Source organism: Caulobacter sp. 17J80-11 (assembly GCF_014349105.1).
GTDB lineage: Bacteria > Pseudomonadota > Alphaproteobacteria > Caulobacterales > Caulobacteraceae > 17J80-11.
This window is the reverse complement of record NZ_JACSJI010000002.1, coordinates 220902-274622: the sequence shown is the minus strand read 5'-3', so window position 1 is coordinate 274622 and position 53721 is coordinate 220902. Positions and strand designations below refer to the sequence as shown.

The 53721-nt window shown below is 69.9% G+C and carries 61 protein-coding genes and 4 tRNA genes (2 of these 65 running past the window's edge); 15 read left to right on the top strand and 50 right to left on the bottom strand.

Features of this window, described 5'->3' with window-relative positions; all coding sequences use genetic code 11:
- The 3 genes in view from H8B08_RS03810 to H8B08_RS03800 are tightly spaced (at most 54 nt apart) and all read left to right on the top strand, a layout consistent with a single transcriptional unit that may run on beyond the window.
- Positions 1 to 1102, top strand: partial view of a cyclopropane-fatty-acyl-phospholipid synthase family protein gene (locus H8B08_RS03810; protein WP_187448871.1) — the 3' portion only. 134 nt of this gene lie to the left of the window's left edge; only the last 1102 of its 1236 coding nucleotides appear in the window; the start codon falls outside the window, past its left edge; its stop codon occupies positions 1100 to 1102.
- 1 nt (position 1103) lies between these two features.
- Positions 1104 to 1946 carry a 3-mercaptopyruvate sulfurtransferase gene (gene sseA / locus H8B08_RS03805; protein WP_187448924.1) on the top strand — a complete coding sequence of 281 codons (843 nt, stop codon included), beginning with the start codon at positions 1104 to 1106 and terminating at the stop codon, positions 1944 to 1946.
- A gap of 54 nt (positions 1947 to 2000) precedes the next feature.
- The gene (locus H8B08_RS03800) at positions 2001 to 2774 is read left to right on the top strand and encodes an acyl-CoA thioesterase (RefSeq protein WP_255500644.1); all 774 of its coding nucleotides are present in this window, start codon (positions 2001 to 2003) and stop codon (positions 2772 to 2774) included.
- A gap of 4 nt (positions 2775 to 2778) precedes the next feature.
- Here the strand turns inward: H8B08_RS03800 and H8B08_RS03795 are convergent, their stop codons facing one another.
- The 5 genes from H8B08_RS03795 to H8B08_RS03775 all read right to left on the bottom strand — a co-directional run bounded on the left by H8B08_RS03795 (position 2779) and on the right by H8B08_RS03775 (position 7250).
- Positions 2779 to 3132 (bottom strand): hypothetical protein, encoded by a 354-nt coding sequence (locus tag H8B08_RS03795; protein ID WP_187448870.1) that lies wholly within the window; start codon positions 3130 to 3132, stop codon positions 2779 to 2781.
- Positions 3133 to 3155: 23 nt separating this feature from the next.
- The gene (locus H8B08_RS03790; RefSeq protein ID WP_187448869.1) at positions 3156 to 3890 is read right to left on the bottom strand and encodes an amino acid ABC transporter ATP-binding protein; all 735 of its coding nucleotides are present in this window, start codon (positions 3888 to 3890) and stop codon (positions 3156 to 3158) included.
- Positions 3887 to 4954 (bottom strand): amino acid ABC transporter permease, encoded by a 1068-nt coding sequence (locus H8B08_RS03785; protein ID WP_187448868.1) that lies wholly within the window; start codon positions 4952 to 4954, stop codon positions 3887 to 3889. The genes H8B08_RS03790 and H8B08_RS03785 overlap by 4 nt, the downstream gene beginning before the upstream one ends.
- Entirely contained in the window at positions 4951 to 6063 is a 1113-nt protein-coding gene (locus tag H8B08_RS03780; RefSeq protein ID WP_222934284.1) for an amino acid ABC transporter permease, read from the bottom strand. Before H8B08_RS03780 ends, H8B08_RS03785 begins: the two co-directional genes overlap by 4 nt.
- Before the next feature lie 71 nt (positions 6064 to 6134).
- On the bottom strand, positions 6135 to 7250 hold the full coding sequence (locus H8B08_RS03775) for an amino acid ABC transporter substrate-binding protein (RefSeq protein ID WP_187448866.1): 1116 nt from the start codon (positions 7248 to 7250) through the stop codon (positions 6135 to 6137).
- A gap of 89 nt (positions 7251 to 7339) precedes the next feature.
- On the opposite strand from H8B08_RS03775, the gene metC reads away from it, so the two are divergent.
- Complete coding sequence (metC, locus tag H8B08_RS03770; RefSeq protein ID WP_187448865.1) at positions 7340 to 8506, top strand: cystathionine beta-lyase; 1167 nt, start codon at positions 7340 to 7342, stop codon at positions 8504 to 8506.
- Between the two features lie 83 nt (positions 8507 to 8589).
- Here metC and H8B08_RS03765 read toward each other — a convergent pair.
- The 9 genes from H8B08_RS03765 to H8B08_RS03725 all read right to left on the bottom strand — a co-directional run bounded on the left by H8B08_RS03765 (position 8590) and on the right by H8B08_RS03725 (position 13843).
- A tRNA-Arg gene (locus H8B08_RS03765) sits at positions 8590 to 8666 on the bottom strand.
- 12 nt (positions 8667 to 8678) lie between these two features.
- On the bottom strand, positions 8679 to 8984 hold the full coding sequence (locus tag H8B08_RS03760; RefSeq protein ID WP_187448864.1) for an ETC complex I subunit: 306 nt from the start codon (positions 8982 to 8984) through the stop codon (positions 8679 to 8681).
- Positions 8985 to 9006: 22 nt separating this feature from the next.
- Positions 9007 to 9083: transfer RNA gene (locus tag H8B08_RS03755), tRNA-Pro, on the bottom strand.
- A 62-nt stretch (positions 9084 to 9145) separates the two neighbouring features.
- Positions 9146 to 9625 (bottom strand): DUF192 domain-containing protein, encoded by a 480-nt coding sequence (locus H8B08_RS03750; protein WP_187448863.1) that lies wholly within the window; start codon positions 9623 to 9625, stop codon positions 9146 to 9148.
- 3 nt (positions 9626 to 9628) lie between these two features.
- Positions 9629 to 10222, bottom strand: a complete 594-nt coding sequence (locus H8B08_RS03745) for a cold-shock protein (RefSeq protein WP_187448862.1) — start codon at positions 10220 to 10222, stop codon at positions 9629 to 9631.
- Positions 10223 to 10381: 159 nt separating this feature from the next.
- A tRNA-Glu gene (locus H8B08_RS03740) sits at positions 10382 to 10456 on the bottom strand.
- Positions 10457 to 10522: 66 nt separating this feature from the next.
- On the bottom strand, positions 10523 to 12319 hold the full coding sequence (gene recJ, locus H8B08_RS03735) for a single-stranded-DNA-specific exonuclease RecJ (protein WP_187448861.1): 1797 nt from the start codon (positions 12317 to 12319) through the stop codon (positions 10523 to 10525).
- Between the two features lies 1 nt (position 12320).
- Positions 12321 to 13274 carry a class II fructose-bisphosphatase gene (gene glpX / locus H8B08_RS03730; RefSeq protein ID WP_187448860.1) on the bottom strand — a complete coding sequence of 318 codons (954 nt, stop codon included), beginning with the start codon at positions 13272 to 13274 and terminating at the stop codon, positions 12321 to 12323.
- Positions 13275 to 13360: 86 nt separating this feature from the next.
- Complete coding sequence (locus H8B08_RS03725; RefSeq protein ID WP_187448859.1) at positions 13361 to 13843, bottom strand: hypothetical protein; 483 nt, start codon at positions 13841 to 13843, stop codon at positions 13361 to 13363.
- Positions 13844 to 14128: 285 nt separating this feature from the next.
- Between H8B08_RS03725 and phaC the strand changes: the two genes are divergently transcribed.
- Positions 14129 to 15847 carry a class I poly(R)-hydroxyalkanoic acid synthase gene (gene phaC, locus H8B08_RS03720; protein ID WP_187448922.1) on the top strand — a complete coding sequence of 573 codons (1719 nt, stop codon included), beginning with the start codon at positions 14129 to 14131 and terminating at the stop codon, positions 15845 to 15847.
- Positions 15848 to 15994: 147 nt separating this feature from the next.
- Here phaC and H8B08_RS03715 read toward each other — a convergent pair whose 3' ends face one another.
- On the bottom strand, positions 15995 to 16828 hold the full coding sequence (locus H8B08_RS03715) for an LD-carboxypeptidase (protein WP_187448858.1): 834 nt from the start codon (positions 16826 to 16828) through the stop codon (positions 15995 to 15997).
- Between the two features lie 59 nt (positions 16829 to 16887).
- Between H8B08_RS03715 and H8B08_RS03710 the strand changes: the two genes are divergently transcribed.
- Positions 16888 to 18291, top strand: coding sequence for a Mur ligase family protein (locus H8B08_RS03710; protein WP_187448857.1), 1404 nt, complete (start codon positions 16888 to 16890; stop codon positions 18289 to 18291).
- A gap of 153 nt (positions 18292 to 18444) precedes the next feature.
- Here H8B08_RS03710 and msrB read toward each other — a convergent pair whose 3' ends face one another.
- The 5 genes from msrB to rplM all read right to left on the bottom strand — a co-directional run bounded on the left by msrB (position 18445) and on the right by rplM (position 21424).
- Positions 18445 to 18918 (bottom strand): peptide-methionine (R)-S-oxide reductase MsrB, encoded by a 474-nt coding sequence (gene msrB, locus H8B08_RS03705; protein ID WP_255500643.1) that lies wholly within the window; start codon positions 18916 to 18918, stop codon positions 18445 to 18447.
- Positions 18919 to 18970: 52 nt separating this feature from the next.
- Positions 18971 to 19405, bottom strand: a complete 435-nt coding sequence (locus H8B08_RS03700) for a GNAT family N-acetyltransferase (protein ID WP_187448855.1) — start codon at positions 19403 to 19405, stop codon at positions 18971 to 18973.
- Positions 19402 to 20352 (bottom strand): N-acetyl-gamma-glutamyl-phosphate reductase, encoded by a 951-nt coding sequence (argC, locus tag H8B08_RS03695; RefSeq protein WP_187448854.1) that lies wholly within the window; start codon positions 20350 to 20352, stop codon positions 19402 to 19404. Before argC ends, H8B08_RS03700 begins: the two co-directional genes overlap by 4 nt.
- A gap of 100 nt (positions 20353 to 20452) precedes the next feature.
- The gene (gene rpsI, locus H8B08_RS03690) at positions 20453 to 20944 is read right to left on the bottom strand and encodes a 30S ribosomal protein S9 (protein WP_187448853.1); all 492 of its coding nucleotides are present in this window, start codon (positions 20942 to 20944) and stop codon (positions 20453 to 20455) included.
- Between the two features lie 3 nt (positions 20945 to 20947).
- The gene (rplM, locus tag H8B08_RS03685) at positions 20948 to 21424 is read right to left on the bottom strand and encodes a 50S ribosomal protein L13 (RefSeq protein ID WP_187448852.1); all 477 of its coding nucleotides are present in this window, start codon (positions 21422 to 21424) and stop codon (positions 20948 to 20950) included.
- A 237-nt stretch (positions 21425 to 21661) separates the two neighbouring features.
- On the opposite strand from rplM, the gene H8B08_RS03680 reads away from it, so the two are divergent.
- On the top strand, positions 21662 to 23059 hold the full coding sequence (locus H8B08_RS03680) for an alkaline phosphatase PhoX (RefSeq protein WP_187448851.1): 1398 nt from the start codon (positions 21662 to 21664) through the stop codon (positions 23057 to 23059).
- On the opposite strand, the gene H8B08_RS03675 is transcribed toward H8B08_RS03680, so the two are convergent.
- A complete protein-coding gene (locus tag H8B08_RS03675) occupies positions 23028 to 24092 on the bottom strand; it encodes a COX15/CtaA family protein (RefSeq protein ID WP_187448850.1) in 1065 nt (354 codons plus the stop codon). The genes H8B08_RS03680 and H8B08_RS03675 overlap by 32 nt on opposite strands.
- A gap of 162 nt (positions 24093 to 24254) precedes the next feature.
- Between H8B08_RS03675 and H8B08_RS03670 the strand changes: the two genes are divergently transcribed.
- Together H8B08_RS03670 and H8B08_RS03665 are read left to right on the top strand one after the other, a co-directional pair.
- Entirely contained in the window at positions 24255 to 24506 is a 252-nt protein-coding gene (locus H8B08_RS03670; RefSeq protein WP_163259731.1) for a GlsB/YeaQ/YmgE family stress response membrane protein, read from the top strand.
- A 101-nt stretch (positions 24507 to 24607) separates the two neighbouring features.
- Complete coding sequence (locus H8B08_RS03665; RefSeq protein WP_370545385.1) at positions 24608 to 24793, top strand: DUF2842 domain-containing protein; 186 nt, start codon at positions 24608 to 24610, stop codon at positions 24791 to 24793.
- Positions 24794 to 24799: 6 nt separating this feature from the next.
- Here H8B08_RS03665 and H8B08_RS03660 read toward each other — a convergent pair.
- The 7 genes from H8B08_RS03660 to H8B08_RS03630 form a co-directional block, all read right to left on the bottom strand.
- A tRNA-Pro gene (locus tag H8B08_RS03660) sits at positions 24800 to 24876 on the bottom strand.
- A 44-nt stretch (positions 24877 to 24920) separates the two neighbouring features.
- Positions 24921 to 25364, bottom strand: coding sequence for a MerR family transcriptional regulator (locus tag H8B08_RS03655; RefSeq protein ID WP_187448849.1), 444 nt, complete (start codon positions 25362 to 25364; stop codon positions 24921 to 24923).
- 7 nt (positions 25365 to 25371) lie between these two features.
- A complete protein-coding gene (locus H8B08_RS03650; protein WP_187448848.1) occupies positions 25372 to 25686 on the bottom strand; it encodes an integration host factor subunit alpha in 315 nt (104 codons plus the stop codon).
- An 80-nt stretch (positions 25687 to 25766) separates the two neighbouring features.
- Complete coding sequence (locus H8B08_RS03645) at positions 25767 to 26747, bottom strand: beta-ketoacyl-ACP synthase III (RefSeq protein WP_187448847.1); 981 nt, start codon at positions 26745 to 26747, stop codon at positions 25767 to 25769.
- Positions 26748 to 27806, bottom strand: coding sequence for a phosphate acyltransferase PlsX (gene plsX / locus H8B08_RS03640; RefSeq protein WP_187448846.1), 1059 nt, complete (start codon positions 27804 to 27806; stop codon positions 26748 to 26750).
- Between the two features lie 116 nt (positions 27807 to 27922).
- A complete protein-coding gene (locus H8B08_RS03635; RefSeq protein ID WP_187448845.1) occupies positions 27923 to 28459 on the bottom strand; it encodes a DUF177 domain-containing protein in 537 nt (178 codons plus the stop codon).
- Positions 28456 to 28992 (bottom strand): ubiquinol-cytochrome C chaperone family protein, encoded by a 537-nt coding sequence (locus H8B08_RS03630; protein ID WP_187448844.1) that lies wholly within the window; start codon positions 28990 to 28992, stop codon positions 28456 to 28458. Before H8B08_RS03630 ends, H8B08_RS03635 begins: the two co-directional genes overlap by 4 nt.
- Before the next feature lie 88 nt (positions 28993 to 29080).
- Between H8B08_RS03630 and H8B08_RS03625 the strand changes: the two genes are divergently transcribed.
- The gene (locus H8B08_RS03625) at positions 29081 to 29557 is read left to right on the top strand and encodes an outer membrane protein assembly factor BamE (protein ID WP_187448843.1); all 477 of its coding nucleotides are present in this window, start codon (positions 29081 to 29083) and stop codon (positions 29555 to 29557) included.
- A 286-nt stretch (positions 29558 to 29843) separates the two neighbouring features.
- On the opposite strand, the gene H8B08_RS03620 is transcribed toward H8B08_RS03625, so the two are convergent.
- From H8B08_RS03620 to glyA, 10 genes are all read right to left on the bottom strand, one after another.
- Positions 29844 to 31976, bottom strand: coding sequence for a sodium-translocating pyrophosphatase (locus tag H8B08_RS03620; protein WP_187448842.1), 2133 nt, complete (start codon positions 31974 to 31976; stop codon positions 29844 to 29846).
- A gap of 197 nt (positions 31977 to 32173) precedes the next feature.
- Entirely contained in the window at positions 32174 to 32605 is a 432-nt protein-coding gene (locus H8B08_RS03615) for a hypothetical protein (RefSeq protein WP_187448841.1), read from the bottom strand.
- Between the two features lie 41 nt (positions 32606 to 32646).
- Positions 32647 to 33615, bottom strand: a complete 969-nt coding sequence (gene thiL, locus H8B08_RS03610; protein ID WP_187448840.1) for a thiamine-phosphate kinase — start codon at positions 33613 to 33615, stop codon at positions 32647 to 32649.
- Positions 33602 to 34135, bottom strand: a complete 534-nt coding sequence (gene nusB, locus H8B08_RS03605) for a transcription antitermination factor NusB (RefSeq protein ID WP_187448839.1) — start codon at positions 34133 to 34135, stop codon at positions 33602 to 33604. Before nusB ends, thiL begins: the two co-directional genes overlap by 14 nt.
- Complete coding sequence (locus H8B08_RS03600) at positions 34135 to 34572, bottom strand: 6,7-dimethyl-8-ribityllumazine synthase (protein WP_187448838.1); 438 nt, start codon at positions 34570 to 34572, stop codon at positions 34135 to 34137. Before H8B08_RS03600 ends, nusB begins: the two co-directional genes overlap by 1 nt.
- Position 34573: 1 nt before the next feature.
- On the bottom strand, positions 34574 to 35710 hold the full coding sequence (gene ribB / locus H8B08_RS03595) for a 3,4-dihydroxy-2-butanone-4-phosphate synthase (RefSeq protein WP_187448837.1): 1137 nt from the start codon (positions 35708 to 35710) through the stop codon (positions 34574 to 34576).
- Positions 35707 to 36297, bottom strand: a complete 591-nt coding sequence (locus H8B08_RS03590; protein WP_163259715.1) for a riboflavin synthase — start codon at positions 36295 to 36297, stop codon at positions 35707 to 35709. Before H8B08_RS03590 ends, ribB begins: the two co-directional genes overlap by 4 nt.
- Positions 36297 to 37016 carry a RibD family protein gene (locus H8B08_RS03585; RefSeq protein WP_187448836.1) on the bottom strand — a complete coding sequence of 240 codons (720 nt, stop codon included), beginning with the start codon at positions 37014 to 37016 and terminating at the stop codon, positions 36297 to 36299. The genes H8B08_RS03590 and H8B08_RS03585 overlap by 1 nt, the downstream gene beginning before the upstream one ends.
- Positions 37013 to 37489, bottom strand: coding sequence for a transcriptional regulator NrdR (gene nrdR / locus H8B08_RS03580; RefSeq protein ID WP_163259713.1), 477 nt, complete (start codon positions 37487 to 37489; stop codon positions 37013 to 37015). Before nrdR ends, H8B08_RS03585 begins: the two co-directional genes overlap by 4 nt.
- 27 nt (positions 37490 to 37516) lie before the next feature.
- The gene (gene glyA / locus H8B08_RS03575) at positions 37517 to 38758 is read right to left on the bottom strand and encodes a serine hydroxymethyltransferase (protein ID WP_222934297.1); all 1242 of its coding nucleotides are present in this window, start codon (positions 38756 to 38758) and stop codon (positions 37517 to 37519) included.
- Between the two features lie 259 nt (positions 38759 to 39017).
- Here glyA and H8B08_RS03570 point away from each other — a divergent pair, with 259 nt between their 5' ends.
- A complete protein-coding gene (locus H8B08_RS03570; protein ID WP_163259711.1) occupies positions 39018 to 39455 on the top strand; it encodes a MucR family transcriptional regulator in 438 nt (145 codons plus the stop codon).
- A 47-nt stretch (positions 39456 to 39502) separates the two neighbouring features.
- Here H8B08_RS03570 and H8B08_RS03565 read toward each other — a convergent pair whose 3' ends face one another.
- The 6 genes from H8B08_RS03565 to H8B08_RS03540 all read right to left on the bottom strand — a co-directional run bounded on the left by H8B08_RS03565 (position 39503) and on the right by H8B08_RS03540 (position 45156).
- Positions 39503 to 39694, bottom strand: coding sequence for a hypothetical protein (locus tag H8B08_RS03565; protein WP_187448835.1), 192 nt, complete (start codon positions 39692 to 39694; stop codon positions 39503 to 39505).
- A complete protein-coding gene (gene hemA, locus H8B08_RS03560; protein ID WP_187448834.1) occupies positions 39666 to 40889 on the bottom strand; it encodes a 5-aminolevulinate synthase in 1224 nt (407 codons plus the stop codon). The genes H8B08_RS03565 and hemA overlap by 29 nt, the downstream gene beginning before the upstream one ends.
- A gap of 202 nt (positions 40890 to 41091) precedes the next feature.
- A complete protein-coding gene (gene mmsB / locus H8B08_RS03555) occupies positions 41092 to 41985 on the bottom strand; it encodes a 3-hydroxyisobutyrate dehydrogenase (RefSeq protein WP_187448833.1) in 894 nt (297 codons plus the stop codon).
- Positions 41986 to 42059: 74 nt separating this feature from the next.
- The gene (locus H8B08_RS03550; RefSeq protein ID WP_187448832.1) at positions 42060 to 42827 is read right to left on the bottom strand and encodes a class I SAM-dependent methyltransferase; all 768 of its coding nucleotides are present in this window, start codon (positions 42825 to 42827) and stop codon (positions 42060 to 42062) included.
- A 119-nt stretch (positions 42828 to 42946) separates the two neighbouring features.
- Positions 42947 to 44020: an enoyl-CoA hydratase/isomerase family protein gene (locus tag H8B08_RS03545; protein ID WP_222934282.1), complete on the bottom strand. Its 1074-nt coding sequence runs from the start codon at positions 44018 to 44020 to the stop codon at positions 42947 to 42949.
- A complete protein-coding gene (locus tag H8B08_RS03540) occupies positions 44017 to 45156 on the bottom strand; it encodes an isobutyryl-CoA dehydrogenase (RefSeq protein ID WP_187448831.1) in 1140 nt (379 codons plus the stop codon). Before H8B08_RS03540 ends, H8B08_RS03545 begins: the two co-directional genes overlap by 4 nt.
- Positions 45157 to 45251: 95 nt before the next feature.
- On the opposite strand from H8B08_RS03540, the gene H8B08_RS03535 reads away from it, so the two are divergent.
- From H8B08_RS03535 to H8B08_RS03520, 4 genes are read left to right on the top strand one after another with little or no spacing between them, the layout of a single operon-like run.
- Complete coding sequence (locus tag H8B08_RS03535; RefSeq protein WP_187448830.1) at positions 45252 to 45743, top strand: hypothetical protein; 492 nt, start codon at positions 45252 to 45254, stop codon at positions 45741 to 45743.
- Positions 45744 to 45794: 51 nt separating this feature from the next.
- Positions 45795 to 46796: a porphobilinogen synthase gene (gene hemB / locus H8B08_RS03530; RefSeq protein ID WP_187448829.1), complete on the top strand. Its 1002-nt coding sequence runs from the start codon at positions 45795 to 45797 to the stop codon at positions 46794 to 46796.
- 2 nt (positions 46797 to 46798) lie between these two features.
- Positions 46799 to 47644 (top strand): AraC family transcriptional regulator, encoded by an 846-nt coding sequence (locus H8B08_RS03525; RefSeq protein WP_255500641.1) that lies wholly within the window; start codon positions 46799 to 46801, stop codon positions 47642 to 47644.
- 52 nt (positions 47645 to 47696) lie between these two features.
- Complete coding sequence (locus H8B08_RS03520) at positions 47697 to 48812, top strand: serine hydrolase (RefSeq protein ID WP_255500640.1); 1116 nt, start codon at positions 47697 to 47699, stop codon at positions 48810 to 48812.
- Positions 48813 to 48922: 110 nt separating this feature from the next.
- On the opposite strand, the gene H8B08_RS03515 is transcribed toward H8B08_RS03520, so the two are convergent.
- The 6 genes from H8B08_RS03515 to H8B08_RS03490 all read right to left on the bottom strand — a co-directional run.
- Positions 48923 to 49384 (bottom strand): hypothetical protein, encoded by a 462-nt coding sequence (locus H8B08_RS03515; RefSeq protein WP_187448828.1) that lies wholly within the window; start codon positions 49382 to 49384, stop codon positions 48923 to 48925.
- Between the two features lie 164 nt (positions 49385 to 49548).
- Complete coding sequence (gene hflX, locus H8B08_RS03510) at positions 49549 to 50886, bottom strand: GTPase HflX (protein ID WP_187448827.1); 1338 nt, start codon at positions 50884 to 50886, stop codon at positions 49549 to 49551.
- Positions 50883 to 51134, bottom strand: a complete 252-nt coding sequence (gene hfq, locus H8B08_RS03505; RefSeq protein ID WP_163259699.1) for an RNA chaperone Hfq — start codon at positions 51132 to 51134, stop codon at positions 50883 to 50885. Before hfq ends, hflX begins: the two co-directional genes overlap by 4 nt.
- Positions 51135 to 51244: 110 nt before the next feature.
- A complete protein-coding gene (locus H8B08_RS03500; RefSeq protein ID WP_187448826.1) occupies positions 51245 to 52108 on the bottom strand; it encodes a D-amino-acid transaminase in 864 nt (287 codons plus the stop codon).
- A complete protein-coding gene (locus H8B08_RS03495; RefSeq protein ID WP_187448825.1) occupies positions 52108 to 53514 on the bottom strand; it encodes a sigma-54 dependent transcriptional regulator in 1407 nt (468 codons plus the stop codon). Before H8B08_RS03495 ends, H8B08_RS03500 begins: the two co-directional genes overlap by 1 nt.
- Before the next feature lie 7 nt (positions 53515 to 53521).
- Positions 53522 to 53721: the 3' portion of a PAS domain-containing sensor histidine kinase gene (locus H8B08_RS03490; RefSeq protein WP_187448824.1), read on the bottom strand. Its footprint extends 2023 nt past the window's final position; 200 of the gene's 2223 nt are visible here — the last part of the coding sequence; the start codon falls outside the window, past its right edge; its stop codon occupies positions 53522 to 53524.

Here is a 53721-nt window from a genome sequence, read left to right as displayed (position 1 = left end):
ACCTGAAGGCCGCCGCCTCAGCGTCAGGGGCGAAATTCCTGGTCCGACCGGCGAACTGGTCGTGCGCGACTACCGCTTCGTCGGCCGCGTGATGGCGGCCGGCGACATCGGCTTCGCCGAGGGCTTCATGGCCGGCGAGTGGGAGACGCCGAACCTGTCGGCCCTGCTCGAAGTGGTCGGGCGCAACTGGGAGCGGATGGGCTCGCTGGTCAGCGGCAATCCGCTGGTCCAGGCGGTGAACCTGGTCTCCCACGCCCTGCGCCGGAACAGCCGCCGCGGCTCGCGGCGCAACATCTACGCCCACTACGACCTGGGCAACGCCTTCTACGAACGCTGGCTGGACCCGACGATGACCTATTCGTCGGCCAAGTACGAACACCCCGGCCAGCCCCTGTCCGAAGCCCAGCGCGCCAAGTACCGCGCCTTGGCCGAGGCCATGCAATTGAAGCCCGACCAGCACGTGCTGGAGATCGGCTGCGGCTGGGGCGGCTTCGCCGAGTTCGCGGCGTCCGAGATCGGGGCCAAGGTCACCGGCATAACCATTTCAGAAGCGCAGTACGAATACGCCCGCAAGCGACTGTTCCAGCAGGGGCTTTCCGAGCGGACGGAATTCCGTCTGATGGACTATCGCGACGTCGACGGGGTCTACGACCGGGTCGCCTCGATCGAGATGTTCGAGGCCGTCGGCGAGCGCTACTGGCCCGCCTATTTCGACAAGGTGCGCGAGGTGCTGAAGCCCGACGGCCGCGCCGGCCTGCAGATCATCACCATCCGCGACGACCTGTTCGACGCCTATCGCCGCCGCATGGACTTCATCCAGAAGTACATCTTCCCGGGCGGCGCCCTGCCCAGCGAGCAGCGACTGCAGGAAGAGACGCGCCGGGCGGGCCTGGAGACGGGCGCGATCAGCCGCTTCGGCCAGGCCTACGCCGACACCCTGGAGGAATGGGCCCACCGCTTCGAAGGGGCCTGGCGGGACATCACCGCCCTGGGTTTCGACGAACGCTTCCGGCGGCTATGGCGGTTCTATCTGAGCTACTGCGAGGCCGGCTTCCGCACGGGCCGGACCGACGTGGTGCAACTGGAACTGAAGAGGGCCTGAGCTGAACCCGCTGATCTCCACCGAGACCCTGCACTCAGGCCTCGACCTGCCCGACCTGCGCGTCGTCGACGCCACCTGGTTCCTGGGCGGCCCGACCTCCGGCGATGAGAGCTTCATGGCCGGCCACGTCCCGGGCGCGGTGTTCTTCGACCTGGACCGGATCAGCGACCGCGACAGCCCCCTGCCCCACATGCTGCCCGGCCCCGAGGCCTTCGCCGCCGCCGTGGGCGCGATGGGGATCTCCGACCAGGACCGGATCGTGGTCTACGACGCCCAGGGGCTGTTCTCGGCCGCGCGGGTCTGGTGGACCTTCCGGGCGATGGGGGCCGAGCGCGTACAGGTGCTGGACGGCGGCCTGCCGAAATGGCGCGCCGAGGGTCGGCCGATCGAGACCGGTCCTGCGCGTCCTCGCGCGCCCGAGACCTTCCGCGCCCGCTATCACGCGCCGCTGGTGCGCGACTTCGCAGCCGTGAAGGCGGCGCTGGCCGACGGCCGCGAGCAGGTGGTCGACGCCCGCCCCGCCGCCCGCTTCCGCGGCGAGGCGCCGGAGCCGCGCGCCGGCCTGCGCTCGGGCCATATGCCGGGCGCGCGCAACGTGCCGTTCGCCGCCGTGGTCAATCCCGACGGCACCCTGAAATCGCCCGAGGAACTGGCGGCGGCCTTCGCCGAGGCGGGCGTCGACCCGGCGCGTCCGACCACGACCACCTGCGGCTCGGGCGTGACGGCGGCGATCGTGGCCCTGGCCCTGGCCAGGCTGGGCCGCCCCGACACGGCAATCTACGACGGCTCCTGGGCCGAATGGGGCGCGCGCGCGGACGCGCCCGTCGCCACCGGACCGGCTTGACGGCAGCGGCGTTCGGGCGCTTGTCGCAGCCCCGAGCGCTTGAAGGACCCGCGTATGCCCGGCGTCGCCACCACCCGGCTGATCGACATGATCTTCCCGGGCCAGACCAACCACCACGGAACCCTGTTCGGCGGCGTGGCCCTGGCTCACATGGACAAGGTCGCCTTCATCGCCGCCTCGCGCCACGCCGGCCACGCCAGCTTCGTCACCGCCTCGTGCGAACGCATCGACTTCACCGCCCCGGGCCGCCTGGGCGAAATGGTCGAGGCCACCGGCCGGGTGGTCCGCGCCGGGCGCACCTCGCTGGGCGTCGAGGTCGAGCTGGAAGCCGAGAACCTGCTGACCGGCGAGCGGCGGCTGCTGACGCGCGGCCTGTTCAACATGGTGGCGGTGAAGCCCGAGGGCGGCTGGCCGGAGGGTTTCCACATGCCGCCCGTCGCCCCCACGGTCGATCCGGACGACGGCGTGCTGCGCATGGTCGAGATGGTCTTCCCGCAGCAGGCCAGCCACTACGGCCAGCTGTTCGGCGGCGAGGCGCTGGACGCCATGGGCAAGGCCGCCTTCATCTGCGCCAGCCGTCACGCCCGCCAGAACGTGACCATGGCCTCCTCGCACCAGATCGACTTCGTCAGCCCGATCAAGGTCGGCGAGATGGTCGAACTGGCCGCGCGCGTGCGCCGGGTCGGCCGCAGCTCCATGACCGTCGAGGTCGAGCTGTGGGCCGAGGACATGCTGACCGGCGAGCGCCGCCGCTCGGCCGAGGCCGGCTTCGTCATGGTCGCCCTTGGGCCGGACAACAGGCCGATCCGGGTGCCGCCGCTGCCGTGAGGCCTCACCAGGCCTGCACGTGGCCCGTCTCGCCGGGAGCTGACACGGTGACCTTCCGCTCGCCGTCCTTGAACAGGGTCAGCGTCACCGGGCCGGGCCCGCTCAGCTTCGAGAGCGTGCAGCGCACGCCGCCGTCGGCCGGGATGCGTCCCGTGCGCCGGCCGGTGTGCTGGAATTCGATCGCGTTGAAGACGCTGTTGCCCATGTGCGTGCGCGGAAACCGGCATTTCAGGCGATAGCCGGCGTCGCGCGCGGCGCTGACCTCGTACTTCACGCCCTTCGGCTCGGCCCCGGCGGGCCCGGCGGCGAGGACGGCGCCGGCGACCGTCAGCATGAGCACCGGACACGTCAGACGCATGATCGGGCCCTTCCCCGCGGCCGTTACAGGATCTTCGACAGGAACTCGCGCGTGCGCGCCGACTTGGGCGCGGTGAAGAACTCGGTCGGCGGCGCGCTCTCGACGATCTCGCCGGCGTCCATGAACACGATGCGGTCGGCCACCTGCCGGGCGAAGCCCATTTCATGGGTGACCACGACCATGGTCATGCCGCCCTGGGCCAGCTCGGTCATGACCTCCAGCACTTCGCCGACCATTTCCGGGTCGAGCGCCGAGGTCGGCTCGTCGAACAGCATGATCTCAGGGTGCATGGCCAGCGCGCGGGCGATGGCGGCGCGCTGCTGCTGGCCGCCGGACAGCTGGGCCGGATACTTGCGGGCGTGCTCGGTGATCTTCACCCGCTCCAGCATGGCCATGGCTTCGGCCTCGGCCTGGCGGCGCGGCACCTTGCGCACCCAGATCGGCGCCAGGGTGCAGTTCTCCAGCACGGTCAGATGCGGGAACAGGTTGAACGACTGGAACACCATGCCGGTCTTGCGCTTGGCGGCGACGGCCTCGGCGCGCGGGCCGGCCAGGTCGACGCCGGCGACCTTCAGCGTTCCCTCCTCATAGGGCTCCAGGCCGTTGATGCAGCGGATCAGGGTCGACTTGCCCGAGCCTGAGGGCCCCAGCACCACGACGCGTTCGCGCTCGGCGATGGTCAGGTCGACCCCGCGCAGCACGTGGGTCTGGCCGAACCACTTGTTCAGGCCGGAGATCTCGACGACGGGGGCGCTCATCGGGCCTCCTTCAGACGCCCGCCGGCGCGCTCAAGCCTCGCGGACCAGCGGGAGATGGCGAAACAGGTGATCCAGAACACCAGGGCGATGAAGACGTAGGCCTCGGCCTCCAGGCCCTGCCACGAGTAGTCGGCCAGCGCCTGGCGCATCACCCCGGTCACGTCGAGCAGGGCGATGACGTAGACCAGCGTGGTGTCCTTGAAGAGCCCGATGAAGGTGTTGACGATGGCCGGGATGGCGACGCGCAGCGCCTGGGGCAGGACGATCAGGGCGGTCGTGCGCCATGGGTCCAGCCCGAGCGCGCGGGCCGCCTCGGACTGGCCCTTGGGCACCGCCTGAAGGCCGCCGCGGATGGACTCGGCCATGTAGGCGCTCTCGAACAGGGTGATGACCACCAGCGCGCGGGTCAGCTTGTCGAGGCTGACGCCGGTGGGCGTGAACAGGGGCAGCACCACCGAGGCCATGAACAGCAGGGTGATCAGCGGCGCGCCGCGCACGATTTCGATGAAGCCGACCGACAGCGTCTTGATGACCGGCAGGTGCGAGCGGCGGCCCAGCGCAAGCAGAATGCCCAGCGGCAGGGCGAAGACCGCGCCGGAAATCCCGATCAGGAAGTTCAGGAACACCCCGCCCCAGTACTCGGTGGGCACGCGCGGCAGGAGCCCGCCCCCTCCCAGGAAGGCGAAGGCGCCGACCACGCCCAGCGGCGCCAGCGCGAAGCTCCAGCCCTTGCGCACCACCACCGGCGAAACGGCCATGGCCAGGCACACGCCCGCGGCGGCCACCCGCCACAGGTGCCCTTCCGGATAGAAGCCGGCCACCACCTGCCGCCAGCGGGCGGTGACGATGGCCCAGCAGGCGCCGTCGCGGGCCTCGCAGGCGGCGCGGCTGTCGCCGACCCAGGTGGCGTCGATCACCGCCCACTGCAGGGCGCTCCACAGGCCCCAGGCGATCAGCACCGTCAGGCTGACGGTGAGCACGGCGTCGAACGGCGTCGCGAACAGGTTGCGGCGCAGCCAGACGAACGGCGACGAGCGCGGGCGGAGGCGAGCCGGCGCGCTCATCGCGAGACCGCCCAGACGGCGCTGCGGCTGTTCCACCAGTTCATGAAGGCGCTGATGGACAGGCTGATGACCAGGTAGAAGGCCATGACCAGGGCCAGGGTCTCGATCGCCTGGCCGGTCTGGTTGAGGCTGGTGCCGGCGAACACCGCGACCAGGTCGGGATAGCCGATGATCACGGCCAGCGACGAGTTCTTGGTCAGGTTCAGGTACTGGCTGGCCAGCGGCGGCACGATCACCCGCATGGCCTGCGGCAGGACCACCAGGCTGAGCGCCTGGCCCTCGTCCAGGCCCAGCGAGCGGGCCGCCTCGCCCTGCCCGGGAGAGACGGCGTTCAGGCCGCCGCGCACCACTTCGGCGATGAAGCCGCCGGTGTAGAACGACAGGGCCGCCCACAGCGCGGTCAGGGCCGGCGCCAGCGAAACGCCGCCGGTGAATCCCCAACCCTCCAGATGTGGCAGGTCGAAGCCGGTCGGATTGCCGGTTACGACCAGGGCCGCGACCACGCCGGCCACGGCCAGGGCCCAGCCCCAACGCGGGGACGGCGCATGTCCGGTGAAGGTCCGCCGCCGCTTCAGCCACGAGGCCAGCAGGGCGCCGACGACCACCGCCGCGCCGCCCGCCGCAAGGGCGGTCCCGCCCTCGGCGTTGAACACCGGTTTGGGTAGGTAGAGGCCGCGGTTGGTGAGGAAGATCAGGCCGTCGATCCCCAGCGCGTCCTTGGGCGGCGGGGCGACCAGCATCAGGTTGTACCAAACGAGGATCTGCACCGGCAGCGGCGTGTTGCGGGCCAGCTCGACGTAGGCGGTCGCCGCCGTGCGGGCGAGGTAGTTGCGCGACACCCTGAGCACCCCGGCCAGCAGCCCCAGCCCCGTCGCCGCGGCGATGCCCAGCGCTGCGACCAGCAGGGTGTTCAGCGCGCCGACCAGGAACACCCGCCGGTGGGTGTCGGTCGGCTCGTAGGGCACCAGGGCCTGGGTGATGTCGAAGCCGGCCGGCCGGTCCAGGAAGTCGAAGCCCGAGGCCACGCCGCGGGTCTGCATGTTCACCTCGGCGTTGTGGCCCATCCACCACGCCGTCAGGACGAGCACGGCCACCAGGCCGACCTGCAAGGCCAGACCGCCCCACCCGCCTGTGAGCCTCTGAAGTCTCCGCCGGCCATCCCCCATGCCGCGGTCTTCGCTCAGCGCATCGGCGGGGCGTACATCAGCCCCGGCGGGTTGGCGTTCCACAGGGCGTTCATGCCCCTGGCGAGCTTGAGCGGCGAGGCCTGGCCGACGTTGCGCTCGAAGATCTCGCCGTAATTGCCCACGCCCGCGATCTGGCGGTATGCCCACTCGTCGCTCAGGCCCATCGTCCGGCCGTAGCCGCCCTCGACGCCGAGCAGGCGGCGGACCTCAGGGTTGGTCGAGGTCTTGCGCACCTCGTCGACGTTCTTCGCGGTGATGCCGAACTCCTCGGCCAGGATCGAGGCGTTCAGCACCCAGCGGACGATGTCGGCCCACTGGTCGTCGCCTTGGCGCACCACCGGCCCCAGCGGCTCCTTGGAAATCACCTCCGGCAGGATGACGTGGGCGCCGGGGCTGTTCATGGTCGAACGGGCCGCGGCCAGGGCCGAGATGTCGGCGGTGAAGGCGTCGCAGGCCTCCTTAGCGTAGTTGGCCCGGGCCTGGTCCTCGGTGTCGACCACCACGGCGTCGTACTTCAACCCCTTGGCGCGGAACCAGTCGGCCAGGTTCAGCTCGGTGGTCGAGCCGGTCTGCACGCAGATGCGCGCGCCGTTCAGCTCGGTCGCGCTGTTCAGCTCCAGCGAGCGGCGCACCAAGAAGCCCTGGCCGTCGAAATAGTTGACGCCGGCGAAGTCGAGACCGTTGGAGGCGTCGCGCGAGAAGGTCCAGGACGTGTTGCGCCACAGCACGTCCACCTCGCCCGACTGCAGGGCGGTGAAGCGTTCCTTCGACGACAGCGGCACGAAGCGCACCGCCTCGGGATTGCCCAGCACGGCCGCCGCGGTCGCGCGGCAGAAGTCGACGTCGAACCCTCGCCAGCGGCCGCGGTTGTCGGTGTAGGAGAAGCCCACCAGGCCCGGATTCACGCCGCAGTTCAGCCGGCCGCGCGCGCGGATCGCCTTCAGCGTCTCGCCGCTGGCCCGCGGCTTGCCGGCCAGGCCCGCGTCAGGCACGCCTTCGACCGGCGCGGCCGCCGGCGGCGGTTCGCTTACGGCCGATCCCGGATCCTTGCAGCCCGCCAGCAGCGCCGTGATGGCCAGCACCGCCGCCGCCGTGATCCGCTTCAGCATGGATCCTCCTGCCGGACGCTCAACCTTGCGACCATGCGACGCCTCAGGCTTAAAACGCAAGTCTCCGCCAAGCCTGAAAGGTCGTGGGTATGGACGAACGCACCCGGCTGATCCGCGACGCCACCCGACGCCCGGCCGACCGCCGGCCGGTCAACCCGCCGGTGGAGCGTGCGACCACCGTCCTGATGCCGAGCGCCGCGGAGGTCCACGATCAGACGCGCGGCGTCACCTACGGCATCAGCGGCCTGCAGGCGCACCGGGCGCTGACTGCGGCGCTATGCGAGCTGGAGGGCGCACAGGAGGCGTTCCTGACGCCGACCGGCCTGTCGGCCGTGACCGTCGCCATGATGGCTGTCCTGGAGCCCGGCTGCGAGGTGCTGGCGACCGACGCGGTCTACGGCCCGACCCGGCGCTTCTGCGACCGCTTCCTGAAGCGCTGGGGCGTGACCACCCGCTACCACCCGCCCCGCGCCACGGCCGAGGAGGTCATGGCGCACGCGACCGAGCGCACCCGGCTGATCCTGATGGAGTCGCCGGGCACCTACACCTTCGAGGTCCAGGACGCGCCGGGGGTCGCCCGGCTGGCGCGCGAGCGCGGCGTGCTGACCATGGTCGACAACACCTGGGCGGCGGGCCTGCTGTTCAAGCCGCTGGCCCACGGCGTCGACATCAGCGTCCAGGCGCTGAGCAAGTATGTCGGCGGCCATTCCGACGTGTTCGGCGGCTCGATCGCGGTCGCCGACCCGAAGCTCGCCCGTCGGATGCAGGTCGCGATCGACGACCTGGGCTGGTTCGTCTCGCCCGACGACGCCTGGCTGATGCTGCGGGGCCTGCGCACCCTGGCCGTCCGCATGCCCCAGCACCACGCGAACGGGCTCGACGTCGCCCGCTGGCTGGAAGAACAGCCGGAGGTCGCGCGGGTGCTGCACCCCGCCCTGACCTCGTCGCCCGACCACACGCTGTGGAAGCGCGACTTCTCAGGTGCTTGCGGCCTGTTCGGCGTGGAGCTGAAGCCCGGCCCGCGCGAGGCGGCCGAGGCCTGCCTCGACGCGCTCGAGTTGTTCGGCCTCGGCGTCTCCTGGGGCGGCTACGAGAGCCTGGCCCTGGTCGCCCACGCGCGGACCGCCGACCGCAGCTTCCCGCTCGGTCTGGAAGGGCCGCTGTTGCGCCTGCACGTCGGGCTGGAGGCCCCGGCCGACCTGATCGCCGACCTGCGCCGGGGCCTCGACCGCTATGCGGAGCTCACCCGGTCCTAGAGCGCGTTCCGCAAAAGTGGATCCGGTTTTGCGGCCCGAGCGCGCTCTGGCTCTTAAGTGGCGTGGTGGGCGGCCTTCGAAAATGGCGCGCCCGGCAGGACTCGAACCTGCAACCGTCCGCTTAGAAGGCGGATGCTCTATCCGGTTGAGCTACGGGCGCGGAGCCGGACGCTCAGTGCGTCCAGGGCTGCTTGCGGTTGGCCGCGAAGTTGTCGGCGTAGGCCTTGATGATGCGCTTGGGCTCGTTCGGCTCGACCAGCCGGAACGGAATGCCGTGCTTCTCGGCGTAGGCCACAGCCTGGGCGCTGTCCTCGAAGTTCAGGCGCACCTGGGCGTTCATGTCCGACGAGCTGGACCAGCCCATCAGCGGATCGGGGGTGCGGGCCGAGGCCGGCGCGAATTCCAGAACCCAGTCCTGCGTCTTGGCCTTGCCGGACTGCATGGCCGTCTTGGCCGGGCGATAGATGCGCGCGAGCATTCGAAGTCTCCGTACTCTCCGATGGTCGGGGCGACTGGATTCGAACCAGCGACCTGCTGCACCCAAAACAGCCGCGCTACCAGGCTGCGCTACGCCCCGGACCTCGGAAGGCGCCCCTCTTGCCACGCCAGCCCGACAGCCGCAACGCGGCTTCCGAGAGTTTATCCGCCGGTCTTGAAGAACGGATGGCGGATCAGGTCGCCCGGCTCGATGCCCAGCTCCTCGGCCAGGCCGCCGTTGATCTCCAGCACGCCGGCCGCCGCGCCGTAGGACGGGATCGGCGTCTCCGAGAACGGCGTGGCGCGACGCGCGATCGAGACGATCCGGCCGTCGGCGCCGATGTAGATGATGTCGAGCGGCAGGTAGGTGTTCTTCATCCAGAACGACCGCTCGGCGGCGTTCGGGAACTCGAACAGCATGCCCTGGTCGGGGGCCATCTGCTGGCGGAACATCAGGCCGCGCTCGCGCTCGGCCTCGGTGTCGGCGATCTCGACCACGAAGCGGCGCACGCCCTGGTCGGTGACGACCTCGAGCGGCTCCTGCGGCGGGGCCTTGCCCTCGCCGGCCGCCGCGCACCCGGACGCGACGAGCGCGCCGGCGAAGATCGCCAGCGCGCCGCGTTTCTTGAACTCAAAACCCATGGATCAGACCAAGGAACCCTGCTGGATCTCCGCGACCACCAGGCCCTTGGGCCCTTCGGCGAAGCGAACCATCACGTCGTCGCCCGGCTGGATGTCGTCAAGCCCGCAGCGACGCAGGGTTTCGATATGGACGAAAATGTCGCCCGGCGCCTCGTCGCGAACGACGAAGCCGTAGCCCTTGGTCCGGTTGAACCACTTCACCTTGGCCCGCTCCAGCGGACCGGACGCTTCCAGCGACGCCCGCCGCGGCGGGCGCTGGAACATGCCGAAATCGCCGCGCTCGCGACGCAGGCTGTCGAAGCCGCGCCGTTCGCCCGGAGTCGCCGTGCTCTCGTCCAGCTCGAAGATGGTCGAGACCTGCCAGCCCTTGGACCGCTTGATCACGTCGCAGACGATCGCCGAGCCCTCCAGGGCATTCTCGCGACCAGAGTCCCGCAGGCTGGTGACGTGCAGCAGCACGTCCTTGAGATCCGTGAGGTCGGGGTCGTCGGGAACGATGAACCCGTACCCCTTACCCGGATCGAACCACTTCACGTGTCCGCTGATCCGCACCGCCTCGACGTGTGCGTCAGCCCCCTCGAAATCAAAACCCGCCATGTACAGCCCCTCGCGCCCGCATCCTCCATACGGGCGAAGGTGGTGTATAACATGGTTCGCCGATTTGCGGAGCATAGAAACACAAATTTCCCTTGACGGGGGAATTTGTTTCAACTGCTGGCAGGCCCGCGATTCGCGCTCCGGCGCGAACGAAAGCGATGGCACTCCCTAGGGGAATCGAACCCCTCTTTCTAGATTGAAAATCTAGCGTCCTAACCGATAGACGAAGGGAGCGCGGTCGCGTCGAGGTCCGGCGATATAGCCGCCTCGCCGGGGCCATGCAAGGCCCCAAGTTCGCAGTTATCCACACATTCTTGGGTCGGCCGCGTCCTCGATTTCGAACTGCACGCCCTGGCGTCCGTTCCAGTCGTCGGGCTTCAGCTTGCCCACCACATGCAGGGCGCCGCCAGCCATCAGACGCTGGCCCAGAGCCGTGTCGGCCACCCGCCAGGCGACCGCGCGCAGCTTGGTTCCGTCCGCGTCGACCAGGGTGCAGCGCAGGTGCCCGCCCTTCATCGCCATCGGCTGCTCGACCCGCACCTGGGCCAGCGCGAACACCGGCTCCGGATTGCCCGGACCGAACGGGTTCAGACGATCGAAGGCGGCCCATAGCTCGCGGTCGGCGCTGCGCGGGGTCAGGGCCGCGTCGATCTCCACCGCGTCCAGCGCGGCGGCCTCGGCCTGTTCCTCGGCCAAACGGGATTCCAGGAAGGCGCGGAACTCCGGCACGTCGCGGGCGCGGATGGTCAGGCCCGCGGCCATGGCGTGCCCGCCGCCGGCCATCAGCAGGCCCTCGTCGTAAGCGGCCTGGACCGCGCGGCCCAAATTCACCCCGGGCTGCGAGCGGCCCGAGCCCTTGCCGATGCCGTTCACAGGGTCGAGGCCGATGACGATCACCGGCTTGCGCCAGCGCTCGCGCAGGCGCCCGGCGACGATGCCGATCACGCCCGGGTGCCACCCCTCCCCGGCCACCACGACCACCGGACCTTCGGGGCCGACGTTGGAGCCGCGCTCGATCTGGGCGACGGCGGCTTCCAGCACGTCGCGCTCGACGTCCTTGCGCGCGGCGTTCAGTTCGTCGAGCTCGCGGGCCAATTCGAGGGCCTCGGCCGGATCGTCGGTCGACAGCAGGCGCGCGCCCAGGTCCGAGCGGCCGATGCGGCCGCCGGCGTTGATGCGCGGGCCGAGAATAAAGCCGGCGTGGAACGCGGTGGCCGGCCCCTTGGCGGCGGCCACTTCCATCAGCGCCTTGATGCCGGGGTTCTCCCAGCCGGACATGATGCGCAGGCCCTGGCTGGCCAGCGCGCGATTGAAACCGGTCAGGCGAGTGACGTCGCAGACGGCGCCGAGCGCGGCCAGGTCCAGCCACTTGCGCAGGTCCGGCTCGGGCCGGTCCGCGAACAGGCCGCGGCGGCGGCATTCGCGGTTCAGCGCCGCCAGCAACACGAAGGCGACGCCCGCCGCGGCCAGGTTGCCCTGGCCCGACGCGCAGCCCGGCCGGTTGGGATTGACCACCGCGGTGCAGGCCGGCGGCTCGGCCTTCATCAGGTGGTGGTCGACCACCACCACCTCGAGGCCCATTTCCGTGGCCGCGGCGATGGCGTCGTGAGCGGCCGCGCCGCAGTCGACCGTGACCACCAGCTCGGCGCCTTGGTCCTTCATGCGGCGGAAGGCGGCGGTGCTGGGGCCGTAGCCCTCGGTCATGCGGTCGGGGACGTAGATCGGCAGGTCCGCGCCCATAGCCCGGAACCAGCGCACCAGCAGCGCCGACGAAGACGCGCCGTCGACGTCATAGTCGGCGAACACGTACATGCGCCGGCCGCGCTCGAGAGCGTCGACCAGCGCCGAGGCCGCCCGGTCCATGTCCATGAAGCTGGACGGGTCCGGGAACTGCGCCTTCAGGGTGGGATTGAGGTAGGTCTCGCCCTCCCCCGCCGCGATCCCGCGCGAGGCGAGCGCGCGGGCCAGCGGCTCGGACAGGCCGAGCTGGCGCTGGTGGGCCTGGACGTCCTGGGGGTCGGCCGGGCGCTGACGCCAGACGCGCCCGCTCAGCGAGCGCGCGACGCCCAGGTACCCGACCTGCCCCCCGTCAGCCACGTCAGACCGGCCGGCGCAGACGGATGCGGCGCACGGTGCGGTCGGCCGAGGTCATCACCAGGGTCTCGGTGGTGACGAAGCCGCGCTCGAAGCGCACGCCGTCCAGCATGGCGCCCTTGGTGACGCCGGTGGCGGCGAAGATGGCGTCGGTCTTGACCAGCTCGTTCAGGCTGTACTTGCGGTCGAAGTCGGTGATGCCGATGCGCTCGGCGCGGGCGCGCTCGTCGTCCTTCTTGAACACCAGGCGCCCCTGGAACTGGCCGCCGACGCACTTCAGCGCCGCGCACGCCAGCACGCCTTCCGGCGCGCCGCCCTGGCCCAGATAGATGTCGATGCCGGTTTCCGGCTCGGCGGTGTGGATCACGCCGGCCACGTCGCCGTCGGTGATGAGGTGCACGCGAGCGCCGACCTTGCGCAGGCTGGCGATGATGTCGGCGTGGCGCGGACGGTCCAGCACGCAGGCGGTGATTTCGGAGACGTTCACGCCCTTGGCGCGGGCCAGGGCCAGCACGTTCTCGGCCGGCTCGGCGTCCAGATCGACGATGCCTTCCGGATAGCCCGGGCCGATGCCGATCTTGTCCATGTAGGTGTCGGGGGCGTGCAGCATGCCGCCCGACGGCGAGAAGGCCATCACCGCCAGGGCGTTGGCCATGGCCTTGGCGGTCAGGGTGGTGCCTTCCAGCGGGTCCAGGGCGATGTCGATCTTCGGGCCTTTGCCGGTGCCGACCTTTTCGCCGATGTAGAGCATCGGCGCCTCGTCGCGCTCGCCCTCGCCGATCACGATCTTGCCGTCGATGTCGAGCCCGTTCAGGGCCGTGCGCATGGCGTCCACCGCGACCTGGTCGGCGGCCTTCTCGTCGCCGCGGCCGGCCAGCTTCGAGGCGGCGATCGCGGCGGCCTCGGTGACGCGCACAGCGTCCATCGCCAGATCGCGCTCGAAATCGGTGGACTGCATCGGAGGTCTCCTGAGGTGGGTAGTTTCAAACGATTCGACGCCGCCCGGGGCCGGACGGCGTTTGTGTCGCAACGGGCGGCCTGAACTTACTTCGCGATCGGCGGCGGAACGGCCTTTTCGCGCAGTTCGCGCGCCCAGGCCGAGGCCTCGGCCGCGGCGTTCGGCGGCGCGGGCTGGGCGTATTGCGGGTCGATCACGCTGCGCACGCTCTGCGCCCAGGCGCGGGTGTCGCCCTTCAGATACCACTGGATCTTGCCGGCGTCGGTGATCAGCGCGTTCTGGCTGGCCTGCAGCGAGGCGACCTGGACGGCGAACTCGGCCGGCGGCGGCACGTCCTGCGGCGCCTTGGGGAATTTCGACCAGCGCGGAAACTCGCGCTGGGCCGCGACCATCCGGTCGACATCGGCGGCGGCGGCGGAATGGGGATCGGTCGGACGCTGGAACGGGTCCATGCCGGTGGCGCAGCCGCTCAGGCCCGCGGCGGCGGCCGCGAGCGTCAGAAGCGCAAGTCTGCGAAGTCCCAGGGTCATGAAAAAGCGGCCGTCGCCGTTCGTCTCGTCATTGGTCATATGCGATCATGACCGCAGGCGAAAGGGCGCGCGTCGGCGCCTGAGGAGGTCGTGGTGGCGGACGAAGTCGCAACTCCCAAGCGGGGCAAGGGAAGCACGGCGAAGGCCTCCGGCGCGAAATCGCGCGTTTCGAAGAACGCCGATTCGCCGGCGCCTGAAATCCAGCCGCAGGTGATCGACAGCGCCGCGTCCGAGACGGCCGACGACGCCTACGAGCTGCACCTGCTCGACCCCGCCCATCGCGAGACGCTGGAGACCCTGTCGATCAACCTGGCCCGCGCCGCCATGACGGCGCAGTCGGCCATAGCCGGCGCGGCGCTGCGCCAAGCCGACCGGCCGCCGGCCCTGACGCCGGATCCGTTCAACGTCGCCCCCGCCATGACCGAGGTCATGCAGGGCCTCGCCGCGCGTCCCGACCGCCTGATGTCGGCCCAGGCCGACCTGCTGGCCCGCTACATGGAGCTCTGGGGCGCCGCCTCCCGCCGGGCCATGGGCGGCCACCCCGACCCGGTGATCGAACCGGCCAAGGGCGACAAGCGCTTCAACCACCCGGAATGGAGCGAGAACCCGGTCTTCGACATGCTCAAGCAGTCGTACCTGATCACCTCGGGCTGGCTGAACGACCTGGTCTCCAGCGTCGAGGGCGTCGACCCTATGACCAAGCGCCGGGCCGAGTTCTTCACCAAGATGCTGACCGACGCCTTCTCGCCGTCCAACTTCCTGGCCTCCAACCCGGCCGCCCTCCGCGAGCTGATGAACACCAAGGGCGAGAGCCTGGCCAAGGGCATGGAGCGCTTCGCCGCCGACATCGAACGCGGCGGCGGCGCCCTGTCGATCAGCCAGACCGACCACACGGTGTTCGAGGTGGGCGTCAACGTCGCCACCGCGCCGGGCGAAGTGGTCTGGCGCGACGAGCTCTACGAGCTGATCCAGTACGCGCCCACGACCGAGCAGGTCCACCAGATCCCGTTGCTGATCTTCCCGCCCTGGATCAACAAGTTCTACATCCTGGACCTGCGGCCCGAGAACTCGATGATCCGCTGGCTGACCGCCCAGGGGTTCACCGTCTTCGTCTGCTCCTGGGTCAATCCGGGCCCGTCGCTCGCCGACCGCGGCTTCGACGACTACATGAAGGGCGGCATCTACTCGGCCACCGCCAAGGTTATGGAGCAGTGCGGCACGGACCGGGTGAACACGGTCGGCTACTGCATCGGCGGCACCCTGCTGGGCGCGACGCTCGCCCACATGGCGGCCACCGGCGACAAGCGGATCGCCTCGACCACCTTCTTCGCCGCCCAGCACGACTTCACCGAAGCCGGCGACCTGCTGCTGTTCACCGACAAGAAGTGGCTGGACGAGATCGAGCGGCGGATGGACGAGGCCGGCGGCGTGCTGCCCGGCGCGACCATGTCGGACACCTTCAACGCGCTCCGCGCCAACGATCTGGTGTGGTCGTTCTTCGTGTCCAACTACCTGATGGGCAAGGAGCCGACCGCCTTCGACCTGCTGTTCTGGAACTCCGACCAGACGCGCATGCCCAAGACCCTGCACCTGCAGTACCTGCGCCGGCTCTACCGCGACAACGCGCTGGCGAAGGGCGAGCTGGAGCTGGGCGGGGTGAAGCTTGACCTGGGCCAGGTGAAGACGCCGCTCTACTTCCAGGTCGGCCGCGACGACCACATCGCCCCGGCCCCCTCGGTCTACAAGTCGGCCCGCCTGTTCGGCGGCGAGGTCACCTACACCCTGGCCGGCTCGGGCCACATCGCCGGCGTGGTGAACCACCCCGACGCCAAGAAGTACCAGCACTGGACCAACGCCGCCCTGCCCGCCTCGCTGGCCGAATGGAAGGCCGGCGCGGTCGAGCACCCCGGCTCCTGGTGGCCGCACTGGGCGGCGTGGCTGGCGGCCAGGTCCGGCCCGATGGTCCCGGCCCGCGATCCGAGCGCGGGGCCGCTGGAGCCGATCGAGCCGGCGCCGGGCGCGTATGTGAAAGTGAAGAGCTGATCTACGCCGTCATCCCGGCCGAAGCGCAGCGGAGAGCCGGGAGTCAGCAAGCTCGACCTGAACGCTGCGAACCCGCACTGCAACCTGCCTCGCGCTTGCTGGGTCCCGGGTCGCGCTTCGCGCGCCCGGGATGACGGGCGCTGGGGATCAGATTCCCCCGAACGGCACGACCTTGTTGTCGACGTCGTGGCCGATGTCGGCGCGGCCCAGGTACGGGATGCCGGCGCGCTCGCACCAGTAGCGGGCGACCTCCTCCTCGGTGCGGCCGAAGTCCGGGTCGTTGACCGGGATGTCGGAGCAGCGGCCGAGGCGAATGCCGGCGACCTTGCGGATGTCCGGGTTGCTGGTGAGCTGCACCAGGTTCCGGTCGATCCGGTACATGTACTCCGACACCTCCTCGATCAGCAGCACGTGGCCGGAGAGATCCGGCATCCAGGGCGTGCCCAGCAGGTGGCCCAGGATCACCAGGTTGAAGGCGGCGGTCTTCTGGCCGGGGACCAGCCCGCCCTCCAGGCTCGACGGCGCGCGGTCGACCAGCCAGGCCAGCGAGCGGGCCACCGCCGCCTCGCCGCCGGCGCGGACGATGTCCTGCGGCATGGAGCCGTGCACTATGTTGCGGAAACCCCGGCCGTAGAGCGCGCCCAGCAGGCTGCCCGCATCGCTGTAGCCGAGATAGGTCTTGGCCTTGGCCGCCTCGGTCAGGCGCGGCAGGACCAGCTCGGTCAGCCGCCCGGCCCCGTAGCCGCCGCGGGCGAACCACAGGGCGTCGAAGCTGGGATCGTTGGCCACTTCAACGAAGGCGTCGGCGCGGGCCTGGTCCGGCCCGGCGAAATGGCCCTCGGCCAGGAAGCACTGCGGATGGAAGACGATCTCGACCCGCGGGTACGTCGACGCGGCCAGCGCCTGGACGCGCGCGGCCACCTCGGGCGTGCTGCGGCCACCGGGCGCCACGACGCCGATCCTCACCTTGCCCCCGCTCATCGTGCCCTGCGTCGTTTCCGTTGGTTGCCAAGGGTTTGACCGGCTTATACGGTCCCATCATGCTTCAAGACAAAGCTTACTTTTTCTGCGGCGTCGGCGGCAGCGGCATGGCGCCGCTGGCCCTTATCGTGCAGGCGCGCGGCGCGCGCGTGGAAGGCTCCGACCGGGCGCTGGACCAGGGCCGCATCGGCAAGAAGTTCGAGTTCCTGAGCGGGCGCGGCGTCGGCCTGTTCCCTCAGGACGGCAGCGGAATCACCCGCGCCGAACAGATCCTGGTCGCCTCCGCCGCGGTCGAGGAGACCGTGCCGGACGTGCAGGCCGCCCGCCGGGTCGGCGCGCCGATGATGACCCGCGCCCAGCTGCTGGCCCAGCTGTTCAACGCCGCCCCCTGGGGAATCGGCGTGGCCGGCACCAGCGGCAAGTCCACCACCACCGGCATGATCGCCTGGATCCTGCACGAGGCCGGCCGCGACCCGACGGTGATGAACGGCGCGGAGATGAAGAACTTCATCACCGCCGAACAGCCCTTCGCCAGCGCCCTGGTCGGCCAGGGCGACGTGTTCGCCTCCGAGGTGGACGAGAGCGACGGCTCGATCGCGCTGTACCGGCCCAAGGTCGCGGTGGTGAACAACATCTCGCTGGACCACAAGTCGATGGAGGAGCTGCGCCAGCTGTTCGGCGCCTTCGTCGCCAAGGCCGACACCGCCGTCCTGAACCTCGACAACGACGAGACCGCGGCCCTGGCCCAGACCGTCCCGGCCGAAAAGCGGGTGACCTACAGCCTCTCGCGCGCCGACGCGGACCTTCTGGCCCGCAACCCGGTCCCGGCGCCCGACGGCATCAGCTTCGAGGTGGTCGAGCGCGCCACCGGCCAGGTCGTCCCGGTGCGGCTGAAGACGCCGGGCCTGCACAACGTCTCCAACGCGCTCGCCGCGCTGGGCGCGGCCACGGCCAGCGGCGTGGCGCTGAAGGACGCGGCCGCCGCAGTGGGCGGCTTCGCCGGCATCAAGCGGCGCATGGACGTGATCGGCACGGCCAACGGCGTCACGGTCATCGACGACTTCGGGCACAACCCGGACAAGATCGGCGCGACGCTCGACACCCTGCACGCCTTCCCGGGCCGACTCCTGGTCATGTTCCAGCCGCACGGCTACGGCCCGCTGCGGCTGATGAAGGACGCCTTCGTCGACTGCTTCGTCAACGGCCTGGCGGCCGAGGACGTGCTGCTGATGCCCGAGCCGGTCTATTTCGGCGGCACGGTCGACCGCAGCGTCGGCAGCCGCGAGGTGGCCGAAGCCATCGCCGCGCGCGGCCGCAACGCGAGCGCCCTGCCCGACCGCCCCGCCTGCGGCGACAGGCTGGTCCAACTGGCCACGCCCGGCGACCGCATCGTGGTCATGGGCGCGCGCGACGACACCCTGTCGATCTTCGCGGCGGAGCTGCTTACGCGGATCGGCGGCTGAACCAATCACCCTCGGGCTTGTCCCGAGGGTCCAGCCGTCCGCCGCACGACAGCTGAAGAGGGTGGAGCAGCGCGGCTGCGAAGGCCGTCCAGCCTTCGTGCGAGCCGAACCCTGGGCCCTCGGGACAAGCCCGAGGGTGACGGTCAGGGGTGATCAGACCGGCGAGAACCTCAACGCCACGCCGTTGTTGCACCAGCGCTGGCCGGTCGGCGGCGGGCCGTCGGTGAACATGTGCCCCTGGTGGCCCAGGCAGCGGGCGCAATGGTACTCCGTGCCCTGCCAGGGCAGCAGCGGCGGCTTGGTCACCACGTTCGCCTTCAGCACGGTCCAGAAGCTGGGCCAGCCGGTCTCGGCGTCGTACTTCCACTCGGACTTGAACAGCGGCAGCGCGCAGCCGGCGCAGACGAAGGTCCCGCGGCGCAATTCGTTGTTCAGCGGACTGGAGCCCGCACGCTCGGTGTCGGCGTGGCGCAGCACCCGGTAGGCCTCGGGCGACAGACGCTTCTTCCACTCGGCGTCGGAAAGCTTGCGCCACGGCGAGTCGGCGAAGCGATCGGCGGCGCTGGCCTGGCCCGGCGAACAGGCGACCAGGGCGGCGGTTCCCAGCAGGAACAATCGGCGGTCCATGCGGGTCATTATAGACCCGCGATATCCGGACTCCGAATCCTTCTCCGAAGGATCAGAGAGTGAGAACCAGCTTGGGCCGTTCCCAGGTGATGGCGTCGCTCGGCGGCTTCACGCCCGCGTCCCGCGCGCCCATGCGCCGGTAGAACTCGGCGGCGCCCGGGTTGGAGCAGATCAGCACCGCCTTCGCCCCGGCCGCCCTCGCCTGCCCGGCCATGTGATCGAACAGGACGCGGCCCACGCCGCGGCCCTGCCGGTCGTCGGCGGTGAAGAAGGCCTCCAGCTCGCAGTCCCGCTCGCCCCAGCCGATCAGCTCGTAGAAGCCGGCCAGGCCGGCTTCGTCCTCAAGCACGAAGGTCTTGCCCTCGGGCGCCCAGGTCGCGGCGTAGCGCACGATCATGTCGCGCGGCGGCCCTTCGGCGTAGCCGTTAGAGCCCGCCATCATGCGCCGGAGCGCCGGGACATCCTCGGAGCGGACCGGGCGGATCATTCCAGCCCCAGGCCCTCGTCCAGGCCCAGCGCCAGGTTCAGGTTCTGCACCGCCGCGCCGGAAGCGCCCTTGCCCAGGTTGTCCAGCAGGGCCACCAGGCGCGCCTGCCCGGCCGCTTCGTCACCAAACACGAACAGCTTCAGACGGTTGGTGTCGTTCAGGCCCTCCGGGTCGAGGGTCCTGGTGGCGGCGGTCTCCTCGGCCGTGGCGACCGAGACGAAGCGCTCGCCCTCGTAGGCGGCGGTCAGCACCTCGCGCACCTGGGCGACACTGGGCGCGCCGGTCATCGCGCTCAGCTGCAACGGCACTTCGACGATCATGCCCTGGGCGTAGCGGCCGACCGCCGGCGCGAACAGCGGCGCGCGGGTCAGGCCGGTGTGCTGGCGCATCTCGCCCACGTGCTTGTGGCCGAGCGCCGTGGCGTAGATGCGGAAGGCGGCGGTGGTGTAGGCCGGCGAGGACGCATCCTCGAACTCGGCGATCATCGCCTTGCCGCCGCCGGAATAGCCGGAGACCGCGTTGACGGTGACCGGCCAGTCGGCCGGCAGCAGGCCCGCGGCCACCAGGGGGCGCACCAGGGCGATCATGCCGGTCGGATAGCAGCCCGGGTTGGAGATGCGGGTCGAGGCGGCGATGGCCGCGCGCTGGCCCGGCGCCATTTCGGCGAAGCCGTAGGTCCAGCCCTCGGCCGTGCGGTGGGCGGTGGAGGCGTCGATCACGCGGGTCGCAGCGTTGGCGATCAGGCTGACCGCCTCGCGCGCCGCGTCGTCGGGCAGGCAGAGCACCACGGCGTCGGCGGCGTTCAGCGCCTCGGCCCGGGCGCTCGCGTCCTTGCGACGCTCGGCGGGCAGGCTGATCAGCTGAAGGTCGGTGCGGCCTTCCAGCCGCGCGCGGATCTGCAGGCCGGTGGTGCCGGCTTCGCCGTCGATGAAAACCTTATGGGACATGAACGCCTCCCGGGCCTCGCCGCCTGGGCGAGGGAAAAGCCATAGAAAAAGGGCGCCTCGGTGTTCCGAAGCGCCCCTTCTTTTCGCGTACGCGAGAGCCTTAGCGCTTCGAGAACTGGAAGCTGCGGCGGGCCTTGGCGCGGCCGTACTTCTTGCGCTCGACCACGCGCGAGTCGCGGGTCAGGAAGCCCTGGGCCTTCAGGGCCGGACGCAGGCCCGGCTCGTAATAGGTCAGAGCCTTGGACAGGCCGTGGCGGATGGCGCCGGCCTGGCCCGACAGGCCCGAACCCGCCACCGACACGATCACGTCGAACTGGGTGGCGCGGTCGGTGATGGTCAGCGGCTGGGCGATCATCATGCGCAGCACCGGACGAGCGAAGTAAACTTCCTGGTCACGGCCGTTGATGGTGATCTTGCCGGTGCCCGGCTTCAGCCACACGCGGGCGACGGCGTTCTTGCGCTTGCCGGTGGCGTAGGCGCGGCCGTACTTGTCGATCTGCGGCTCGCGGATCACGGCGGCCTCGACCGGCGCGGTGCCCATGCCCTTCAGGGCGTCGAAGCCGGTGGCTTCAGCAGCTTGCACGTCGGTCATGACTTACTGGCTCCGCGCGTTCTTGTCGTTGAGCGACTTGAAGTCGATCACTTCGGGGTTCTGGGCGGCGTGCGGGTGCTCAGCCGAGTTGTAGAGGCGCATGTGCGTCATCTGCTTGCGAGCCAGCGGGCTCTCCTTCGGCAGCATGCGCTCCACGGCCTTCTCCAGAACGCGTTCCGGATAACGACCGCCGAGGATCTTGCCGACGGCGCGTTCCTTGATGCCGCCCGGATAGCCGGTGTGCCAGAAGAACTTCTTGTCGGTCAGCTTCTTGCCGGTGAACTTCACCTTGTCGGCGTTGATGACGACGACGTAGTCGCCGCAATCGACGTGCGGGGTGTAGTCCGGGCGGTGCTTGCCGCGAAGACGCATGGCGATGAAGGACGCGAGACGGCCGACCACGGCGCCTTCGGCGTCGATCACGATCCACTTCTTCTCGACTTCCGCCGGCTTCAGCGAAGCCGTGGTCGTTTTAAGCATGGTTCGAAATCCTGTTGAGCGGACGGCCGGGGCCGTTCGCGGAAGCGGGGTTGATACAGAAGGCGCCCGGCTGCGTCAATCGGCGGAAACGCGCCAAGCCCAGACCAAGCTATTGATTTAAAACAAGATTTCAAAAACGGTATGAAAATACCGCATTGGCCGCGGCGTTTTCGACGAGCCAGCGTAGCGCTTTTAATCCGAACCCGGCATATCCATGGCCAAGTCGGAGGCTTCGCCATGTCGTTTTCCCGCCGCTCCTTCCTGTCCGCCGGCATCGCCTTCGCCGGCTACGCCAGCTTCGCGCGGGCCCAGGAGGCCGCCGATCCCGGCTACACCAGCGAGGTGACCGGCTACGGCCCGCTGGTCGAGGATCCGGCCAAGGTGTTCGACCTGCCGGAGGGCTTCTCCTACCGGGTGGTCTCGCAGGCCGGCGAGACCATGAGCGACGGCTTTTACGTCCCGCACAAGGCCGACGGCATGGGCTGCTTCCCGCTCGGCCGCGACAAGGTCGTGCTGGTGCGCAACCACGAACTGCGCCCCGCCGACGTCAACCACGGGGCGCTGGGGGTCTCCAGCCACAGCCCGCTGCGGCTGGCCAAGGACCGCATCTACGACTTCAACGACCGCGGCCAGCCCCTGCCCGGCGGCACCACGACCCTGGTCTACGACCTGCGCAAGCAGCGGCTGGAGCGCCAGCACCTCAGCCTGATCGGCACCAGCACCAACTGCGCCGGCGGCCAGACCCCGTGGGGCTCGTGGCTGACCTGCGAGGAGACCGTGCAGCACGCCGGCTCCGGCGTGGGCAAGGACCACGGCTGGGTGTTTGAAGTGCCGGCCTCCGCCAAGGGCTTGGTCGATCCGCGCCCGCTCACGGCGATGGGCCGCTTCAAGCACGAGGCCGCCTGCGTCGATCCCCGTACCGGCGCGGTCTACATGACCGAGGACGAAAGCTCGGACCAGAAGGGCCTGTTCTACCGCTTCCTGCCGAACACGCCGGGCGAACTGCACAAGGGCGGCCGGCTGCAGGCCCTGGCCTTCCGCGACGCGCCCGAGGGCGGCGACAGCCGTAACCAGGACGGCGTGACCACCTGGAACCCGGGCGACTGGAAGGACGTGTTCTGGGTCGACCTCGACGGCGTCGACAACCCGCACGACGATCTGCGCATGCGCGGCCACGCGGCCGGCGCGGCGTGGTTCTCGCGCGGCGAAGGCGTCCACTTCGGCGACGGCGAGCTCTATTTCTGTTGCACCTCGGGCGGCAAGCACGGCCAGATCATGCGCTATGTGCCCAGCCCCCACGAAGGCCGCCCGGAAGAGAAGGACGCGCCCGGCCGCATCCAGCTGTTCGTCCAGCCCGAAGACCCGAAGGTGTTCGACTACGGCGACAACCTGACGATCGCGCCCTGGGGCCACCTGATCGTCTGCGAGGACCGCTACTCCGATAACCTGCGCAACCACCTGCGCGGCGTCACCCCGGACGGCAGGATCTACACCATCGGCCGCAACGTGTTCCGCGAGAACGCCGAGCTGGCCGGCGTGTGCTTCTCGCCCGACGGCACGACCATGTTCGTGAACATCTACTGGCCGGGCTTCACCCTGGCGATCACCGGCCCCTGGAACCGATTCCGGGGCTGAACAGGCGCTCCTCCAGGCGCAGGATCCGCCACAGGCCGAAGGTCGCCGCGGCCAGAACCGCGACGGCTCCGGCCTGGTGCAGCGCGCCCAGCGGCAGCGGCACGGCGTTGATCAGGGTCAACACGCCCAGCGTCGCCTGGCCCCAGACCAGCACGGCCAGGCCCACCGCGCCGGCCTTCACCGCTTCGGGCATGCGCGCGGTGAAGGCGCGCACGGCGTAGAGCGTGACGGCGATCAGCACCACATAGGCGCCGATGCGGTGGTTGAACTGGACCAACGCCTGATCGTGCAGGAAGGCCAGCGGGCCCTTGCTCCAGTCCACCGGCGGCAGCCAGGCCCCGTTCATGCGCGGCCAGTCGTTGTACACCATGCCGGCGTCCGAGCCGGCGACCAGGGCGCCCAAGAGGGCCTGGACGTAGACCAGCGCCAGGATGGCGGCCGAAGCCCTCGCCCACCCGGCCGGCGGACGCGACCGTTCCCGACCGCTCAGCGCCTCCAGGCCCGTCCAGACCAGCAGCACGAAGATCAACAGGGCCATGCCCAAGTGGATCGCCAGCCTCTCAGGCGCGACGTCGACCCGGTCGGCCAGGCCCGAGGACACCATCCACCAGCCGATCGCGCCCTGCAGGCCGCCCAGCGCCAGCAGGCCCAGGCAGCGCCACACAAGCCGGCGCGGGATCTTACGGAGCACCAGCAGCACCAGGAACGGCAGGGCGAAGGCCAGGCCGATCAGGCGGCCCAGCTGACGGTGCGCCCATTCCCACCAGAAAATCCCCTTGAACTCGTCGAGGGTCATGCCGCGGTTGATCTGCTGGTACTCGGGAATCCGCTGGTAGTTGGCGAACTCCTTGGCCCAGTCGGCGTGGTTCAGGGGCGGGATCGCGCCGGCCAGCGGCTTCCACTCGGTGATCGACAGGCCGGAGTCGGTCAGGCGGGTCACGCCGCCGACGACCACCATGGCGAACACCAGGGCGGCCACGCCGAACAGCCACAGGGCCACGGCCAGGGAACGATGCTGAAAAGCCCGGTTCATCTCAGGCGTACTCCACACACTTCATCGCCACCTAGGCCACGGCCGCGGACTCGTCCAGACTGCAAAGCCAAACCTCGGCCGACGGACAGGAACCGTGGAGCCGATCCCGGCATTTGATAAGCAAGACCGCGCCGTGCGCGGCCCAGGTTCGGAGGTATCAACATGAACGGTGTCGGGATCATCGGCGCGATCATTATCGGGATCGTGGCCGGCTGGATCGCCGAGCAGGTCACCGGACGACGGCACGGCCTGCTCATGAATCTTATTGTCGGCCTCGTCGGCGCCTTCCTCGGCGCGTTCCTGGCCGGCGTCCTAGGCTTCACCTTCGCGGGCTTCTGGAGCAGCCTGGTCGTCTCCACTCTGGGCGCCATCCTGCTGCTGGCCCTGTTCGGCCTGGTGCGAGGACGCGCCTGACTTAAGCGCTGAACAGCGCTAGGATATCGAACGCCGCGGGCCTACGTCCCGCGGCGTTTTTGCATGGAGAGTTCCGAGTGGGGGCGCGAGCGCGTCGAGCCGTGGCCGCCGTAGGCGTGCTGGCGTTTCTGGGCTTCTACATCTGGGCCGCGGCGACCCTCGCCGACCGGCTGCCGGACGTGCGCTGGGTCCAGCTGATCTATTTCGTGGTGGTGGGAACGGCCTGGGGCGTGCCGATCATGCCGCTTCTGTGGTGGGCCGAACGTGGTGACCGACCCCGCCGTTAGAGGCGATGGTCGGAGCGGCGGGATTCGAACCCACGACCCCTTGACCCCCAGTCAAGTGCGCTACCAGGCTGCGCTACGCTCCGAAGAGCGGCCCTTATAGAGGCGCCCCGCAGGGGCCGCAACGGCTTTAGGCGTCGTCGCGCGCGATCATCGCGTCCAGCCAGGCTTTCGCCTCTTCCAGCTCGGTCAGCACGGCGCGCAGACGGGTCGCAGTGTCCGCGTCGGCGAGGTCGGCGAGCGGCTGCGCGTCGGCTTCGGCGGCGCGCGGCAGGCGGGTTCCGGCCACCGACGGCACGAAGCCGGGCTGGGCGGCCGCGGCCAGGTTCTTGATCCCCTGCTCGCGGTAGAGCTTCTGCACGCCCTCGATCTTGTAGCCCTTGTCGTACAGCAGGGTTCGCACCCCCTGCAGCAGGGCGACGTCCTGGGGCCGGTAGAAGCGCCGGCCGCCGGCGCGCTTCAGCGGCCGGATGAAGGAGAACTTGGTCTCCCAGAAGCGGAGAACGTGCTGGGGCACGCCGACCTCGTCAGCGGCCTCGGAGATGGTGCGGAAGGCGTCAGGCCCTTTCGTCACCGCGGCGTCACCCCGCGTGACCGGCGCCGTTCGACCCGTCAACGCGAGACTTCATGATCTGCGAGGCGCGGAAGCTGATCACGCGGCGCGGATCGATCGCGGCCGGCTCACCGGTCTTGGGGTTGCGGCCCATGCGGGCGCGCTTGTCGCGGACCTGGAAGACGCCGAAACCGGACAGCTTGACCGTCTCGCCGCGCTCCAGCGCCTCGGCGACTAGGTCCAGCGTGCGCTCGACCAGTTGCGAGCACTCGTGCCGCGACAGCCCCACCTCTTCGTGGACCGCTTCGCACAGATCAGCGCGCGTCAGCGTTTCGCCCTTCATGACGAGCTCCCCCGAGCCAGGACCTATCTCCATTGAATGGCCCGAAACCGGGGCGAAGTCAAAGGCTTCGACCAGCGTTCTCAGAGGCGCAGGGTGCAGGCGCCCCAGGTCAGGCCGCCGCCCATGGCTTCCAGCACCAGGAGGTCACCCGGTTTCACCCGGCCGTCCTCGACCGCCGCGGCCCAGGCCAGCGGAATGGAAGCGGCCGAGGTGTTGGCGTGGTCGGCCACGGTGGACACCACCTTGGTCTCGTCGATGCCCAGCCGGTCGGCCACGCCCTGCAGGATGCGCTGGTTGGCCTGGTGAGGGATGAACCAGTCGATGTCCTTGATCTCGACGCCGGCGGCGCGCGACGCGGCCTCGATGGCCTCGGAGATGTTCACCACCGCGTGGCGGAACACCTGGTTGCCGACCATGCGCAGGTGGCCGACGTGGCCGGTCGAGGCCGGGCCGCCGTCGACGTAGAGCAGGTCCGTCTTGCCGCCGTCGCAGCGCAGCGCGAAGCCCAGCAGGCCGCGGTCGGCCGTGGTCCCCTCGCCTTCCACCGGCTCGACCACCACCGCGCCGGCGCCGTCGCCGAACAGCACGCAGGTGCCGCGGTCGGTGTAATCGAGCAGGCGGGTCATCTCCTCGGCCCCGATCACCAGGGCGCAGCGGGCGTGCCCGCGCGCCACGAAGCCGTCGGCGACGCTCAGCGCATAGACAAAGCCCGAGCACACCGCCTGCACGTCGAAGGCCGGGCAGACCGGCACGCCCAGCTTGCGCTGCACGATGGCGGCGGTGGCCGGGAAGGTCAGGTCCGGCGTGGTGGTGGCCACCACGATCAGGTCGACGTCGGCCGGCGTGCGGCCGGCGGCGGCCAGCGCCTTCCTGGCCGCCTCGACCGCGAGATCGGAGGTCAGCTGGTCCGGGCCGGCCTTATGGCGGCGGCGGATGCCGGTGCGCTCGACGATCCAGGCGTCGGTCGTGTCGACGATCTTGGCCAGATCTTCGTTGGTGACCACGTTGTCGGGCAGATAGCCGCCCACCCCGGTCACCGCGCTGCGAACGGTACGCGTCACTCAGGCCTCCGCTTCGGTGCGGCCGTCATGAATGACCGCGTCCAGGCGCTTCAGATTACGGGCGATTTCCGCGGCGTAGTCGCTCTCGGCGAGGTCCGTGGCCACCCGGATGGCGTTGCCGAAGCCGCGCGCGTCGGCGCCGCCATGGCTCTTCACGACGATGCCGTTCAGCCCCAGCAGCGGCCCGCCGTTGTATTCGTTGGAGTCGATGCGCGAGCGCATGCGCTTCAGCGCCGGCATGGCGATGAGCGCGCCCAGCTTTGCCTGCAGGTCGGAGGACAGCGCCTCCTTCAGCAGGCTGGAGATGAAGCGCGCGGTGCCTTCGGCGGTCTTCAGGGCGATGTTGCCGGTGAAGCCGTCCGTGACCACGACGTCGACCGTGCCCTTGCCGATGTCGTCGCCCTCGACGAAACCGTAGTACTCGAAGTCAAAGCCGTTCTCGCGCAGCAGGCGATGCGCCTCGCGCACCTCCTCATGGCCCTTCACGTCCTCGGAACCGACGTTCAGCAGGCCCACGGTCGGGCGCTTGGAGCCGTGCACGGCCTTGTGGAAGGCCTCGCCCATGATGGCGAATTCGACCAGCTGGGCGGCGTCGCTGGCGACGTTGGCGCCCACGTCCAGCACGGCGGTGACCCCCTTCAGGGTCGGCCAGCTGGCCACGATGGCCGGACGGTCCAGCCCCGGAGCGGCCATGCGCAGCTGCAGCTTGGAGACCGCCATCAGCGCGCCGGTGTTGCCGGCGGACACGGCCGCGTGGGCCTCGCCCTTCTTCACCGCCTCGATGGCGTTCCACAGGCTGGAGCCCTTGCCCCGGCGAAGCGCCTGGGCCGGCTTCTCGTCCATGGCGATGACCTGGTCGGTGTGCCGGATCTCGCTGACCGCGGCGGCCAATGGCGTGCGGTCCAGTTCGGCCTGGATGCGGGCCTGGTCGCCGTGCAGCAGGATCCGCACGGTCCGGCCCTGCATGCGTTCGAGGGCGCGCGCGACGCCCGGCACGACCACGGCCGGGCCGTGGTCGCCGCCCATGGCGTCGATGGAGATGATGGTCGGTTCGGACAAGCGGTCGACTGCGCTCCCTGACGCGCCGCCGCCCCCGGATACTGGGCGAACGCGTCTTCAAAAGGCGGGCGGACGATAGCGCCGCCGGGGGCCGATGCAAGCACGCTGACGTCGCGTCAGCGTTCCGGTTCGTTCAGCTTCAGCTGGGCCAGCTTGGCGAAGGGCGACGGTTCGGCTTCCTGGGCGGGGTTCTCGAACTCCACGCCGGGCTTGCGCGGAAACGGGTCCAGCTCCAGCGCCAGCTGCTCGACCACATAGGCGCCGAGGTCCAGCACGCCGTGCTCGATCAGGTCCGGCGGATCCAGCGTCTCCAGGGTGATCTCGCCGCTGTCCTCGTAGGAGACGGCGGCCGGGTCGGTGGTGGCGCGCATGTCGAAGTCGCCGTCCACCTCCGACGGGAAGGTCTCGAGCGTCACGCCGCAGGTGTAGACCACCGCCGCCTTGAACCGGCCGCGGATCTCGTAGTGGGTGTCCAGCACCGGGCGCACCTCGACCTCGGCCTCCAGGCTGTCCAGCCCGGCCAGGTCCAGCGCCTTGGCCACGCGTTCCCGTACGGATTCTTCCGCGACCAGGCGGCGCGTCAGGCCCGCGCCGACGGCTTCCACGCGCACGGGCACGGACCAGGGGGTGGAGGTGTCGTCACGCGGGGTCATTGGCGGACCTGCGGCCACGCGGGCCGCCCTTCCAGGATTTGCTTCAGGGGTTGCGCGGCGAGCGCGTCGTGGGCGCGGACGATGTAGTCGACCACCGGGGCGGCGCGTTCCAGCGCCGCCTCGTCGGAGAACACGTTACGCGCCACGATGCCGGTCAAGGCGTCGGAATCGGGCTCGGGATCGAGCGCTTCGACGTAGGCCTTGGTGCGACCCATCAGCGCTTCACCGAGCTTGCGGATCTTCTTGGCCAGCGACAGATCGCCCACGCCCATTTCGCGCAGCGAGTCGTCCAACGCCGACACGTAGGTTTCGAACAGGGCCTCCGAGGTCTCGGCGGCCTGTTCGCCTTGATCCTTCAGGCGTTCGACCAGCAGGACCACGTGCAGGGTGTACAGCTCGAAGCGCGCGTCGACCCGGTCCTCGACGCCGAGGTCCAGATAGAATTCAGGCTGTCGCGCCTGGGCCACCGCGGCGGCGTAAAGCTTTGTTCCGGCCGCCTTTGCGGCCCGTGGCTTGAGCAGCCGGTGAAGCATGTCGCAGGCGCCCCTTTGTCGCCTGCCGTTGAACTAATGATCGAGGAGCGATAGGTCAAAGGGCTGAACACTCGTCGCGAGGGGCGCCATGTCGAACTTCCGCACTGCTTTGATCGCCGCTGTCGCCGTCGCCGGCCTTTCCGCCTGCGCGCCGACGGTTGCGCGCCAGGGCTACCAGGCGGTCGACGCCAACCCGAAGGAAGTGAAGGTCGGCGAGGACACCAAGTCCACCGTGCTGGCCAAGCTGGGCTCGCCCTCGGCGATTTCCACCTTCGAACCGAACACCTGGTACTACGTGTCGCAGATCACCTCGACGACGACCTACCACCGCCCGCAGGTGAACAGCCGCGACGTCACCGTCGTCAGCTTCGACCCGGCCAGCGAGCAGGTCACCGCGGTGAAGGCGCTGGACATGGCCGACGGCCGCAAGGTCGCCTTCAACGATCGCGAGACCCCGACCCGCGGCCGCGAGCTGACCGTGCTGGAGCAGCTGCTCGGCAACGTCGGCCGCACGGTCATGCCGAACACCGAAGAGAACCAGCCCGGCGGCCGCCGCCCGGACTGACGGCTCTCGCCGGCTCAGGAACGCAGAACGCCCCGGAGAGCGATCTCCGGGGCGTTTTTTCTTGTTTCCCCTCCCCATCATCCCGGAAAGCGCGCAGCGCTTATCCGGGACCCAGCAAGCGCGACCTCAACGCTGCGAAGCCCGCGCTGCAAAAGCGCCGAGCTTGCTGGGTCCCGGCTCTCCGCTGCGCTGCGCTCCGCTCCGGCCGGGATGCCTTACGGGGGAAAGAAAAAGCGCCCCGGAGATCGCTCTCCGGGGCGCTTGCAGTTCAGCCTTGCGGCTTTGGTCAGCCGATGTTGCCGCTCGCCAGCACCGCCAGCAGCAGAAGCGCGACGATGTTGGTGATCTTGATCATCGGGTTCACGGCCGGGCCGGCGGTGTCCTTGTAGGGATCGCCGACGGTGTCGCCCGTGACCGCGGCCTTGTGGGCGTCGGAGCCCTTGCCGCCGTAGTTGCCCTCTTCGATGTACTTCTTGGCGTTGTCCCAGGCGCCGCCGCCCGAGGTCATGGAGATGGCCACGAACAGGCCGGTCACGATGACGCCCATCAGCATGGCGCCCAGCGCGGCGAAGGCGTTCGCCTTGCCGGCGATGGCCATGACGGCCACGAACAGCACGATCGGCGACAGCACCGGCAGCAGCGAGGGGATCATCATCTCCTTGATCGCGGCCTTGGTCAGGATGTCCACGGCGCGGCCGTATTCCGGCTTGGCCTTGAACTCCATGATGCCCGGGATTTCGCGGAACTGACGACGGACCTCGGCCACGACCGATTCAGCGGCGCGGCCCACGGCGGTCATCGACATGCCGCCGAACAGGAACGGCAGCAGGCCGCCGAACAGCAGGCCGACCACCACGTACGGGTTGGACAGATCGAAGGCGACGTCGCCCAGGCCGTGGAAGAAGGAGCCGACCGGCGCGTTGGCCGAGAAGTACTTCAGGTCCTGGGTGTAGGCCGCGAACAGCACCAGGGCGCCGAGGCCCGCCGAACCGATGGCGTAGCCCTTGGTGACCGCCTTGGTGGTGTTGCCGACCGCGTCGAGCGCGTCGGTGGAGACGCGCACTTCCTTCGGCAGGCCCGCCATCTCGGCGATGCCGCCGGCGTTGTCGGTGACCGGGCCGAAGGCGTCCAGCGCGACGATCATGCCGGCCAGGGCCAGCATGGTGGCGGTGGCGATGGCGATGCCGAACAGGCCGGCCAGCTGGTAGGTGATGACGATGCCGGCGATGATGGTCAGGGCCGGCAGGGCGGTCGACTCCAGCGACACCGCCAGACCGGCGATGACGTTGGTGCCGTGGCCGGACTGCGAGGCCTTGGCGATCGACTTCACCGGGCGGAAGTTGGTGCCGGTGAAGTACTCGGTGATCATCACGATGGCCGCGGTGACGCCCAGGCCGGTGACGCCGCACCAGAACAGGTTCATCGAGTCGATGACTTCGCCGCCCGAGGTCGTGACCGTGGCCGGGATCAGGTACTTGATCACGCCGTAGACGGCGGCGATCGACAGGACGCCGGTGACGATCAGACCCTGGTACAGGGCGCCCATGATGTTGGTCTTGCCCTTGCCGAGGCGCACGAAGAACGTGCCCACGATCGAGGTGAAGATGCAGACGCCGCAGATGGCCAGCGGCAGCAGCATCATCGAACCGACGTAGGCCGTGCCGGCGAAGAAGATCGCGGCCAGCACCATGGTGGCGACGATGGTCACCGCGTAGGTCTCGAACAGGTCGGCGGCCATGCCGGCGCAGTCGCCGACGTTGTCGCCCACGTTGTCGGCGATGGTGGCGGCGTTGCGCGGATCATCCTCGGGGATGCCGGCTTCGACCTTGCCCACCATGTCGCCGCCCACGTCGGCGCCCTTGGTGAAGATGCCGCCGCCCAGACGCGCGAAGATCGAAATCAGCGAGGCGCCGAAGCCGAGCGCCACCAGGGCGTCGACCACTTCGCGGCTGGTCGGGTCGAAGTTCAGCACCTGGGTCAGGACGTAGAAGTAGCCCGACACGCCGATCAGGGCGCCGCCGGCCACGAACAGGCCGGTCACCGCGCCGGCGCGGAACGCCAGGCTGAGGCCCTTGTTCAGGCTCTCCGAAGCGGCCTGGGCGGTGCGGACGTTGGCGCGCACCGAGATCAGCATGCCGGCGTAGCCGGCGGCGCCGGACAGCACCGAGCCGATCAGGAAGCCGATGGCGGCGTACTTGCCGATCAGGAAGTAGCCGGCGACCAGGATGACGATCCCGACGATGGCGATGGTGGTGTACTGCCGCCGCAGGTAGGCGGACGCGCCCTCTTGAATGGCCGCGGCGATCTCCCGCATGCGTTCGTTGCCGGCGTTCGCCTTCAACAGGGCGGACGTCTGCACCGCGCCGTATAGAAGACCCGCCAAGCCGGCCACGATGACCAGCACGAGCGTGTTACTCATAATTCAAGCGCCCCTCTTTTTGCGCGCGGACCTGCCGAAGACCGGAGAAATCCCCCCTCCGCCTTCGATAGATCTCCTCCCAAGCCTGTCGGGAATCAGTAGAGACGCTTCCCGACATGGTCGCGGGAAAGTGCCCGAACGGCAAAGCCTGCGCAACCGTCGGCGAACGATGGTCTATTCAGTTGAATTCTTGAGCTTTACCGGCGCCGGTCGAAGCCTGTGCGCCGGCGCGGAGTCTGGTTCAGAATCTCGACGGCCTGGATCTGGCCGGGACCGGCTATGGCGGCCGCGTCGCGCATCAGCGAGGCCTTCAATTTGGCCTCGTCGAGACGGGTCAGATCGTCGGCCACGGTGAAGGGCGTGCGGTGCGCCGCGCGCACCAGGGCGTCGCGAAAGTACGGCTCCTTGGCCTTCAGGCGCACCGGATCGGCGCGCGGAGTGAGGACCACCCGGACGCCGACGAACACGTAATTACGCAGGCGTCCCGCCTCGATCACCGGCAGGGCCGTCGGCGACAGGTCGACGTATTGGCCTTCCGGCGCCTTCTCCGTCGTCTCAGACGCGGCGGCGGCGGCCGCGACCGACGAGGCGGCGGCCAGGGTGGCGGCGAAGAGGTCGCGACGGCGCATGGGATCGCCATAGCGGCGATACGGTTAGCGGATGGTTGAGGTCAGCCGTGCCGCCAGCCGCTGCGCTCGATCTCGACGGGGCGCCCGTCGTGGAGGACGCGCACGCCCTCCCCTTCGACCACCCGGCCGATCAGCACCGCCCCCTTGAGGCCGAGGGCGTGCTCGGGACGCACGGCGGCGGCGATCTCGTAGTCGTCGCCGCCGGTGGCGAGCGCGATCAGGGCGGCTGCGCGGTCAGCCTGGTGGTCCAGCCAGAAGCGGGCCGGCTGGGACAGCGGCAGGCGCTCGAGGTCGATTTCCACCCCCACCCCGCTGGCCTCGGCCACGTGACCGAGGTCAGCGACCAGGCCGTCGGAGATGTCGATCGAAGCGTGGGCGGCGCGCACCTGCTCGGCCAGGCCTGTGCGGGGCCGCGGCAGGCGGTAGCGGTCGACCAGCTCTTCGCGCTGGCCGCCGGTCAGTTCGGACAGCTCGCCCCGGCGCGCCCGCAGGCCCAGCCAGCCGTCGCCGATGGTGCCGGTGACGACCACCAGGTCGCCGGGCTCGGCGCCGGCGCGGGACGGGCTGCGCCCCATCGGGACCCAGCCCAGAGCGGTGACGGACACGGTGAGCGGCCCGGGCGTGGAGACCGTGTCGCCGCCCAGCAGACGCACGCCGAAGGCGTCCTGGTCCTCGCGCAGGCCCCGCGCGAAGGCCTCGCGCTCGGCCCAGCCGCAGCGGGCCGACCAGGCGATGGCCAGGAAATAGCCGAACGGCTCCGCGCCCTTGGCGGCCAGGTCCGACAGGTTCACCCGCAGCGCCTTGCGCGCCACCAGCTCCAGCGGATCGTCAGGCAGGAAGTGGACGCCCTCGACCAGGGCGTCCTTGGTGATCACCAGATCCCAGCCGGGACGCATGCCCAGCACGGCCGCGTCGTCGGCCAGCTCGCGGGCCTCGGGCGCGCCCTCGGTCAGCGGCCGGAACAGCCGCGCGATGGTGTCGAACTCGTCCGGCCGGTCAGGCGCGGACATCGCGGGAGACGCCGTCCAGCGCCGCGTTGACGAACTTGGCCTCGGCCTCGTCGAAGAACGCCTTGGCGATCTCGACGTACTCGTCGATGGCCACCTCGGTCGGCACGTCCGGACGTTCGGCCAGCTCCCAGACGCCGGCCCGCAGCACGGCGCGCAGGGTGGCGTCGATCCGCTCCAGACGCCAGTTGGAGGCCAGCCGCTTGGTCACCGCCGCGTCGATCTTGGCCTGCCCCGAAACCACGCCCCGAACCAGGTCGGCGAAGAAGGCTTCGTCGGCGTCGGCCAGGGTCTCGCCCTCCAGGTCGCCCTGGAAGCGGTGATCGGAAAACTCGCGGATCACGACCTCCACGCCGGTTCCGGTCATCTCCATCTGGTAGAGGGCCTGGACCGCGGCCAGCCGCGCCACGGTGCGCGCGCGGCGCTCCTTGGACGACAGCTTGGAGTCCTTCGCGTCCCCGGCGGCGTTGAGGTGGTCGATCACCTCTTTCAGGCTGTTCGGGCGCGGCGTGGCGTCGGTCATCAGCGGTCGCCTTTGAAGACGCGCTTCAGCGCGATCATGTCGAGACAGGCGCGGGCGGCCGCGCCGCCCTTGTCGCCTTCGTTCACCCGGGCTCGGGCCCAGGCCTGGTCCTCGTCCTCGACGGTCAGGATGCCGTAGCCGATGGCGTTGCCCTCGAGGGTCAGGTTCATCAGGCCGCGGGCGGACTCGCCGCAGACATAGTCGTAGTGGGTGGTCTCGCCGCGGATCACCACGCCCAGGGCGACGTAGCCGTCGTAGCCGCCGGCGCGGGCGGCCATGGCGATGGCGGCCGGGATCTCGAAGGCGCCCGGCACGGTGATCGTCTCGTGCTCCGCCTCGAACGAGTCCAGCGTCGCGCGCGCGCCGGCCAGCAGCTCGTCCTGCAGATCGGAATAGAACCGTCCCTCGACGATCAGGACGCGGACCTTGTCGCTCACCTTAGGACTCCAGTTCGTCGAAGCTTTTCCAGCCGACGATCTTCAGGCCGTAGCCGTCGAGGGCCGCGGGCTTGGGTTGGGTGGAACTGAGCGCGATCATCTCTCGCACCCCGAGGTCGAGCAGAATTTGCGCCCCGACCCCGTAGTCGCGCAGCCCATGCGCCGCTTCGGCGTGCTTGTCCACCCCGCTGAAACGCTCCGACAGCCCGGCCGGATTGGGGTCGCGCAGGAAGACGATGACGCCGGCGCCCGGATGCTCGGTCACGGCCTTCATGGCCAGCGGCACGTAGCACTGGCGCGCCTCGACGTGGCCCAGCAGGTCGGTGGCGAAGTCCACCTGGTGCATGCGCACCAGGGTCGGCTTGTCGCTCTCCACCTTTCCCTTGACCAGCACCACGTGCTCGGTCCGGTCGATGGTGTTGCGGTAGACCATCAGGCGGAACGGCCCGCCGTGGACGCTCTCGAACGGCGTCTCCAGGGCGCGCTCGACGTAGCGCTCGGTGCGGCGGCGGTAGGCGATCAGGTCGGCGATGGTGCCGATCTTCATGCCGTGGGTCTGGGCGAAGGCGACCAGGTCCGGCAGGCGGGCCATGGTGCCGTCGTCGTTCATGATCTCGCAGATCACCCCGGCCGGATACAGGCCGGCCAGGCGCGAGATGTCGACGGCAGCTTCGGTGTGGCCGGCGCGGACCAGCACGCCGCCCTCGCGGGCGACCAGCGGGAAGACGTGGCCGGGGCTGACGATGTCGTCGGCGTTCTTGGTCGGATCCACCGCAACCGCGATGGTGCGGGCCCGGTCATGGGCCGAAATGCCGGTCGTGACCCCTTCGCGCGCCTCGATCGAGACGGTGAAGGCGGTGCCCATGCCGGTGCGGTTCTCCGCCGCCATCGGCGGCAGGCGCAGCTGGCGGGCGCGCTCCTGGGTGATCGACAGACAGATCAGCCCGCGCGCGTGCTTGGCCATGAAGTTGACCAGCTCGGGCGTGGCCATCTGGGCCGGGATGATGACGTCGCCCTCGTTCTCGCGGTCTTCCGCGTCCACGAGGATGTAGGGACGGCCGTTGCGGGCGTCCTCGATGATGTCCTCGATCGGGGAGATCGGGCTGTCGTTCAGGTTCGCGGCGGTCTTCAGGGTCATGCGGTTTCTCGCCAGCGCGCGGCGTAGCGCGCCAGCACGTCGATTTCCAGATTCACTCGCGCGCCGGGCTTCAGCCGGTTCAGCGTCGTCACCGCCCATGTATGCGGGATCAGGTTCACGCCGAAGAGGTCGCCCTCGACTTCGTTGACGGTGAGGGACACCCCGTCGAGGGTGACGGAGCCCTTCGGGGCGATGAATCGGTGCAGCGGATCGGGCGCGCGCACCTTGACCCGCCAAGAGTCGCCGTCGGCTTCCACCGCCACGACCTCGCCCGGGGCGTCCACGTGGCCTGCGACAACATGTCCGCCCAGCTCGTCGCCGACCTTCAGCGCGCGCTCCAGGTTGACCGGGTCGCCGACCGTCCAGTCGCCCAGGGTGGTCTTGGCCAGGGTCTCGTTGGACAGCTCCACGGCGAACCAGCCGGGGCCCTTGTCCACCACGGTCAGGCAGCAGCCGGCGTGGCTGATCGAGGCGCCGAGATCGACCCCTGACGTGTCGTAGGCGGTTTCGATCTCGAAGCGGCGCTTGCCGCCGGTGTCCGCGACCGCGCGAACGCGGCCGACGTCAGTGACGATACCCGTGAACATCAGACCCTCTCGTAGCGCTCCCACAGGTCGTCGCCGAGGGCCTCGACCGCAACCCTGCGGAAGCGCGGCGCGCCGGAAAGTTCCTTCAGGACGAAGCCGCCGATCGCCGGCCGGCCCTCGTCGCCCAGCACGATGGGCGCGCGAAACCACTCGACGGCGTCGACCAGGCCGGCCTCGATGAAGCTGGCGGCGACCTGCCCGCCGCCCTCGATCAGCACCCCGCCGGTCAGGCTCAGCAGCTTGTCGAACGCGGCCTCGTCGCGGACCTGGACTACGCGCGCGCGCAGCCGCTCGCGCTGGTGCATCGCCAGCGCGTCCAGCGCCGCGGCCAAGTCGGGCCGGCCGTCCTTCTCAGCCACCCGCAGCACGGTGACGCCGGCCTCGACCAGACGGTCGGCCGGCTCGCTCACCGTGACGACCACGGTGTCGATCCGCTCCGCCGTCGCGACCAGCTTGGCCGTCGTCGGGAGGCGCTGGCGGCTGTCCAGCACCACGCGGGTCGGCTGGCCGCCGACAAAGCCCGGCAGGCGCACGGTCAGCTCGGGATCGTCGGCGATCGCCGTGTCCACGCCCACCAGGATCATCTGATGCATGGCGCGCAGGCGGTGCACCTGCTCGCGGGCGAGCTCGCCGGTGATCCACTTGCTCTCGCCGCTGGCGGTGGCGATGCGGCCGTCGAGGGAGGTGGCGAGCTTCAGCGTGACCCGCGGACGGGTCATTCGTGCTCGCCCTCGCCGCCCTCCGACAGCCCCTCCTCCGCCAGGAAGCTGGCGAAGTCCTGGGTCTCGCGGAAGTCGCGATAGACCGAGGCGTAACGGACGTAGGCCACTTCGTCGACGCCCTTCAGCGCCTTCATGACCAGCTCGCCGATCACGTCGGACTTCACCTCGGTCTCGCCCAGGCTCTCCAGCTGACGCACGATGCCGGAGATCATGCGCTCGACCCGGTCGGGCTCGACCGGGCGCTTGCGCAGGGCGATGGCCAGCGAGCGCTCCAGCTTCTCGCGGTCGAAGGGCGTGCGGCGGCCCGAGCGCTTCAGCACCATCAGCTCGCGCAGCTGCACGCGCTCGAAGGTGGTGAAGCGCCCGCCGCAGGACGGGCACGAGCGACGACGCCGGATCGCCGCGCCGTCGTCCGACGGGCGGGAATCCTTCACCTGGGTTTCAGCGTGACCGCAGAATGGACAGCGCAACGGCTCGGCCCCCTTAAGCCGGTTTTCTCAGTAGATGGGGAACCGGCCCGTCAGGTCCAGCACCGCCTGCCGCACGCGCGCCTCGACGGCCGCGTCCGGGGTCCCGTCGGGAGCCAGACCGTCGACCACGTCGGCGATCAGGTGGCCGATCTGCTGGAACTCCGCCACGCCGAAGCCCCGGGTGGTGCCGGCCGGGGTGCCCAGGCGCACGCCCGAGGTGACGGTGAACGGCTTGTCGTCGAACGGCACGCCGTTCTTGTTGCAGGTGATCAGGGCCCGCTCCAGGGCGTGCTCGGTCGCCTTGCCGGTGGCGTTTTTCGGACGCAGGTCGACCAGCATCAGGTGGCTGTCGGTGCCGCCCGAGACGATCGCCAGGCCGCGCTCGACCAGCACGGCGGCCAGGGCCTGGGCGTTGGCGACGATCTGCTTGGCGTAGAGCTTGAACTCCGGCTTCAGCGCCTCGCCGAAGGCCACGGCCTTGGCCGCGATGACGTGCTCCAGCGGCCCGCCCTGCAGGCCCGGGAACACCGCCGAGTTGATCTTCTTGCCCAGCTCCTCGTCGTTGGAGAGGATCATGCCGCCGCGCGGGCCGCGCAGGGTCTTGTGGGTGGTGGTGGTCACCACGTGGGCGTGCGGCAGCGGGTCCGGATAGACGCCGCCGGCCACCAGGCCCGCATAGTGGGCCATGTCGACCATCAGGTAGGCGCCGACGCTGTCGGCGATCTCGCGGAAGCGCTTGAAGTCGATCTTGCGGCTGTAGGCCGAGGCCCCGGCCAGGATCAGCTTCGGCTTTTCGCGCTCGGCCATCTCGGCCACGTGGTCGTAGTCGATCAGGTGGGTGTCCTGGCGAACCGTGTAGGTCACCGGGCGGAACCATTTGCCCGACTGGTTGGCCGGGCTGCCGTGGGTCAGGTGGCCGCCGGCGGCCAGGTCCATGCCCAGGAACGTGTCGCCCGGCTGCAGCAGGGCCATGAACACGGCCTGGTTGGCCTGGGCGCCGGAGTGCGGCTGGACGTTGGCGAAGGTGCAGCCGAACAGCTGCTTGGCCCGCTCGCGGGCCAGGTTCTCGGTGACGTCGACGTACTCGCAGCCGCCGTAGTAGCGCCGGCCGGGATAGCCCTCGGCGTATTTGTTGGTCAGCACCGAGCCCTGCGCGGCCAGCACGGCGCGCGAGACGATGTTTTCGGAAGCGATCAGCTCGATCTGCTCGCGCTGACGCTTCAGCTCGCCTTCGATGCCCGCGAAGATTTCGGGATCGGCCTTCTCCAGCGGGGAGGCGAAGAAGTCCTGGTGGGTGAAGGCGGACGCGGCGGCGGGTGCGGTCACGATCGAGAATCCGTCAGCGGCGAATGGGAAGCGGCCCTGTTTACGCCCCGCCTGCGCAAGGGATCAACCGAAACAGGGCCGTCGATTGGAACTCCAGCGGAACCGGAGCGTTGAACGTAACGGTGGGCGGGGATGGGACTTGCGAAGTCACGCGAGGTCCAGACGCATGGGGCGTCCCGCAACTTGAGGGGCTGGTCAGCGTATGAATTTGCATAGCGAGATCGAGGCTGAACGCCGCCAGGACTTGCTGCGCCTGAGCGCGGAGGTCGTTTCTGCGTACGTCACGCAGAACCCGCTTCAGCCGCAGGCCATTCCGGAACTGATCCATTCGGTGCACCAGACGCTGACGCGGCTGGGCGAACCGATCGAGGCCCCGCGCCCGCTGGAGAAGCAGAAGCCCGCGGTTCCGGTCTCCAAGTCCGTCCAGAACGACCACATCGTCTGCCTGGAGGACGGCAAGAAACTGAAGATGCTGAAGCGCTACCTGCGCTCCAAATACGACATGACCCCGGAAGACTACCGGCGGAAATGGAACCTGCCGCCCGACTACCCCATGGTCGCCCCGGCCTACGCCGCGCGCCGGTCCGACTTCGCCAAGCAGATCGGCCTGGGCAAGGGCGTGCGCCGGCGGGTCGGCTGAGCCCGCCTCCTGCGGAAACGCAAAAAGGGCCCCGACCGGGGCCCTTTTCATTTCGCCAGCAGGCGCTTCAGCTTCGCGACCGCGAGCCGCTCCAGCGCGGAAGGATCGCTGGCCGGGCCGACCGCGGCCGCTTCCGTCCCGGTCCTGGAGCACACGGCCGAGCACTTCAGCCAGGCGCCCTGACGGACGAACTCGACCAGGATCGCGCCCTCAGGCGGCGATGCGCGTCCGTTTGACATTGCAGCGGGTCCACAGCGCGTCCATGGCGCCCACCAGCTCGGCCATCATGCCGTCGTCGTGTCCGGGCGACGGCGTGAAGCGCAGGCGCTCGGTGCCCTTGGGCACGGTCGGATAGTTGATCGGCTGCACGTAGACGCCGTGCTCTTCCAGCAGGAAGTCCGAAACCATCTTACAGTGCACGGGATCACCCACGAACACCGGCACGATGTGGCTGACCGAGGGCATGACCGGCAGGCCGGCCTCGGCGAACAGCCGCTTCAGGGTGGTGGCGCGCTCCTGGTGGGCGTCGCGGATCTGCGGGTTGTTCTTCAGCCAGCGGATCGAGGCGGTCGCCCCCGCGGCCACCACCGGGGGCAGAGAGGTGGTGAAGATGAAGCCCGAGGCCCACAGGCGAATGGCGTCGACCAGGTCGGCGTCGCCGGCGATGTAGCCGCCGACCAGGCCGAAGGCCTTGCCCAGCGTGCCCTCGACGATGTCGATCTGGTCCATCACGCCGTCGCGCTCGGCCACGCCGGCGCCGCGGGCGCCGTACATGCCCACCGCGTGGACTTCGTCCAGATAGGTCAGGGCGCCGTACTTCTTGGCCAGCGCGATGGTGCCCGCCAGGTCGGCGATGTCGCCGTCCATAGAATAGACCGACTCGAAGGCCACGATCTTCGGCGAGTTCACCGGCGCGGCGGCCAGCAGCTCTTCGAGGTGCTCGAGGTCGTTGTGGCGGAAGACGTGCTTCTCACAGCCGCCGTGCCGGATGCCGGCGATCATGGAGGCGTGGTTCAGCGCGTCGGAGAAGATGATCAGGCCCGGCAGGATCTTGGCTAGGGTCGACAGAGCCGCCTCGTTGGCCACGTAGCCCGAGGTGAACAGCAGGGCCGCTTCCTTGCCGTGCAGGTCGGCCAGCTCGGCCTCGAGCTCGACGTGGTAGCGGGTGGTGCCGGAGATGTTGCGGGTGCCGCCGGAGCCGGCGCCGGACTCTTCCAGGGCGGAGTGCATGGCCTCCAGCACCGCCGGGTGCTGGCCCATGCCGAGGTAGTCGTTGGAGCACCAGACCGTCACGTCGCGGGAGGTGCCGTCGGCGCGAGTCCACGTCGCCCGCGGGAACTGGCCCCGCTTGCGCTTGAGGTCGGCGAACACGCGGTAGCGCCCCTCAGACCGAACCTTTTCGACGGCGGCCCGGAAAGCGGCCTTGTAGTCCATCGCGACATCCTCAACCCGGGAACTGTCCGCGACGGGACAGCTCCCCCGAGTCCAAACTGGGCCGGCTTCTCGCACGAGCACGACCGCAGTGTCCACCTAGGGGACGGCTGGCGTCCACCTAGGACAACTACTTACCGAACGGGATTTCGCGAAACGCCGCAGGGGCTTCGCGAACGACTCTCGCTCGCCTTGCGACCCGCTCTCAGCTGAGCTCGTCGAGCTTGCCGCGCAGCAGCTGGATCACCGCCGAGAAGTCCTTCCCGCCATAGCCCAGGCGGTCGAACATGGCGTAGAGCGCCTCGGCCTGGGCGCCCATCGGCGTGGTGGCGCCGGCCTTGGCGGCGGCGTCCTGGGCCAGCTTCAGATCCTTCAGCATCAAGGCGGTGGCGAAGCCGCCAGCGTAGCCGCGGTTCGACGGCGCGGCCTCGACCAGGCCCGGCACAGGGGCGTAGCTGGTCATCGACCAGCACTGGCCCGACGACTTGGACGCCACGTCGAAGAACTTCTGCGCGTCCAGGCCCAGCCGCTCGGCCAGCGCGAAGGCCTCGCAGGTGCCGATCATCGAGATGGCCAGCAGCATGTTGTTGCAGATCTTGGCCGCCTGCCCTGCGCCGTGGTCGCCGGTGCGGATCACCGCCCGGGCCATCGGCTGGATCACCTCGTCGATGCGGGCGAACTCGCCCTCCTCGCAGCCGACCATGAAGGCCAGGGTGCCGGCGTCGGCCGCGGCGGTGCCGCCCGACACCGGCGCGTCGGCGAACACGAAGCCGGCGGCCTTGGCCAGGCCGGCCACCTTGCGGGCGGTGTCCACGTCGATGGTCGACGAATCGATCAGCAGCGCCGTCTTCGGCGCGTTCGGCAGCACTTCCTCGCTGAACACCTTCAGCACGTGCGGGCCGGCCGGCAGCATGGTGATGACCACGTCGGCGCCCTGCACCGCTTCGGCCACCGAACCAGCCGCCGTGCAGCCGTGCGAGACGGCGCGGTCCAGCGCCTCCTTGGACAGGTCGAAGGCGGCGACCTGGCGACCCGCCTTGGCCTGATTGGCGGCCATGCCGCCGCCCATGGCGCCCAATCCGATGAAGGCGATCCGCATCGTCAGTTCTCCGTCCACGTGATTTGCGCGGACGAATAGGCCGTTCCGGCGCGGACCGCCACCGCTTCGCGCGTTCAGTGCTTAGGTTTGCGGAACTTGTAGACGAACTGGGAGGTGTGCCCGCGGATCGACTTGTCGAACACGTTGGCGGTGCGCGGGTCGGCCGGGTTCTTCAGCACGTCCAGCTCGCCCTCGAACACGAAGCCGGCGGCGGTCACCTCGCGCTTCACGATCTCCGGATCGATCCGGTGCAGCTCCAGCGACTCAGGGCCGGCGCCGGGCGCCGCGTCGTGGTCGATGACCAGGAAGACGCCGCCGGGCTTCAGGGCCGCGAACACCGCCTTGTTGAAGGCCGGCACGTCGGCCGGGCCCATGAATTTCTCGTGCAGGTCGTGATAGTTCTGGGCGGTGAACACCAGGTCCACGGCCTCCGGCGCCGCGAACCGGGCGGCCGGAACGAAGCTGGCCTTCACGTTCGGCGTGGCCGGGTCGGCGTTCAGCTTGTCTACGCCGTCCAGGGCGCGCTGGCCGAACTGCTTGGTCTCTTCCGGCGCCAGCGAATAGACGCGCCCCTCCGGCCCGACGGCGCGGCTCAGGATGCGGGTGAAGTAGCCGCCGCCCGGCCAGAAATCGACCACCACCATGCCCGGCTTCACGCCGGCGAAGTCCAGCATGGCGGCCGGCTTGCGGTCGGCGTCGCGGGCCCGGTCGGCCTCGGGACGGGCCGTGTCGGCGACGGCCGCGGCGTTGGCCGCGGTGTCCGGCCCCCGCCCCGACATGGGCATGGAGGCGCAGGAGGCGAGCAGGAAGGCGGACAGACCGACGGCGATCAGCGAGCGCATGGATGCGTTTCCCCCGAAATCGGCTCGCGCGTTCGGGAGCCGTTCGGGGGCGGAGCTTAGCAGTAGAACCGGGTTACGCCACAGGCGTCCTGCGACGAACCCGGCTCATCAGCTTCCGATCAGCCCAGGCCCGGCAGCGGCGTCCATTCCTCGTCCGCCGGCAGTGGAGCAAAGAAGGCGTCGACCGCGGCTTCCGTGACGCCGGCCAGCTCGGCCGGCGACCACTTGGGCGCGTTGTCCTTGTCGACGATCACCGCGCGCACGCCTTCCTGGAAGTCGTGGCTGCGCACCACCCGGCCGCCCAGGCGGTACTCCATGGCCATGTTCTCGGCGAACGAGCCCAGGGTCGCGCCGACCCGCATCTGGCGCAGCGACACCTTCATCGACTGGGGCGACTTGGTCTTCAGCGTGGCCAGCTCCTTGGCCGCCCATTCCGAACCGTCCGCCTCCAGGGCGGCGAAGATCGCCTCCATGGTGTCGTGGGCGAACAGCCGGTCGATGTCGGCCCGGTGCGGGGCCAGCTTCGACGGGCCGGCGTCGCCGCCGGCGTCGGCCAGGATGTCGGCGATGCGGCCCGGCTCGGCCACGATCGCGGCCTTCACCGCGTCAAGCTTCGCGCTCTCCACGAAGTGGGTGGCGATGCCCAGGCTCAGGCACTCGGCCGCCTTCAGGCGCGCGCCGGTCAGGGCCAGCCAGATCCCGGTCTGGCCCGGCATGCGCGGCAGGAACCAGCCGCCGCCCACGTCGGGGAACAGGCCGATGCCGGTCTCCGGCATGGCGTAGGTCGTCCGCTCGGTGGCCACCCGGTACTTCGCGGGATCCGAAATGCCGACGCCGCCGCCCATGACGATGCCGTCGACGAAGGCGACCACCGGCTTCGGATAGACGTAGAGCAGGTGGTTCAGCCGGTACTCGGTCTTGAAGAACGCCCTGGCCTCCGCCGCGTCGGTCTTGCCGCTCTCGGCGATCATGCGGATGTCGCCGCCGGCGCAGAAGCCGCGCTCGCCGGCGTGGTCGAGGATCACCGCCTCGATGAAGGCGTCGTCCTTCCAGGCCAGCAGCGCCTCGGTCATGAGGCGGCACATCTCGTCGGTCAGGGCGTGGATCGCCTTGGGCCGGTTCAGCGTGATGCGCCCGACCCGGCCCTCGACGCGGGTCAGGACCGGGGCTTCGTCGATCAGGACGTCGGTCATTGGCGGAACATCTCCCGCGCGGTGATCACGCGCATGATCTCGTTGGTGCCTTCCAGGATGCGGTGCACGCGCAGGTCGCGCACGATGCGCTCCAGCGGATAGTCGCGCAGGTAGCCGTAGCCGCCGTGCAGCTGCAGGGCGTCGTCGGCCACCTGGAAGCCGGCGTCGGTCGCGAAGCGCTTGGCCATGGCGCAGAACTGGGTCGCCTGCGGGTGACGGTTGTCCAGCGCCCAGGCTCCGCGGTGGACCATCAGGCGCGCCGCCTCCAGGCTGGTGGCCATGTCGGCGATCTTGAACTGCAGCGCCTGGAAGTCCTTCAGCGCTTTGCCGAACTGCTTGCGGGTCTCCATGTACGCCTTGGCCGTTTCGAGGGCGAGCTGCGCCCCGCCCAGCGAGCAGGCGGCGATGTTCAACCGGCCGCCGTCCAGGCCCATCATCGCGATGCGGAAGCCGTCGCCTTCCATGCCGATGCGGTTCTCGACCGGCACGCGGCACTCGTCGAAGTTCACCTGGGCGGTGGGCTGGCTGTTCCAGCCCATCTTCTTCTCCTGGCCGCCGAACGACAGGCCGGGCGTGTCCTTGTCGACCACGATGGCCGAGACGCCCTTCGGCCCCTCCCCGCCCGTGCGGCACATGACGACGTAGACGTCGCTGGTGCCGGCGCCGGAGATGAAGGCCTTGGAGCCGTTCAGCACGTAGTGGTCGCCCTCGAGCCGCGCGGTCGTGCGCATGCCCGCCGCGTCGGAGCCCGAGCCCGGTTCGGTCAGGCAGTAGCTGGCGATCAGCTCCATGGTGGTCAGCCGCGGCACGTACTTGGCGCGCAGCGCGTCCGAGCCGAACCGGTCGATCATCCAGCTGGCCATGTTGTGGATCGAGATGAAGGCCGCCGTGGAGACGTCGCCGCGGGCCAGCTCTTCAAAAATGATCGCCGCGTCCTGGCGCGACAGACCGGAGCCGCCGTGCTCCTCCTGCACGTAGATGCCGGCGAAGCCCAGTTCGGCCGCCTTGCGCATCACGTCGACGGGGAAATGCTTGGTCTCGTCCCACTCGGCGGAGTGGGGAGCCAGCTCGGCTTCGGCGAAGGCGCGCGCCGCGTCCTGGATGGCGCGCTGGTCTTCGGTCAGGCTGAAATCCATCGGTCGTCGTACCCGTAAGCTCGGCTCTCGAAGCCGAAGGTGTTGAGATGCAGGCGCTTTAGTCGCATTTGTTATGCGAACCAGGAGCGCCCGAGATGTCGGACACGGTCTCTACCGGACACGCCCCGCCCGCGTCGAGCGACGACCGCAACCTCGCGTTCCTCGTCTACGCCCTGATGTTCGTCGCGCCGTTCGTGTTCGGCTTCACGGGCCTGGTCGGGGTGATCGTGGCCTATGTGCGCCGCGCTCAGGCCCAGGCGGTGACGCGCACCCACTACGACTTCCAGATCAAGGTGTTCTGGATCTCGGTGGCCATCGCGGCGGTCGGCGCGATCGCCTTCCTGTTCGGCCTGGGCGCCTTCATCAACGACGTGTTCCAGGCGACGACCCATCACGGCGAGGGCTGGGACGCCTGGAACGTGGCCGCCGTCGAGGGGAGCGACTTCCAGTTCCACGCCGCCAGCATCATCGGCATGGTGGTGGGCCTGGTGATCACCGCGATCGGCAGCCTGTGGATGATGGCGGCGTCGATCTTCGGCGTGGTGCGGCTGGCCAACGGCCAGGCGATCGGGCGGTCCGGCGCCTGAGCCGCGCCAAACCGGGTTTCCCGCCCGCGCTACGGTGCTAGAAGCCCCGCCATGACCAGCTTTCCGCTCGCCCCCTACCCCGCGCTCCGTCCCCGCCGCCTGCGCCAGGCCGACTGGATCCGTCGCCTGACCCGCGAGACCGAGCTGTCGCCGTCGGACTTCATCTGGGCGCTCATCGTCCACGACGGCGAGGAGCCGCGTATTCCGGTGCCGTCCATGCCGGGCGTCGACCGGCTGAACGTGGTGGAGGCGGTCAAAGCGGCGCTGCAGGCCCGCGACCTGGGCATTCCGGCCGTCGCGATCTTCCCGAACATCGACGGGGCCCGGAAGGACGAGTTCGGCACCGAGGCGCAGGATCCGGCCGGCCTGGTGCCGACCGTGGTCAAGGCGATCAAGGACGCGGCGCCGGAGATCGGCGTCATGTGCGACGTGGCGCTGGACTGCTACACCGACCACGGCCATGACGGCCTGCTGATCGACGGCCGCATCGACAACGACTCGACCATCGAGCGGCTGGCCGAACAGGCCGTGGCCCAGGCCCGCGCCGGGGCCGACATCGTCGCCCCGTCCGACATGATGGACGGCCGCGTCGCCTGCATCCGCAAGGTGCTGGAGGCCGAGGGCTACAAGGACACGCTGATCCTGTCCTACGCCGCCAAGTACGCCTCCGCCTTCTATGGCCCGTACCGCGACGCCGTCGGCTCGGCCAGGGCGCTGAGCGGGGACAAGAAGACCTACCAGATGGACCCGGGCAACACCGAGGAAGCCCTGCGCGAGGTCGCCATGGACCTGGCCGAGGGCGCCGACATGGTGATGGTGAAGCCGGGCATGCCCTACCTCGACATCGTCCGGCGCGTGGTCGAGACCTTCCGGGTGCCGACCTTCGCCTACCAGGTGTCGGGCGAGTACGCGATGATCCAGGCGGCGGTGAAGAACGGCTGGCTGGACCACGACCGCGCCGTGCTGGAGAGCCTGACCGCCTTCAAGCGCGCCGGCTGCGCCGGCATCGTCACCTATTTCGCGCCCACCGCGTCGAAGCTGCTCGGCGCCTGAGCATGTCCGGCGGCGTCGCCACGCTCGCCCACGGGGTGTTCTACGGCGCCGCCGACCTCGAGCGGACGGCCGGCGCCTTCCGCGTCACCGACCGGGAGGCGACCGTCCCCGAGCACGAGATCGAGCATCACGTGCACAGCGACGCGCACTTCATCTTCGTGACCCGCGGTCGCTACCTGTCCACCGCCGACGGGGCCGACGACGCGCCGGCCTCGCCGCTGGTGATCTACAACCCGCCCGGAACCGCGCACCGCGACTGCTTCGGCCCGGGCCTCGGCCGCTTCCTGGCCGTGTCGATGCCGGCGGAAACGCTGGCCGCGCTGGACTGGGCCGACCGGGCCCCGCGCTCGGCCGTGCGGCTGCGCCGCCCCGACGCCTACGCCGGGGTGTGGCGGCTGCTGCGCGCGGTTCGCCACGAGCCCAGCCCCGAACCCCTAGAGAGCCTCTGCCTGGAACTGGTCGGCGCCGCCACCGACGAGCGCGCGTCGGCTTCGGCGCCCTCCTGGCTCGCCCGCGCCCGCGATCTGCTGACCGAGGCCCCGCCCGCCGGCGGCGTCGCCGCGGTGGCCGCCGAGGTGGGCGTGCACCCGGTCTATCTGGCCCGCGCCTTCCGCCGCCACCTGGCCTGCACGCCGGCCGAATACGCACGCCGCCGCCGGGTCGAGCGGGCGGCCGACCTGCTGGCCCGCACCCGCACGCCGCTCGGCCAGATCGCGGCGGAGACCGGCTTCTGCGACCAGAGCCACCTGACCCACGCTTTCCAGGCGGTGTTCGGGGCCACGCCGGGCGAGTATCGCCGCGTGCTGAACCCGTCAGGTTCGATGCTTACAAGACCCGCCCGCCGCTGATCGGCTAGCTCTGCCGCAGGAGCGTGTTTTCCCGGGACCTTCGAGGCGAGCAATGTTGAAGCGTGCGATCACCCTGGCTGTCGGCGTGTGGATGCTGGCCGGCGCGGCCCAGGCCGGAGCGTCCACGACCGGCGACGGCTGGCGCGAGGCCCCGGCCGCCCAGGAAGGCCTGTCGGTCGAGGCTCTGGACCGCATGACCGCCGCCATCAAGGCCGGCGGCTACAAGCAGGTGACCAGCGTGGTGATCGAGCGCCACGGGCGCATCGTCTACGAGCAGTACTTCGATGACGGCGGCCGCGACGCGCTGCGCAACACCCGCTCGGTGACCAAGACCATCACCGGCGCGCTGGCCGGGATCGCCGTCGACCGCAAGGCCCTGCCCTCGGCCAAGGCGCCCGTCTTCTCCTGGTTCAAGGACAAGCGGCCGATCGAGAACCCCGACCCGCGGAAGGCCGCGATCACGGTCGAGGACCTGCTGACCATGAGCTCGCTGCTGGAGTGCGACGACCAGAACCAGTTCTCGCGCGGCAACGAGGAGCGCATGTACCTGATCGAGGACTGGGTGAAGTTCTACCTGGACCTGCCGATCCGCGGCTTCCCGGCCTGGGTCCCCAAGCCGGCCGATTCCCCCTACGGCCGCAGCTTCAGCTACTGCACCGCCGGCGTGACCACCGCAGGCGCCGTGGTCGAGCGGGCCGTGCGCCGGCCGCTGCCGGACTTCGCCAAGGCCGCCCTGTTCGATCCGCTGCAGTTCCAGGGCGCCGAATGGCAGTTCGCGCCGACCGGCCTGGCCCAGGGCGGGGGCGGTCTCGGCCTGCGCAGCCGCGACCTGCTGAAGATGCCCGAGCTCTACCTGAAGGGCGGCGTCTGGAACGGCAAGCGGGTGATCTCGGCCGACTGGGTGCAGGCCTCGATCACGCCCAAGGCCCGCGTCGACGACGGCGTCGAGTACGGCTACCTGTGGTGGCTGAAGAGCTTCGCCGCCGGCGGGCGCGACTGGCGCACCTTCGGCATGCACGGCACCGGCGGCAACAAGGTGCTGGCCTTCCCCGAGCTCGACATGGCCGTGGTGATCACCACCGCCAACTACAACGAGCGCAACCCGCACGGCATCACCGACCGGCTGGTCACCGAGCACGTCCTGCCGGCGGTGGTGGACAAACCCTAGCGAGACAGACAGGACGTGATGCCTTCCTCCCCTTCATGGGAGGGACGGGCCGCGTCGCCAGCCAGGGTGGCGACGCGGTTCACCTCCCTACCCGAGGGCCGGGTCGCTCCTCAGTCGCCGCGCAGTTCGAGGGCGGTGTACGGCGACAGCCGGCGTTCGATCCTCACCAGGTCGAGCACGGACACGATCTGGCGCGAACGCCACCAGCTGGCGAAGTAGCCCAGGACGCCAAAGGTGAAGATGAACACCGTCCACCACGCCAACTGCGTGTTCTGGCGGAGGAGTTCGGCCACGCCCTCCGGGGCGATCTCTGCCCAGGTCGCGACCAGGGTGATCGGAATGGTGACGTAGCCGAGGGCGACGACGCGGAACATCTGGTCCTGGCGACGCGCGTTCAGGGCCGCCAGCGCGGTCAGCGCCTCGAAGTCGGCGTCCGAAACGTCCTCCAGCAGGGCGAAGGTCTTGTGGGTCGACGCGTTCCGGCGGAGCCCCGAGACGAAGTCGATCCCCGCGTACCCCCAGGAGCCCGGGGTCACGAGGGCGGACGGCACGAGGCTCGCGGTCGAGAACATGCCCTTGAGCTCTCGCCAAAGCGGCCAAATCGAAGGCTCCCGCTCCTGCACGGCCCGCTCGCCACCGCCTCCGCCGCCCGTTTCAACGCGCGCCATCGCCTCACTCCCGAGTTCACCGAACGGGGATTTCGCGCACGACTCGCGTCGAACTCAAACGACTCCGCCTACTGCGCCGCGTGCTGCAGCCGCGCTTCGGGGAACAGCCGCTCGAACCGGCCCAGGGCCTGGGCGTCCAGCCGCACCACGACGCGCATGGAGCCGTCTTCGGCGTCCTCGCGGTCGGTGACCCGGCCGTTCTGGTAGAGCCAGGCCAGGGCCTCGCCGTCGCCGGGCGGCAGCTGGGTCTCGACCTCCGGCGCGTCGTCGACCAGGTCGGCGATCATGGCCCGCAGCGCCTCGATCCCCTCGCCGCTGACAGCCGAGACCGCCACGGCGGGCGGGCCGCCGGCGTCGCCACGGCGCAGCGCGCGGGCCTCGACGGGGGCGCGCTCCTCGGGCGGCAGCAGGTCGATCTTGTTCCAAACCTCCAGCAGCACCTGCCGGCGCCCCTCCACGACCGGGATCTGCGACAGCACCGTCTCGACGTCGCGGGCGTGGGACTCGCCGTCCGGGTCGGCCACGTCGCGCACGTGCAGGATCACGTCCGCCTCGCCGACCTCTTCCAGGGTGGCGCGGAACGACTCGACCAGCTCATGCGGCAGGTCGGAGATGAAGCCGACCGTGTCGGAGATGATCGCCGGGCGGCCCTTGGGCAGGCGCACGGTGCGCAGCGTCGGGTCCAGGGTGGCGAACAGCATGTCCTTGGCCAGGGCGTCGGCCCCGGTCAGGCGGTTGAACAGGGTCGACTTGCCGGCGTTGGTGTAGCCGACCAGCGCCACGGTCGGGAACGGCACCCGCTTGCGCGCGGCGCGGTGCAGGGTGCGGGTGCGCCGCACCTCCTCCAGCTCCGCTTTCAGCCGCACGATCTTGTCGGCGATGATGCGCCGGTCGAGCTCGATCTGGGTTTCGCCGGGGCCGCCGGTCTTGCCCAGGCCGCCGCGCTGGCGCTCCAGGTGGGTCCAGGTGCGCACCAGGCGCGAGCGCTCGTACTCGAGCCGCGCCAGCTCGACCTGCAGCTTGCCTTCGCGCGTGCGGGCGCGCCGGGCGAAGATCTCCAGGATCAGGCCGGTGCGGTCGACGACCTTGGCCTTCCAGGCCTTCTCCAGGTTGCGCTGCTGCACCGGCGACAGGGCGTCGTCGATGACCACCAGGTCGGCCTCGACGCTCTCGACCAGAACGCCGATTTCGTCGACCCGGCCGGAGCCGAACAGGGTGGCGGGGGTGACGCGACGCACGCGCGCGATCTCGGCCGCCCGGACCTCGAGGTCGAGCGCTTCGGCCAGGCCGACGGCTTCCAGGAGCCGAGCTTCGGGATCGCGGAGGCGAGTCTCGCCGGGGAACTCAGGATGGATGACGACCGCGGCCTGGATCACAGGCCGCCGGTCCACGAACTTTTCGGTCAATCTTCGCTGCTGTCGGTTTCCGGTTCGTACAACTGCACCGGCTGGGAGGGCATGATGGTCGAAATCGCGTGCTTATAGACAAGCTGGGATTGTCCGTCCCGGCGCAGCAACACGCAGAAATTGTCGAACCAGGTGACCACGCCTTGCAGCTTCACGCCGTTGACCAGGAAGATGGTCAGCGGCGTCTTCGATTTACGAACGCTGTTGAGAAAGGTGTCTTGCAGATTCTGTTTCTTGTCTTGGGACATGGTGGTCGCCCCTCCTTATTGGAAGCCCCGCGCTTCCACACACACGGGCAGATGAGTGCAATTAAGCGTTGCGGAGCCCCGCCCGCAACCGGCGTGATCTGAACGGGCGCTCAGGCCGCCGTGTTCCGGGCGTTTTCCAGGTAGAGCTGACGCAGGCGGGTGGCGATCGGGCCGGGCCGGCCGTCGCCGATCTTCGCGCCGTCGATCGACACCACCGGCATGACGAAGGCCGAGGCGGCCGAGAAGAACGCCTCCTTCGCCGCCTTGGCCTGATCCACCGTGAACGGGCCTTCCGCCACCTGCAGGCCGGCCTCGCGGGCCAGCGCCAGCAGGCCGTGGCGGGTTATGCCGCGCAGGATGTTGGCCTGGGTGTCGCGGGTGCGCAGCACGCCCTCGGCGTCGACGATCCACGCGTTGGTCGAAGAGCCCTCGGTGACGAAGCCCAGCTCGTCGACAAACCAGGCCTCGGCCGCGCCGGCTTCGCGCGCCTTCTGCTTGGCCAGCGCGTTGGGCAGCAGGCCCACGGTCTTGATGTCGCAACGGCCCCAGCGGTTCTCCGGCGTGGTGACCACGGCCACGCCCTTGGCCGCCTTGGCCTCGGCCACGGCAGGGTCCATCGAGCGGGCGGTCACGACGACGCTGGGCGCGACCTCGGGGCTCGGGAAGGCGTGATCGCGGCGGGCCGTGCCGCGAGTGACCTGCAGATAGACGATGCCCTCGCGCACCCGGTTGCGCCGGATGGTCTCGCGCAGCACCGAGGTCAGCGCGGCGCGAGTCATCGGCCGCCCGATGCGCAGCTCGTCGAGGCTGCGGTCCAGCCGGTCCATGTGCCCCTGATAGTCGGCCAGCTTGCCGTCGAACACGGCCCAGACCTCGTACACCCCGTCGGCGAACTGGAAGCCGCGATCCTCCACGTGGACGACGGCCTGACCGTGCGGGACGAACCGGCCGTTCACATAGGCGACGCGCGACATCACTCCTCCTCGAATTCTTCGCCGCTGCGGGCGGGCGCGACGCCCAGGGACTTCAGCTTCCGGTGCAGGGCCGAGCGCTCCATGCCGATGAAGGCGGCCGTGCGCGAGATATTTCCGCCGAAACGCAGGATCTGGGCGGCCAGGTACTCGCGCTCGAACACCTCGCGGGCGTCGCGCAGCGGCAGGGCGATGATGCGCTCCGGCCCGACCGAGCCGGCCGCGCCCGCCTGGGCCACCTCGGAGGGCAGCATTTCAGCGGTGATGGTCTCGCCCGGATCGCCGGCGGCCAGGATCAGCAGCCGTTCGACGTTGTTGCGCAGCTGGCGCACGTTGCCCGGCCAGGCGTGCACCTGCAGGGTCGCCACCGCGTCCTCGCCCAGCTTGCGCTTGGGCAGGCCCTGAGCCTCGCTGATGCCTTCGATGAAGTAGTCGACCAGTTCGGCGATGTCCTCGCGCCGCTCGGCCAGGCCGGGCACGCGGATGGGCACCACGTTCAGGCGGTGGAACAGGTCCTCGCGGAAGCGGCCGGCGGCGATCTCCTCGCGCAGGTCGCGCGAGCTGGACGAGATCACCCGCACGTCGACCTGCACGTCGTTGTCGCCGCCGACCCGGCGGAAGCGCTGCTCGACCAGCACCCGCAAGATGCGGCTCTGGCTCTCGCGCGGCATGTCGGCCACCTCGTCGAGATAGAGGGTGCCGCCGTGGGCGCGTTCGAACACGCCGATCTTGCGCGGGCGGCCGCCCTCGCCCTCCTCGCCGAACAGCTCGACGTCCAGGCGCTCCGGGGTCATGCCGGCGGCGCTGATCGCGACGAACTCGTTGCGCGCCCGGGGGCTGTTGTCGTGGATCAGGCGCGCGACCAGCTCCTTGCCGGACCCCGGCGGGCCGGAGATCAGCACGCGGCTGTTGGCCGGGGCGACCTTGGAGACGGTGGCGCGCAGCTGCTGGGCGGCGACCGAGCGACCGATCAGGCCGTCCGGCACGAAGGCCCTGACCCGCAGGCGGCGGTTTTCGCGACGCAGGTTGGTGGCTTCCAGCGCGCGTTCCACAATCAGCAGCAAGCGGTCGGATTTGAACGGCTTTTCGAGGAAGTCGTAGGCCCCGCGCTTGATCGCGCTGACCGCCGTCTCGATGTTGCCGTGACCGGAAATCATCACCACCGGCAGGTCGGGATCGAGCTCCTTGACCAGATCCAGCAGCTCCAGGCCGTCCAGGCCCCCGCCCTGCATCCAGATGTCGAGCACCAGCAGCGAGGGCTTGCGCGCCCGGATCGCCGCAAGGGCCTGATCCGAGTCCGCCGCGGTGCGCACCGCATAGCCCTCGTCCTGCAGGATGCCGGCGACGAGTTCGCGGATGTCCGCCTCGTCGTCGACCACCAGAATGTCCGCCCCGCCACCAGCCTTCATGTCGCCCTCAAGCCACAGCCGCGGGCGGCTGGGCCGCCCCCTTGCGCGCGCGCGGGAAATTCAGCGAGACCCGCGCGCCGGACAGTTCGACCGCGTCGGCCAGCCGAAGCTCGCCGCCGTGGTCCTCGCAAATACGCTTCACGATCGCGAGGCCGAGGCCCGTGCCCTTCTCCCGCGTCGTCACATAGGGTTCGGTCAGCCGGTCCC

Coding starts and splice junctions, on each gene's coding strand:
- H8B08_RS03800 (WP_255500644.1), top strand. CDS start 2,001: ATGCCCGGCGTCGCCACCACCCGGCTGATCGACATGATCTTCCCGGGC.
- H8B08_RS03795 (WP_187448870.1), bottom strand. CDS start 3,132: ATGCGTCTGACGTGTCCGGTGCTCATGCTGACGGTCGCCGGCGCCGTC.
- H8B08_RS03790 (WP_187448869.1), bottom strand. CDS start 3,890: ATGAGCGCCCCCGTCGTCGAGATCTCCGGCCTGAACAAGTGGTTCGGC.
- H8B08_RS03785 (WP_187448868.1), bottom strand. CDS start 4,954: ATGAGCGCGCCGGCTCGCCTCCGCCCGCGCTCGTCGCCGTTCGTCTGG.
- H8B08_RS03775 (WP_187448866.1), bottom strand. CDS start 7,250: ATGCTGAAGCGGATCACGGCGGCGGCGGTGCTGGCCATCACGGCGCTG.
- metC (WP_187448865.1), top strand. CDS start 7,340: ATGGACGAACGCACCCGGCTGATCCGCGACGCCACCCGACGCCCGGCC.
- H8B08_RS03760 (WP_187448864.1), bottom strand. CDS start 8,984: ATGCTCGCGCGCATCTATCGCCCGGCCAAGACGGCCATGCAGTCCGGC.
- H8B08_RS03750 (WP_187448863.1), bottom strand. CDS start 9,625: ATGGGTTTTGAGTTCAAGAAACGCGGCGCGCTGGCGATCTTCGCCGGC.
- H8B08_RS03745 (WP_187448862.1), bottom strand. CDS start 10,222: ATGGCGGGTTTTGATTTCGAGGGGGCTGACGCACACGTCGAGGCGGTG.
- glpX (WP_187448860.1), bottom strand. CDS start 13,274: ATGCAGTCCACCGATTTCGAGCGCGATCTGGCGATGGACGCTGTGCGC.
- H8B08_RS03725 (WP_187448859.1), bottom strand. CDS start 13,843: ATGACCAATGACGAGACGAACGGCGACGGCCGCTTTTTCATGACCCTG.
- phaC (WP_187448922.1), top strand. CDS start 14,129: ATGACGGCGCAGTCGGCCATAGCCGGCGCGGCGCTGCGCCAAGCCGAC.
- H8B08_RS03715 (WP_187448858.1), bottom strand. CDS start 16,828: ATGAGCGGGGGCAAGGTGAGGATCGGCGTCGTGGCGCCCGGTGGCCGC.
- H8B08_RS03710 (WP_187448857.1), top strand. CDS start 16,888: ATGCTTCAAGACAAAGCTTACTTTTTCTGCGGCGTCGGCGGCAGCGGC.
- msrB (WP_255500643.1), bottom strand. CDS start 18,918: ATGGACCGCCGATTGTTCCTGCTGGGAACCGCCGCCCTGGTCGCCTGT.
- H8B08_RS03700 (WP_187448855.1), bottom strand. CDS start 19,405: ATGATCCGCCCGGTCCGCTCCGAGGATGTCCCGGCGCTCCGGCGCATG.
- argC (WP_187448854.1), bottom strand. CDS start 20,352: ATGTCCCATAAGGTTTTCATCGACGGCGAAGCCGGCACCACCGGCCTG.
- rpsI (WP_187448853.1), bottom strand. CDS start 20,944: ATGACCGACGTGCAAGCTGCTGAAGCCACCGGCTTCGACGCCCTGAAG.
- rplM (WP_187448852.1), bottom strand. CDS start 21,424: ATGCTTAAAACGACCACGGCTTCGCTGAAGCCGGCGGAAGTCGAGAAG.
- H8B08_RS03680 (WP_187448851.1), top strand. CDS start 21,662: ATGTCGTTTTCCCGCCGCTCCTTCCTGTCCGCCGGCATCGCCTTCGCC.
- H8B08_RS03675 (WP_187448850.1), bottom strand. CDS start 24,092: ATGAACCGGGCTTTTCAGCATCGTTCCCTGGCCGTGGCCCTGTGGCTG.
- H8B08_RS03670 (WP_163259731.1), top strand. CDS start 24,255: ATGAACGGTGTCGGGATCATCGGCGCGATCATTATCGGGATCGTGGCC.
- H8B08_RS03650 (WP_187448848.1), bottom strand. CDS start 25,686: ATGAAGGGCGAAACGCTGACGCGCGCTGATCTGTGCGAAGCGGTCCAC.
- H8B08_RS03635 (WP_187448845.1), bottom strand. CDS start 28,459: ATGACCCCGCGTGACGACACCTCCACCCCCTGGTCCGTGCCCGTGCGC.
- H8B08_RS03630 (WP_187448844.1), bottom strand. CDS start 28,992: ATGCTTCACCGGCTGCTCAAGCCACGGGCCGCAAAGGCGGCCGGAACA.
- H8B08_RS03625 (WP_187448843.1), top strand. CDS start 29,081: ATGTCGAACTTCCGCACTGCTTTGATCGCCGCTGTCGCCGTCGCCGGC.
- H8B08_RS03620 (WP_187448842.1), bottom strand. CDS start 31,976: ATGAGTAACACGCTCGTGCTGGTCATCGTGGCCGGCTTGGCGGGTCTT.
- H8B08_RS03615 (WP_187448841.1), bottom strand. CDS start 32,605: ATGCGCCGTCGCGACCTCTTCGCCGCCACCCTGGCCGCCGCCTCGTCG.
- thiL (WP_187448840.1), bottom strand. CDS start 33,615: ATGTCCGCGCCTGACCGGCCGGACGAGTTCGACACCATCGCGCGGCTG.
- nusB (WP_187448839.1), bottom strand. CDS start 34,135: ATGACCGACGCCACGCCGCGCCCGAACAGCCTGAAAGAGGTGATCGAC.
- ribB (WP_187448837.1), bottom strand. CDS start 35,710: ATGACCCTGAAGACCGCCGCGAACCTGAACGACAGCCCGATCTCCCCG.
- H8B08_RS03590 (WP_163259715.1), bottom strand. CDS start 36,297: ATGTTCACGGGTATCGTCACTGACGTCGGCCGCGTTCGCGCGGTCGCG.
- H8B08_RS03585 (WP_187448836.1), bottom strand. CDS start 37,016: ATGACCCGTCCGCGGGTCACGCTGAAGCTCGCCACCTCCCTCGACGGC.
- H8B08_RS03570 (WP_163259711.1), top strand. CDS start 39,018: ATGAATTTGCATAGCGAGATCGAGGCTGAACGCCGCCAGGACTTGCTG.
- H8B08_RS03565 (WP_187448835.1), bottom strand. CDS start 39,694: ATGTCAAACGGACGCGCATCGCCGCCTGAGGGCGCGATCCTGGTCGAG.
- hemA (WP_187448834.1), bottom strand. CDS start 40,889: ATGGACTACAAGGCCGCTTTCCGGGCCGCCGTCGAAAAGGTTCGGTCT.
- mmsB (WP_187448833.1), bottom strand. CDS start 41,985: ATGCGGATCGCCTTCATCGGATTGGGCGCCATGGGCGGCGGCATGGCC.
- H8B08_RS03550 (WP_187448832.1), bottom strand. CDS start 42,827: ATGCGCTCGCTGATCGCCGTCGGTCTGTCCGCCTTCCTGCTCGCCTCC.
- H8B08_RS03545 (WP_222934282.1), bottom strand. CDS start 44,020: ATGACCGACGTCCTGATCGACGAAGCCCCGGTCCTGACCCGCGTCGAG.
- H8B08_RS03540 (WP_187448831.1), bottom strand. CDS start 45,156: ATGGATTTCAGCCTGACCGAAGACCAGCGCGCCATCCAGGACGCGGCG.
- H8B08_RS03535 (WP_187448830.1), top strand. CDS start 45,252: ATGTCGGACACGGTCTCTACCGGACACGCCCCGCCCGCGTCGAGCGAC.
- hemB (WP_187448829.1), top strand. CDS start 45,795: ATGACCAGCTTTCCGCTCGCCCCCTACCCCGCGCTCCGTCCCCGCCGC.
- H8B08_RS03525 (WP_255500641.1), top strand. CDS start 46,799: ATGTCCGGCGGCGTCGCCACGCTCGCCCACGGGGTGTTCTACGGCGCC.
- H8B08_RS03520 (WP_255500640.1), top strand. CDS start 47,697: ATGTTGAAGCGTGCGATCACCCTGGCTGTCGGCGTGTGGATGCTGGCC.
- H8B08_RS03515 (WP_187448828.1), bottom strand. CDS start 49,384: ATGTTCTCGACCGCGAGCCTCGTGCCGTCCGCCCTCGTGACCCCGGGC.
- hfq (WP_163259699.1), bottom strand. CDS start 51,134: ATGTCCCAAGACAAGAAACAGAATCTGCAAGACACCTTTCTCAACAGC.
- H8B08_RS03500 (WP_187448826.1), bottom strand. CDS start 52,108: ATGTCGCGCGTCGCCTATGTGAACGGCCGGTTCGTCCCGCACGGTCAG.
- H8B08_RS03495 (WP_187448825.1), bottom strand. CDS start 53,514: ATGAAGGCTGGTGGCGGGGCGGACATTCTGGTGGTCGACGACGAGGCG.